Genomic DNA, 56,544 nt, shown 5'->3' on the forward strand with positions numbered 1-56,544 from the left:
GGAAGCAGACATGTCTTCGGCAGACCTCTCTTTCGGCGCCGCGCTGGCCGTGGACGGCGGGCGACCGCTCTCTCCCGCGCTGGTCGAGGAGATACAGGCGTTCTGCGACCTCGTGGAGGACGCCCCGGGCGGGACGGCCGCCGTGATCCGGCTGCACGGCGCGCAGACCCCGCTGGACTGGCCGGGCGCCGTCGGCGTCGACCTGGTCGGCAGGTGGGAGAAGGCGCTGCGCCGGCTCGAGCGGGCGCCGGGCGTGAAGATCGCGGTCGTGGACGGCCCGTGCCACGGGCCCGCGCTGGAGCTGCTGCTCACCTGCGACTACCGGATCGGCGCCCCGGACGCCATGTTCGGGTTCCCGGTGCGGGACGGCGGCGTCTGGGCGGGGATGGCCGTGCACCGGCTCGTCAGCCAGCTCGGCGGCACGGCGGCACGGCGGATGGTCCTGTTCGGGACGTCGCTTTCGGCCCAGCGGGCCCTGGACGCCGGCCTGCTCGACGAGCTCGCGCCCGACCTGGACGGCGCGGCGGCCCGGATGGCCGCGGCCGCCGCCGAGCTGGAGCCGGACGAGCTGGCCATCCGGCGGAGGCTCGTCCAGGACGCGGCGGTGACCGGTTTCGAGGAGGCGCTGGGGATGCACCTGGCCGCGTGCGAGCGCACCCTCGCCCGGCTGCGCGACGGTGCGAAGGGACAGGTCCTGTGAGCGCCGGGCCGGTCGAGGCCGGGCACCGGCGGGCGTGCCCGGACCTCACGGGATCGCTCGCCCGGGACGCCCGCGCCCTCGCCGCCTTCTCGGCGGAGGTCGACGCGCTGCTGGACGCGCTGCCCGCGAGGCCCGACCGGGATCCCGGCCAGCAGCGCACGGCGGGAGAGGCCCTCGACGCCCGGCGGCGTGCGTGCCACGCGTTCCTCCGGCTGCACGCCGAGCCCGTCTACGACGAGCTGACCGGCGGGATGCGGGAGCGCCCGCGCCTGTCGGAGCTGGTGTTCGCCGCCGCCGAGGCCTTCCCCGGCCTGGTCCCCGGCCGGGAGCGGATGGCCGCCGAACGCGAGTTCGCCCAGGCCGACAAGGACGGCCTCGAGATCGACCAGGGGTTCTTCTTCCACGCGATGCTCGGCTCGGAGCGGGTGGGCCACCACCTCCTGGAGTCCATGCTCCACCCGACGCCCCGGGCGCTGGCCCTGCTGGAGGAGTGGCGCCGCACCGGCGCGATGGCGTTCGGCGCGCTGCACCTCGAGCGGCTCGACGGCGCCGCCCATCTCACGATGACCAACCACCGCCGCCTCAACGCCGAGGACGACCGGCTCGTCGACGACCTGGAGACCGCCGTCGACCTGGCGCTGCTCGACGACCACGTCAGGGTCGGCGTGCTGCGCGGCGGGGAGATGAGCCACCCCCGCCACCGGGGCCGCCGGGTGTTCTGCGCGGGGATCAACCTCGTCGACCTGCACGCGGGGCGCATCTCCTACGTGGACTTCCTGCTCCGCCGCGAGCTGGGCCACCTCGGCAAGCTGGTCCGGGGGGTGCGCACCCGGGACGCCTGGCCCCGCCGGACCGTGGACAAGCCGTGGGTGGCGGCCGTCGACTCCTTCGCGATCGGCGGCGGCATGCAGGTGCTGCTGTCGGTCGACCACGTGATCGCCGCCGCCGACGCCTACTTCAGCCTGCCCGCCGCCCAGGAGGGCATCGTGCCCGGCATGGCCAACCTGCGGCTGACCGCGCTCGCGGGGGGCCGCCTGTCCCGGCAGGTGATCCTGAGCGGCCGGAAGATCTGGGCGCACGAGCCCGAGGCCCGGCTGGTCTGCGACGAGGTGGTCGACCCGTCCCGGGTCGGCGCCGCCGTCCAGGAGGCGGCGGCGCGGCTGGGCGGCCCGGCCGTGGTGGCGAACCGGCGGATGATCAACCTCGCCGAGGAGCCGGCCGAGAGCTTCCGGCGGTACGCCGCCGAGTTCGCGCTCGAACAGGCGCTGCGCCTGTACAGCCCCGACGTCATCACCAAGGCGGGCCGCTTCGGCGCGGCCCGTGGCCGCTCGTGAGGCCGGTCGAGGCACTGCTCTCGGTCCTGCGGGACGAGGGCGTCTCGACGGTGTTCGGCAATCCCGGCACCACCGAGCTGCCGTTCGTGGAGGCGCTGGCCGGGGCCGCGGACCTCACGTACGTGCTCGGCGCGCAGGAGGCGTCGGTCGTGGCGATGGCCGACGGCTACGCGCGGGCCACGCGGCGGCCCGCGTTCGTCAGCCTGCACGCCGCGGCGGGGCTGGCCAACGGCCTCACCGGGCTGCTCAACGCGAGCCGGTCGCGTACCCCCCTCGTCGTCACCGCGGGGCAGCAGGACCGCAGGCACCTCGTGCACGACCCCATGCTGTCGGGCGACCTGGTCGGGCTGGCGCGGCCCGCGGTGAAGCAGGCCGTCGAGGTGCAGCACGCGCGTGACCTGCCGGTCCTGGTGCGGCGGGCGTTCGCGGCGGCCGTCCGGCCGCCCGCGGGGCCGGTCCTGCTGTCGGTTCCGATGGACCTGCTGGAGGAGGACGAGCCGGTCGGCCCGCCGCCGGGCCGGTCGCGGCTCGGCGGGGCGGGACCGGCCGCGGGCTGGCGGGAGGCCGCCGCGCTGCTGGCCGGCGCGGCCAGGCCCGCGATCGTCGCGGGGGACGGGGTCGGCCGCGACGACGCCCTGGCGGAGCTGGTCGCGGTGGCCGAGGCGCTCGGGGCGACCGTCTTCCACCAGCCGATGAACGACGGGCTCGACTTCCCGACCACGCACCCGCTGTACGCGTCCGCGCTCGAACCCCGCAACTCCGCGATCCGCGCCGCTCTGGACGGGTATGACGTGGTGTTCGTCGTCGGGACGCGGGCGTTCACCGCCCACCACTACGAGCCCGGTCCGCCGGTTCCCGAGGGGACCTCCGTCGTCCAGCTCGACGACGATCCCGCCGAGCCCGGCCGGGTGTTCCCCGTCGTCCTCGGTCTGGTCGGCGGCGTTCGGGAGACCCTGGCCGTGCTCGCCGGGGACCTCGACGGCCGGGTGCCCCGGGCGTCCGAGCGGATCGCGGCGGCCGGGCGGGCGCACGCCGCCGCCCGCGCCGCGTTGCGGGACCGGGCGGCGGCCGCCTACGGCGACGCGCCGATGGACCCGCTCGCCGCCGTGCACGCCGTGGTCGCCGGGCTGCCCGCCGACGCCGTGGTGGTGGAGGAGGCGATCACCTGCGGGGTGCTGCTGCGGCGGCTCCTGCCGCTGGAACGGCCGCGCTCGTACGTCCACACGGTCGGCGGCGGGCTGGGCTCGGGGATCGGCATGGCCGTCGGCTCCCGGCTCGGCGACCCGTCGCGGCCGGTCGTCGCGGTGCTCGGCGACGGGTGCGCGCTGTTCGGGCTCCAGGGGTTGTGGAGCGCCGCCCGCTATGACGTCCCTGCCGTCTTCGTGGTGATGAACAACGGCGAGTACCGCACGTTGAAGGACACGCTCGACCGGCGGGGGCGGCTCGGCGGCGGCATGCCCGGCTGCCTGGATCTGCGGCCGCCGGAGCTCGACTTCACCGGGGCCGCGCGGTTCTTCGGCGTCGACGCCGTCCGGGCGGGCTCGGCCGACCAGGTCGCCGAGGCCGTGGCCAAGGCCGCCGTGTCCGGGCGCCCCGTCCTGGTCGACGTCCCGATCACCGGCCGCGGGGGGTGAGCACGGTGCCGTCGCGTGTCCTGTACGCCAAGGAAGGCCGTGTCGCGTATGTGACCATCAACCGCCCGGAGGTGCTCAACGCGCTCGACCTGCGCACCCACGAGGAGCTCGCGGAGGTCTGGGACGACTTCGAGCAGGACGACGACCTGTGGGTGGGCGTGCTGTCCGGGGCGGGCGGCCGGGCGTTCTCGGTCGGCCAGGACCTCAAGGAGCTCGTCGCGCTGACCGAGGCGGGCCGGGCGCGCCCCGCGACGTTCGGCAGCCGCGGCAGGCCGGGCTGGCCCCGGCTCACCGAACGTTTCTCCCTCGCCAAGCCGCTCGTCGCCAAGGTCTGCGGCTACGCCCTGGGCGGCGGCTTCGAGCTGGCCCTGGCCTGCGACATCATCGTCGCCTCCGAGGACGCCGAGTTCGGCCTCCCCGAGGCGCGGCTGGGGCTCGTCGCGGGCGCGGGCGGCGTGTTCCGGCTGACCCGCCAGCTGCCCTACCGCACCGCGCTCGGCCACCTCCTCACCGGCCGCCGCCTCTGCGCGTCGCGCGCCTGCGAGCTGGGCCTGGTCAACGAGGTCGTCCCGGCGGCCGACCTGGACAAGGCGGTCGAAGCCTGGCTGGAGGACCTGCTGGCCTGCGCTCCCCTGGCCGTACGCGCGATCAAGGAGGCCGCGCTCACCTCCTCGGCCCTGCCCCTGGCGGACGCCTTCGCCACCCGCTACGTCTGGGAGGAGCGCCGCATGTGGAGCGAGGACGCCCTGGAGGGCCCGCGGTCCTTCGTGGAGAAGAGGCCACCGCGCTGGAAGGGCCGCTGAAACCCTCGTCTCGGGGAGAATGGGAACGGACGGGGGGAACGGTTCGTTCTCTGCGCGTCCTTGATGGAAAAGAGGTGTTCCATGGCGGTGGACGCGGCGGCGCGACCGAACTTCCTGCGGCCGTTGGCGATCGGTGCAGTGCTGGTGACCGTCATGGGTCTGCTGTGGGGTGTCCCCTGGTGGACGCTCGTGGCGGCCCCCGGGTGGGGGACGGGGTGGTTCGTTGCCGGGTCGGTGCTGTTCGCGGTGGCCGCGGTCGCGATGCCCGGATTCAAGCTCCTCGGGCACCGCAGCGGGCACGACGGCATGTCCGTGGCCGGGGACACCCTGATCGGGGTCGCCTGGGTGCTCTTCACGTGGTCCGTGCTGGGCAACGTGCTGCGGGCCGTGCTGGCCGTGGCCGGCGTCGAGCAGACCGGAAGGGCCGCCGCCCTCACCGTCCTCGCCGTCTCCGCCGCGCTGCTGGCCTGGGGGTACGCCGAGGCGATGCGGGTGCCCCGCGTCAAGAGGGTGGACGTGGTCCTGCCCAGGCTCGGCCCCGGCCTGGACGGCACCCGCGTGGTCCTGCTGACCGACACCCACTACGGCCCGACCGACCGCGCCGCCTGGTCGCGCAAGGTCACCGAGGTGGTGAACACCCTCGACGCGGACATCGTCTGCCACACCGGCGACATCGCCGACGGCACCGTCGCACGGCGCCGCGAACAGGCCGCCCCGCTCGCCGACGTCCAGGCCAGGGCCGCCCGCGTCTACGTCACCGGCAACCACGAGTACTACGGCGACCCCCTCGGCTGGATCGCCCACCTGGACGGCCTCGGCTGGCAGCACCTGCACAACCGCCACACCGTCGTCGAGCGCGGCGGCGACCGGATCGTCGTCGCGGGCGTCGACGACGCCACCGCCCACCACTCCGGCCACCCCGGCCACCGCGCCGACCTGGCGGCCGCCCTCGACGGAGCCGACCCCGCCCTGCCGGTCCTGCTCCTGGCCCACCAGCCCAAGCAGATCCCCGCCGCCGAGGAGGCGGGCGTCGACCTGCAGCTCTCCGGCCACACCCACGGCGGTCAGATCTGGCCGTTCAACCTCCTGGTCCGCCTCGACCAGCCGCACGTCGCGGGCCTGTCCCGCCGCAACGACCGCACCTGGCTCTACACCAGCCGCGGCACCGGCTTCTGGGGCCCGCCCTTCCGCGTCCTCGCCCCCAGTGAGATCACGCTCCTCGTGCTGCGCGGCGCTCCTACACTGGCCGGATGACCGCACTGACCCTGGGGGTCGTCCCGTCCTCCTTCGTGATCGAGCACCTGCCGCACACCACCCTGCCCGAGGACGACGACTGGATCGCCCTGGTCCGCGCGCCCGAGGGCCTCACGGTCGTGCGGGACGCCGCCCCGTGGGCCGAGGCCGAACGCTGGACGGGCCTGTACGCCACCGGCCACGACCTCGACACCCCGGGCCTGCTCGCCTCCGCCGTCGCCCCGCTGGCCGAGGCGGCCGTGCCGGTGTTCGTCGTCTCCACCTTCCACGGCGACCTCGTCCTCACCCCCGAACGCCTGCAGAAGACCGCCGCCGCCGCACTGGAGGCGGCGGGCCACAGAGTCCTTCCCTGACCCCTCAGCTGGGGGCCACCGGATCCCGCCCTGCTCCGCGGCGTCCGGGAAGGCGCCTCGCAGATCCCGCGTTCACTCCGGGAGGGCGGGGAGGGTGCGGGTGCGGGAGATGTCGCCCAGCCAGCGGGCGGAGGGCTTCGGGGTGCGGACGAAGGTGCGGCGGTCGACGGCGATGAGGCCGAAGGTGGGGCGGTAGGAGCCCCACTCGTAGTTGTCCAGGGCGCTCCAGTGCAGGTAGCCGCGGACGTCGGCGCCTTCGGACATGGCGGCGGCCAGGCCTGCCAGGGCGCCGTGGGTGTAGGCGACGCGGCGGGTGTCGTCGGCGGTGGCGATGCCGTTCTCGGTCACCAGGATGGGGACGTGCGGGCCCACGACGCGGGCGGTGTGGCGGACGGCCTCGCCGAGGGAGGCGGGGTAGTACTCCCAGCCGGTGATGGTCTTCTCCGCGTCGGCGGGGACGGGCAGCGGTCCGTCGGCTGAGACGCGGGTGCGGGTGTAGGACTGGACGCCGATCCAGTCGTCGTCGCGGGCGGCCTCCAGGAAGCGGTCCTCGCGCGGCCAGGCGTGGCGGCGGCAGACCTCCTCCGCGCCGGGTTCGGGCTGGTAGACCTGGTTGGCCACCGTCCAGCCGATGCGGAACTGCGAGGAGACGCCGCGCAGGGCGTCGCGGGCGGCGTGGTGGGCGGCGATCAGGCCCTCGCTGAGGGCGTCCTCGGGCTCCAGCAGCTTGAAGTCGACGCCCGCGCCGCCTTGGCGGATCGCGGTGTGCATCAGGGCGACCATGTTGGGCTCGTTGATGGTCGCGACGTAGCGGACCCGTCCTTCGAGGATGGGGGCGACGGCCTGGGCGTAGGCGGTGAACCGCTGGGCGGCGTCGGGCGCCGTCCAGCCTCCGGCCGCGGAGAACCAGCGGGGCGAGGTGAAGTGGTGGAGCGTGACCACCGGCTCCAGGCCGCGGGCGTGCGCGCCGTCGATCATCCGGCGGTAGTGGTCCAGCGCCGCCTGGGAGAAGCGACCGGGCTCGGGTTCGATCCGCGCCCACTCGACGCTGAAGCGGTAGGCGGTGAAGCCGAGGTCGCGCAGCAGGTCCATGTCCTCGGGCCAGCGGTGGTAGCTGTCGGCGGCGTCCCCGCTCGGCTCCTCCACCCCGCTGCCCTCGCGGTTCTCGAACGCCCACCAGTCGCTGTTGACGTTGTTGCCCTCGATCTGGTGCGCGGCCGTCGAGGCCCCGAAAAGGAAGCCCTCGGGGAAGGTGAACGTGTGCTCCGGCATGCCCGGCTCCTCGCCTGCGGATAATGAAAACCGTACAGTGAACGGTTTTCAGAGTACACTCCCGCCATGAGCACCGAAAGACGCAGCGCCCTCTCCCGCGCCTGGAAGATCGCCACCGCGGAGCCCGCGCTGCGCGGCACCGCCGGAGTACTGGAATCCCTGCTGGCCCCGCACCTGTCCCGGCCGGCGCGGGACGGCCGGGTGCCGGGGACGATCCGCCTGGTCCTGGGCGAATGCGGCACGGGCCCGGAGACGCTGGGCATCTCGCCGCGCGGGGACGAGCGGCCGGACGAGCACCACGAGCTGCTGCTCGCCCCGGACGAGATCGTCTGCACCGCCCGCACCCCCGAAGGCGTCTTCCGCGCCGCCGTCGCCGCGGTGCGCGCGATGGCGGCGGCCCCGGACGGGGAGCCCGGCGGCGGCCGCGTGCAGGACGGCCCGCGCTACGCCTGGCGCGGCCTGCTGGTGGACCCGGCCCGCCGCTTCCTCCCGGTCGAGGACGTGCGCCGCCTGATCGACCTGGCCGCCCTCCACCACCTGAACGTCCTGCACCTGCACCTCACCGACAACGAGGGCTGGCGCCTGGAGATGGCCGGCCGCCCCCTCCTCACCGAGGGGCAGGAGGGTGCCTTCTACACCGCGGCCCAGTACCGGGAGCTGCAGGACTACGCCGCCGCCAGGTTCGTGACGATCGTCCCGGAGATCGACCTGCCGGGCCACACCTTCGCGGTCATGCGCGCCTACCCGGATCTCGGGACGATGCCCCGCCCCTCCTGGATGCCGGCCGACGCGCCCATCACTCCCCCGCTCGACCCGCACGACCCGGCCTCCCGCGCGTTCGTCGCCGAAGTGCTGACCGAGACCGCCCGCCTCACCGACGGCCCGTACGTCCACATCGGCGGAGACGAGGCCTTCGGCATCGACGGCGAGTCCTTCGCCGAAGCGGTGCGGTCGTCCCGGGCGGCCGTCCGGGCGGCGGGCAAGCGCCCCCTGGGCTGGCAGGAGTCCGCCCGCGCCGGGACCACGCCCGAGGACGTCTGCCAGTGGTGGGTGGACGTCCCGATGATGGACCTCCCGGCGAACGAGGAGGAGCGCGCCGCCCGCCCGGACATCCTCAAGGCCGGTCACACGATGGCCTTCATCGTCGCGCTGAAGCGCTTCTTCGCCCCCACGGACGACGACCTGAAGCGCATCACCGACGGCGGAGGCCGCGTCCTGCTGTCCCCGCAGTCCCACCTCTACCTGGACCGCCCCTACGACTCCTCGGTCGTCCCCGAGGAGCACCGCGAGCGGTCCGCGCGGCTGGGCTTCAACTACCGCCCGCGCGACGTGCGCCACACCGCGGCCTGGGACCCCGCCTCCTACGGGCTCCTCCCCCACCAGATCGCCGGGATCGAGGCGACCGTCTTCGGCGAGTCGCTCCACGGCCTCGACGACCTCGCCTTCCTGCTGCTCCCCCGCCTCGCCTCGCTCGCCGGCACCGCCTGGACCGGCTCCCCCGAGCCGTGGGAGACCCACCGCGAGACCCTCTCCGGCCTGGCCCGCCTGTGGCGCGAACGCGGCCTGGACTTCATGCCGACGACGGAGGTCGACTGGCCCTGAGCGCGCGAAGGGCGGCCACCCGGGGGTGGCCGCCCTTCGCCGGCGGTCAGGTGGCGGAGCCGCTCAGGAGACCCCGGTCTCCTGGGCGAGCTCCCGCCTGCGCCTGCGCTGCTCGTGCACGTCGGCCACCGGGGCCGACAACATGAGGGCCCGGGTGTAGGGGTGCTCGGGGCGGGCGGTGACCTGGTCGGCCTCGCCGGTCTCCACGAGTTCTCCCTGATGGATCACCGCGACGCGATGGCTCATGTAGCGGACGACCGACAGGTCGTGGGAGACGAAGAGGTAGGAGACGGCCGTCTGCTCCTGGATCTCCAGGAGGAGCTCCAGGACCGTGTGCTGGGTGGTGAGGTCCAGCGCGGAGACCGGCTCGTCGCAGACGATGAGCTTCGGACGCAGCGCCAGGGCCCGTGCGATGGCGACGCGCTGGCGCTGGCCGCCGGAGAACTCCCGGGGCAGGCGGTCGGCGGCGTCCGCGGGGAGCCTGACGCGTTCCAGCAGCTCGCCGACCCTGCCCCTGGCCTCGCGGTCGGCGGTCCCCTGGGCGATCAGGGGCTCCATCAGGGTGTCGCCGATGCTGAAGGACGGATTCAGCGAGGTGTACGGGTCCTGGAAGATCACCTGGAGGTCGCGGCTGAGCTCGCGGCGCCGGCGCGGGGCGGCGCGCTCGATGCGCTCCCCGTCGAAGGTGATCGTCCCGGCCTGGACGGGGACGAGGCCGAGGACGGCCCGCCCGATCGTCGTCTTGCCCGATCCCGACTCCCCGACCAGGCCGAAGGTCTCGGCGGGGCGGATGTCGAAGGAGACGCCCTTCAGCACCCGGGTGCGGGTGCGGCGGCGCGCGGCGAAGGAGACCTCCAGGCCCGCGACCTCCAGCAGCGGCCGAACCGGCTCCCGGGGGCCCGGGGGTCGTCCCCCGGACCGGTCTGATCCGTACGGCTGGTGGGTGCTCATGTCGTCGCCTTTCGCGGTCGCCAGGCCGGGCGGGCGGGGACGTGGTCGAGCACCGCGTCCAGGAGCCCGCGGGTGTAGGGGTCGGCGGGCGCGTGCAGGACCTGCTCGGCCGTGCCGCTCTCCACGATCCGCCCCTCGCGCATGACGGCGACGCGGTCGCACAGGTCGGCCACGACGCCGAGGTTGTGGGTGACCAGCAGGATCCCGAGGTCGCGTTCCCGCTGCAGCCTGCGCAGCAGTGCCAGGATCTCGGCCTGGACCCGGACGTCGAGCGCGGTGGTCGGCTCGTCGGCGATGAGCAGCCGCGGCTCGCACGACATCGCCCCCGCGATGAGCACCCGCTGGGCCATGCCGCCGGAGATCTGGTGCGGGTAGGAGCGGAACGCCCGCTCGGGGTCGGCGATCTCCACCATCCGCAGCAGTTCCAGCGCCCGCGCGGCCGCCTCCTTGCGGGAGAGGCCGAGCTTGCAGCGGATCGGCTCGACGAGCTGGGCGCCGATGGTGAACGCCGGATCGAGGTTGCTCATCGGCTCCTGCGGCACGTAGGCCACCACGTCTCCGCGCAGGGCGCGGTGCCGCCGCTCGGACAGCCCGACGACCTCCTGCCCCTCGATGAGGACGCTGCCGCGGGACACCCGTCCGCCTTCGGGCAGGAGCCCCAGGACGGAGAAGGCGGTCTGGGTCTTGCCCGACCCCGACTCCCCCACCAGCCCGACGACCTCCCCGGGCCGCACGTCCAGGTCCACCCCGTGGACGACCTCGCGGTCGCTCCCGTCCGGGAGCGTGTAGGCCACGGCCAGGCCGCGCACCGACAGCAGGGCGGCGCGCTCGTCGCCGGCGGCCGGCTCCGGCGCGACCGGGGCCTCGGCCGTGCGGCGGACGGCGCGGTCGGTGCTCCCGCCGCGGTCCTCCAGCACGTCGCGCAGCGCGGCCGCCAGCAGGACGAGCGCACCGCTGGACAGCCCGAGCGCCAGTCCCGGCCAGAGCAGCAGCAGGGGTGCGCGCTGGATGTTCTGGAAGGCCTCGTTGAGCATGGCGCCCCAGGTGGGGGCTCCGTCGCCGCTGCCGATGCCGAGGAACTCCAGGCCCGCCTGCAGCCCGATCGCCACGCCCGCGACCAGCGCGATCTGGATGATGATCGGGCCGCGCACGACGATGAGGACGTGCCGGGAGATGATCCGGGCGTCGCGCAGGCCGGAGACCCGGGCGGCGTCGACGTACAGCTCACCCCGCACCTGGACCACGATGCCGCGCACCAGCCGGAAGAAGGCGGGCGCGACCAGGAACCCCAGCACGACCATGAGCACCCAGGCGGTGGAGCCGAGCACCGCGCGGGAGGCCAGCAGGACGACCATCGCGGGCAGCGCCATGATGAGGTCGGAGACCCAGCTCGCGACACCGTCGAACCAGCGGCCGTAGTACCCGGCGGCCAGCCCCGCCGGGACGCCGAGCGTCAGCGCCACCACCACCGAGAGCACCGCCCCGCCGAGCGTGGTCCGTCCGCCGTACAGCAGCCGGGACAGCACGTCGCGCCCGGCGGAGTCGAAGCCGAACGGGTGCCCGCCGGACGGTCCCCGGAAGGAGTCGCGCAGCTCGGAGACACCGGGCCCCTGGGCGGCCAGGACCGGTGCGAGCAGCACGGCCAGGACGATGAGGCCCAGGACGAGCGCCGAGACCAGGCCGAGCGGGTGGCGCAGCAGCCTGCCCGGCACGCCCCTGCGGGGCGCGGGTGTGCCGCTCATGAGGTCCTCGCCTTCGGGTTGAGCCAGCCGATGAGGATGTCGACGATCAGGTTGATCAGGACGACCCCGATGACGGTGAACACGACCAGCGCCATGATCACGGGGATGTCGCCGCGGGTGGTGTAGCTGACCGTCATGCTGCCGATCCCGGGCAGCCCGAAGATCTGCTCGACCAGCACCGCGCCGCCGAGCAGGCCGACGAACTGCATGCCGAGCACGGCCAGCGCGGGCGCGGAGGCGTTGCGCAGCACGTGCCGGAACACGATCCGGGCCGGGGACAGGCCGCGGGCGCGCAGGGTGCGCACGTAGTCCTGGCGCAGCACCTCGATGACCGAGCCGCGCACCTGCTGGGAGACCCCGGCGATCGATCCGATCGACAGCGAGAGCACCGGCAGGGCGATGGTGGACAGCCAGCCGGAGGCCGACTCGGTCAGCCCCGTGTAGCCGATCGCGGGGAACCAGCGCAGCTGGACGGCGAACACCAGCACGATCACCAGCGTCACCAGGAAGCCCGGCAGGGCGTACCCGACCACGCCGAGGACCTGGACGAACCGGTCGACGGCGCCGCGCCGCACCCCGGCCCAGACGCCGAGCAGGAACGAGACGACGGTCGTGATGAGGGTGACGCTGACCATCAGGCTGGCGGTGACCGGCAGCCGGTTGCGCAGGGCCTGGGTGACGTCCTCGCCGCTGAACCAGGAGGTCCCGAAGTCGCCGCGCAGGGCGTGCGCGAGCCAGTCCAGGTACTGGGCGAGGACGGGCCGGTCCAGGCCGAGCTCGTGGTTCTTGGCCGCGACCTCCGCCTGGCCGGCCCCGCTGCCCAGGAGCTGGCGGGCCACGTCGAGGTCGGGGATCGACAGCAGCAGGTACGCCAGCAGGGAGATGACGAAGAGGAGGAACACGCCGGCGGCGAGCCGGCGTGCGATGAACGTCAGCATGATGTCCGGATCAGGCGGGGCTGTAGTTGTAGATGGACGGGACGGCCATGCCCGACTGCGGCGTCGCCTTGACGTCCTTGTCGGACACCAGCAGGTAGCTCATCCGGTAGAAGGGCAGGTACCAGCCCTGCTCGACGAGGTGCTCGTTGAGCGCCTTCAGGTCGGCCTCGGCCGCGTCGGGCTTCGCCTGGACGGAGCCGACCAGCTTCTTCACCGTGTCGTCGGTGGTGCCGAACATGTTGAAGGTGCCGGGCAGGACCAGGGTGCGCAGCACGATCCCGTCGACGGTGTCCAGCCCCATGTTCATGACCATGCCCGAGTACTCCTTGTTCACGAAGACCTTCTGGAGCACGGCGGGGTCGGGGGCGTCCCACACGAGTTCGACGCCGATCTTCTCGAGGTCGGACTTCAGGGACGCGGCGAGGGCGTCGTTGACGATGGCGGTGACCCGCGGCAGGCGCAGCTTGAAGCCCTTCTCGTAGCCGGCCTCCTTCAGCAGCGCCTTGGCCTTCTCCGGGTCGTGCGGGTAGGCGGTGTCCAGCGCGGGGTCGTAGGCGGCGGTCTCGGGCCCGAACACCTGGGCGGTGACCTCGCCGCGGCCCTGGCGCAGCGCCGAGAGCATGGTCTCGCGGTCCACCGCGTGGTTGAGGGCCTGCCGGACGCGGGCGTCGCCCAGCGCGGGCGTGACCTTCCCGCCGCGGTCGAACAGCAGGATGCCCTGGAAGTCGAAGTTCACGTCGGTGGTGGTGACGTTCGGGTCGGACTTCATGCTGACCTGCTGGCCGACGTCCTGGAGCAGGGCGGTGTCGATCTGGTCGGTCTTGAGGCCGTTGACGATGGCCGTCTCGTTGTCGAAGACGGACATGGTGACCGTGCCGTAGGGCGGCTTCTCGCCCCAGTAGTCGGGCGAGCGGGTGTAGACCCACTTGGTGCCGACGACGGTCTTGGCCGCGTCGAGCCGGTAGGGGCCGGTGCCGACCGGCTTGGTCTTCAGCTCCTCCTCCTTGGCGAAGGCGGCGGGGCTGGCCATCAGCCCGGCGGAGTCGCTGAGGTAGAACAGCAGGCCGGGGTCGGGCTGGGCGAGGACGAGCTTGACGTGGGTGGCGTCGACGACCTCGATGGAGGTGACGGCCGCCAGGTCGGTGGCGTCGGCGCCGCCGCCCTTCTTGAACCGCTCGAGGTTGGCCTTGACCGCCTCGGCGTCGAACGCGGTGCCGTCCTGGAACTTCACGCCGGTGCGCAGCGTCAGGGTGAGCTCGGTGCCGGCCTCGTCGAAGGCCCACTCGGTGGCGAGCATCGGGCTGTAGGTGCCGTCGGGCTCGCGCTTGACGAGGGTGTCGTACACCGCCTGGAAGAACGGGAGGGCGCTGCCGTTGGCGACCTTGGGGTCCAGGCTCTGCGGCTTGGTCAGCGTCGCAATGTCCAGGGTGTCGTCGGATCCGCCGGACCCGCCGCTCGTGTCGGCGCACCCCGACAGGGCGAAGGCTGTGGTGAGGGCGGCGGCGACCAGGGCGGTCTTCGCGGATCTCTGCATGTCACTCACTCCGGATCAGGGGCGGAAATGGGGGATTCTGTCTGGATGTTGGGCGAGCATACACACGGAACTAACCACGTGGTAGGTTTTGCGCCATGAAATCTACCAAGTGGTAAGTTCCGCTCTCGACCTGGGGTGATCACCAAGGTCGTAATGTCTTACGGCGACCCTCACCGAGCCGAGCAGCACCTCAGGAGCCCTCCGTGACCGACCAGACCAGTCCGACGAAGCCGGCGAAGCCGACGAAGGGCGAACGCACCCGCGCCCGCGTCCTGGACGCCGCCGCCGAGCTGTTCTCCGGCTCCGGCTTCCACGCGGTCTCGCTGCGGGACATCGCCGCCCGGGCCGGGATGACCCACGCCGGGCTGCTGCACCACTTCCCCGGCAAGGAGGCGCTGCTCATCGAGGTGCTGGGGCGGCGCGACCGCGAGGACGCCCACGTGATCTTCCGGCTCGACCCCGACACCGAGCCGAGGGACTTCCTGGCCCAGCTCGTCGGCATCGCCCACCGCAACATGAACACCCCCGGCCTCGTCGGCCTCCACGCCAAGATCTCGGCCGAGGCCGCCGATCCCGAGCACCCCGCCCACCGCTACTTCGTCGAGCGGTACCGGCTGCTGCGCGACCGCCTGACCCGCGCCTTCACCGCGCTGGCCGCCCGCACCGACCCGCCCGGCGGCTACGACCCCGCGCTGACCGCGCAGATGCTCCTGGCCCAGATGGACGGCCTGCAGACCCAGTGGCTCCTGGAGCCCGACGCGGTCGACATGCGCGCCGCCATGGTCGCCTTCTTCGCCCGGCTCGGCCTGGACTTCAGCGACGTGCCGGCCTTCCCCAACCTCCACTCCGGCGCGCCGCCGGAGCCTTCCCACCACCCGTGACGACCAGAGGCCCGAACGTATGAACCTCCCCGCACCCAGCGACCTCACCCTGGCCGAGAAGGCGTCCCTGACCTCGGGCGACAGCACGTGGGAGACGGCCGCCGTCGGCGACCGGGTGCCCGCGGTCGTCCTGGCCGACGGCCCGCACGGCATCCGCCGGCAGGACCCCGCCTCGGGCGACGCGCTCGGACTGCGCCACAGCATCCCCGCGACCTGCTTCCCGCCCGCCGTCACGCTCGGCTCGTCCTGGGACGCGGAGCTGGCCCGCCGGATCGGGGAGGCGCTGGCCGCCGAGGCCTCCGCGCTGGGCGTCCACGTCGTCCTGGGCCCCGGGGTGAACATCAAGCGCTCCCCCCTGTGCGGACGCAACTTCGAGTACTTCTCCGAGGACCCGCTGATCAGCGGGGTGATGGGCGCCGCGCTGGTCACCGGGATCCAGTCGCTGGGCGTCGGCGCCTGCGTCAAGCACTTCGCGGTCAACAACCAGGAGACCGACCGGATGCGCGTCAGCGCGGACGTCGACGAGCGGACGCTGCGCGAGATCTACCTGCCGGCGTTCGAACGCATCGTGCGCGAGGCGCGGCCGTACGCGGTGATGACCTCCTACAACAAGATCAACGGCGTGTACGCGAGCGAGAACCGGTGGCTGCTGACCGAGCTCCTGCGCGAGGAGTGGGGCTTCGACGGGCTGGTGATGTCCGACTGGGGCGCCGTCAACGACCGGGTCGCCTCGCTGGCCGCGGGCCTGGACCTGGAGATGCCGCCCACCGGCACCGACGAGCGGATCACCGCGGCGGTCCGCGCCGGCGACCTGGACGAGGCGCTGGTCGACGCCGCCGCCGAACGCGTCATCCGGCTGGTGCGGCGCGTCCAGGACATCCCGCGCCACGACGGCTGGGACGTCGACGCCCACCACGAGCTGGCCCGCGAGGCCGCCCGGTCGGCGGCCGTGCTGCTGAAGAACGACGACGGCCTCCTGCCGCTCGACCCCGCGGCCGCCCAGCGCGTCGCGGTCATCGGCGAGTTCGCCCGCACCCCCCGCTACCAGGGGCACGGCAGCTCCCACGTCGTGCCCACCCGGCTGGAGAACTCCTGGGACGCGCTGCGGGCCGCCGTCGGCCCCGCCACCGAACTGGCCTTCGCGCCGGGCTTCACCCTCGACGGGACGCCCGACGCCGAACTGCTCGCCGAGGCCGTCGCCGCGGCCCGCCGGGCCGACACCGCCCTGGTGTTCCTCGGGCTGCCCGACCGGGCCGAGTCCGAGGGCTACGACCGCACCACGCTCGCGCTGCCCGCCGACCAGATCGAGGTGCTGCGGGCGGTCTCGGCCGCCTGCCCCCGGGTCGCGGTGGTGCTGGCCAACGGCGGCGTCGTCGACGTCGCGTCCTGGCAGGACTCCGCCGGGGCGATCCTGGAGGGCTGGCTGGCCGGGCAGGCGGGCGGTGCCGCGCTGGCCGACCTGCTCCTGGGCTTCCACAGCCCGTCCGGGCGGCTGACCGAGACCATCCCGCTCCGCCTCGCCGACACCCCCTCCCACCTGCACTTCCCCGGATCCGACGGGCACGTCGTCCACGGCGAGGGCCGCTATGTGGGCTACCGCCACTACGACACCCTCGACGTCGAGGTCGCCTACCCCTTCGGCCACGGGCTGAGCTACTCCCGCTTCGCCTACGCCGACCTCGAGGTCACCGGGACCGGTGATGACGCCTGGACCGTCGAGGCGACCGTCACCAACACCGGCGACCGGTTCGCGCACGAGGTGGTGCAGCTCTACACCGCCTTCACCGAGGAGGCCCCCTCCCGCCCCCGGCACGAACTGCGCGGCTTCACCAAGGTGGGGCTGGCGGCCGGGGAGTCCCGGCGCGTCTCCTTCACCCTCACCGGACGCGACCTCGCCCGCTGGTCCCCGTCCCGGCACTGCTGGCGCGTCGACCCCGGCGCGTTCACCGTGGAGATCGGCGCCTCCTCCCGCGACATCCGGCTGCGCGCCGAGGCCACCACGCCCGGCGACGGCCTGGTCGACGAGCTCGGGCCGATGTCCACGCTCGGCGAGTGGCTGGACCACCCGGACGGCAGGAGGGTCCTGGGCGAGCACCTGAAGCGCGCGGGAGCCGCGGGGCTGGCGCGCGAGGACTCCCCGCTGATCGGCCTCGCCCGCGGCATCCCCCTCATCAAGTTCTCCACCTTCGGCATCGGCCTGAGCCCCGAGACCGTCGCCGAACTGGTGGCCGCGGTGCGCGGGACCGCCACGCATTAGAGTGCGGGTCATGACCAAGCGCGGCCCCTACCGGAAGGGCGAGACCAAGCGCGCCGAGATCCTCCAGGCGGCGCTGGAGATCTTCGCCGAGGAGGGGTACCGGGGGACGTCGCTGCGCAAGGTCGCCGCCCGGTGCGGGCTGAGCCTGCCGGGCGTCATGCACTACTTCGAGTCCAAGGAGGACCTGCTCGTGCAGGTCCTCCGCAGGCGCGACGAGGTGGAGAAGGAGCGGCTGGCCGAGCTCACCGGCCTCGGCGGCTCGCTCGACACCCTCCGCGAGGGCATGCGCACCCCCGGCCTGGTGGAGCTGTTCGTCTCCCTGGCCGCGAGCGCGGGAGAGCACGGGCACCCGGCCGCCGAGTTCTTCCCCCGGCGCTACGAGGAGCTGCGCGCGATGCTGGCCCGGCGCGTCCAGGAGGCCATGGACGAAGGGCAGTTCGCCTCGCCGATCCCCGCGGAGCGCCTCGCCGTCCTGCTGCTGGCCGTCGCCGACGGCATCCAGCTCCAGTGGTTGTCGGACCGGTCCCTCGACATGCGCACACCGGTCGCCGACGTCCTGCGTCTCCTCAAGCCGTCCGACGGCGGCTGAGCTCCCCGAGGAAGGGTTCCCATGGCCGAGATCCACGGCACCGCCGTGCCCGGTTTCGAAGAGGTCCGCGAGGGCTTCGCGCTGGGGCAGCGCGACGACGGGGGCGCCGCCCAGCTCGCCGTCTACCAGGACGGCGAGCTCGTGGTGGACCTGTGGGCCGGCGGCGACCCGGTGTCCGGGCGCGCGGTCGACGGCGACACGCTGACCGTCGTCATGTCGGTCACCAAGGGCGTGCTCGCCACGTGCGTCCACATGCTCGCCCGGCGGGGCCTGCTGGACCTGGACGCCCCGGTCGCCGCGTACTGGCCCGAGTTCGCCGCGCGCGGCAAGGCGGGGATCACCGTGTCGGACCTGCTCGCCCACCGGTCGGGCCTGTCAGGTCTCGTCCGCGGCGGCGAGCCCGACTGGTTCGACTGGGACGCCTGCGTGCACGCGCTGGCGGAGGCGGCCCCGCTCTGGGAGCCGGGCACCGCCGCCTGGTACCACACCTTCACCTACGGCCACCTGGTCGGCGAGGTCGTCCGCCGGGCCGCCGGCCGGACGCCGGGCGAGCTGGTGGCGGAGCTGGTCTGCCGGCCGCTGGGCCTGGACCTGTGGATCGGCCTGCCCGAGGAGCAGGAGCACAGGTTCGTCCCCCAGCACTCCGACCGGCCGCCGACCACCGAGGCCGAGGCCGTCGCCCTGCTCTCCGGCTGGGGGTTCGATCCGGACGACCCGCTGGTCGGCGCCACCGTCGGCGCCCACCTGGCCGTCGACGCGTCGATCTCCGGCTTCAACACCCGCCGGGCGCACGCCGCGCAGGTCCCGGCGGCCAACGGCGTCTCCAACGCCCGCTCCCTGGCCCGCATGTACGCCGCGACCATCGGCGAGGTGGACGGCGTCCGCCTCCTGGACCCCGCCGCCGTGGCGCGGGCCGTCGCCCCGCAGACCGACGGCCTTCCCGCGCCCGCGCCCTTCGACCGCCTGCCGTCGGATGATCCGGCCCGGTTCGGCCTCGGCTACGAGCTGCCGCGCAGGGGCCTCCCCATGCTCGGTCCCGGCTCCTTCGGCCACGCGGGCGCCGGCGGCCGCCTGGCCTACGCCCAGCCCGCCACCGGGACGGCCGTCGCCTACACGTGCGCCGGCATGACCTGGCCGAAGACCGGGCCGGAGCCGCGCTGGGTCCCCTGGACCGAGGCGCTCCGCCGCGCCGTGTCCGCGGACGGGCGGGACTGACCGCCGCGCCCCGGCCGTCCTCTCTCCGAGCGGCCGGGGCGCGGGCCGTCAGCTCCGCGGGCCGGGCTCGACCAGGGGAAGGGCGACGTCTGCGGTGAGCTCGACGCGTCCGGCGGAGCGCTGCCAGTCGAAGAGGCCGGTGATGGGCACGATCTGCAGCTCCAGGCGGCTGGCGGGGGTCAGGGACCAGGCGACGGCCTCCAGGTCGCGGGTGACGGTGCGCTCCCTGCCGTCCAGGACGACGGGCAGCGGGGTGGCCTGGTTGCCGACGACCAGGCCGGTCCCGCGGTCGACGAGCTGGGCGTACAGGGCGGTGCGCGGCTTGTTCGCCGTGCCGCGGTACCGGAGGGTGACCCGGGGAGTGCCGACCGTCTGGGCGGGCGCCTGCACGGCGGGGAGCGCGACGTCGACGGCCTTGGCCTGCGGGCGGGCCGCCACCATGTACTCCGGAATGCCGTTGCCGGACTTCTTCTTCTTTTCCTTGAGGTAGATGTCGGCGTCCCGGCGGGAGAACTCCAGCCTGCCCGACGCCTGGGCCCGCAGCTCTCCCAGCGCCTTCATCGGGTAGGAGGGCGCGGAGCGGTAGACGCCGTGCTGGTCGATGTACTCGAAGCCCGGTCCGGTCCTCACCCGGCGGTCGCCCTTCAGGTACCGGTCGAACCAGGCGACGGTGGCCTTCGTCAGCTTCTTCGCGGGGCCGGGATCGGTGTCGCACGACCCGTGGCCGCCGCAGAACCAGATCATCTTCACCGGCGCCCGGTTGGCCTTGACCGCCCGGTGGACCTCGATGCCCTGCCGCAGCGGGAACAGCGTGTCGACGGTCCCCTGCAGCACCAGGGTGGGGACCGAGATCCGCCGCACCAGGTGGTCGGGCCCGTGCTCGCGGAACCACCGGTAGGTGTCGTCGGGCAGCCGTCCGCTGGCCAGGCCCGTCAGGCAGCCCTTCTGCACCTGCGGGGCCAGCTTGTTGCCGTTGAGGAAGCCGCCGCTGCACAGCATGGCCCCCCATCCCGCCCGGAACACCTCGTCCGGGTAGAGGGTCTCGGCCAGGTCGTTGAAGGCGATCGACGGGACGATGGCGTCGACCCTGCGGTCCAGGCCCGCGGTGACGAGCTGGATCGCGCCGCCGTAGCTGCCGCCCGCCATGCCCAGCCTGGGGTCGCCCTTGCGGTCGAGCCGCACCTCCTTCTGCCGCGCGACCCAGTTGATGATCCTCCGCATGTCCCGGCCCTCGACCCGCGGGTCGTCGACGTGGGCGGCGCCGCCCGAACCGAACCCGCGCGGGTTCCACGTCACGACGTTGTAACCGGCGCGCAGCAGCGGGCCGAGCTGACCGTCCTCGGCCTTCGGATCGGTCTCGCCCCGCCCGGCCCAGCCGGTGCCCAGCAGGACCACCGGCCGCCGTTCGCCCTTGCGCAGGCCGGGAGCCCGGAAGAAGTGGGTGACGATCTCGACGCCGTCGAAGGAGGCGAGTTCGACCGTCCGGCGGGCGGGAGCGGCGGAGGCGGAGGCCGACGGGACGACGGCCAGCGCGCAGGCCGCGGCGACCGGGATCGCCAGCGGGGGGAAACGGAGCACGGAGTTCTCCTCATACTCGACGCGGCACCGGGGGGTGGAAGCCGCGCACACCGAAGATCCTCATTACCTACCACGTGGTAGAAAAAACGGGAAGAGGGGATCCGCGCACATCGGGAAGACCCCTCGCCGAATGTCACGCAACGTGATCCCTACAATGATCGTCGTGCGGATCGAGACGGTCACCACGGGGCTCGACCTGGCGGGGGTGTTCGCGAACGCGCTGCTCGGCGGGGCCGTCGCGCGCCGGTACGGGCTGGACCTGTTCGGGTTCGTGGTGCTCGGGCTGGTCTCGGGGCTCGGCGGCGGCCTGATCCGCGACGTGCTGCTGCAGAACGGGCCGCCGGTCGCGCTGACCAACTCCGCCTACATCCCCACCGCGCTGTGCGGGGCCGCGCTGGCGTTCGTGCTGCACATCTCCGAGCGGGACTGGGACCGGGTGTTCACGGTGCTCGACGCCGCCGCGCTCAGCCTGTGGGCCACCGTCGGGGCGCAGAAGGCGCTGGCCGTCGGGCTGGGGTGGGTTCCGGCGATCCTGCTCGGCACGATCACCGCCGTCGGCGGGGGCGCCTGCCGGGACCTGCTCCTCCAGCGCATCCCGGCGGTGCTGGGGGGCAACGCCCTGTACGCCACGGTCGCGGTGCTGGTCGCGGCGATCCAGGTGCTCGGCACGGAGTTCGGCTCGCCCCTCACCGGGACGGTCCTGGGCATCCTCGCCGGGGCGGTCCTGCGCGTCCTGGCCGCCTGGCGCGGCTGGAACCTCCCCAACGCCCCCGACTGGCAGCCCCGCACCTTCCTGGGCCGCCTCCCCCGCCCCACCTACCGGCCCCGCCTCCGCAGGCGTCCCCGGCCCGGCGACGGGCGCTGAGCCCGTCCACCGCGAGGGGCCCTGCCCGCCTGACGGGCAGGGGCCCTCGGGAGGACCTGTCAGGACGCCTGCGCGGGGACCGGGGCGGCGGCCGTCTCGGTGCGGCGGGCCAGGAGGACCAGGACGCAGGCCGCGACCGAGCAGGCCGAGCACAGGAGCCAGACGGCGACGTAGGCGCTCTCGGTGGGGACGGTGCCGAGCGCCATGGTGGCGAGGATGGAGGCGACGATGCCGCCCGCCACGGAGCCGCCGACGGTCTTGACGTTGTTGTACAGGGCGGTGGCGATGCCGGCGCGGGACGGGTCGGCGCCCTCGACGATGACGGTGGGCATGGCGCCGAGGGCGACGCCGGTGCCCAGGCCGATGAGGGGCTTGAGGACGATGAACTGCCACAGGGCGTCGTGGGCGACGGCGTGGCCCAGCAGGCCGAGGGCGATGAGGGCGAACGAGGCGACCAGGGCGGGGCGGTAGCCGATCCGTCCGGCGATCATCGCGGTTCCGGCGGCGCCGACCACGGCGGCGACGGCGGCGGGCAGGGTGATCGCCGCCAGGGACAGGGACGTCAGGGCGAAGCCGTAGCCGGTCTCGGCCGGGTCGGCGGCCAGGAAGGTGGTGTCGGGGGTCTGGGTGCCGAAGAAGACGACGCCGAACAGGAACGAGACGCCGTAGAAGGGGGCGACCCGGCGGTCGGCCATCGCGCGCAGGTCCACCAGCGCGTCCTTCGCGCGCAGCTCGACCCGCACCCAGACGGCGAGCAGGACCAGGCCGCCCAGCAGCGGCAGCAGGGTCGCGGCGCTCGTCCAGCCGGAGCCCCCGGCACGGGAGATCCCGGCCAGGACGGCGATCATCGCCAGGCCGAGCAGGACCAGGCCCGGCCAGTCGGCGCGGCCCTGGGCGCGGGCCCGGCTCTCGGGCACGGCGAAGAAGGACAGCAGGAAGCACGCCCCGGCCAGGACGGCCGGGATGAGCAGCGCCGTCCCGACGTTCCCGATCGCCTCCTGGGCCGCGCCCATGACGATCATGCCGATCAGGCCGCCGAGGGTGAGCGAGCCGACCAGCCAGGCGATGGCGCGGCGGGCGAGGTCGGTGGGCAGCCGGTCGCGGACCAGCGCGATCTCCAGCGGGAGCAGCGCGGCGAACGCGCCCTGCAGGACCCGGCCGAACAGCAGCACGCCCATGTTCGGGGCGAGGGCGACCAGCAGGCTGCCGACGGCCATGGTCGCGAGCGCGATCCGCAACATGCGGCGGTGGCCGTGCAGGTCGCCGAGCCGCCCGAACATCGGGACCATGACCGCGGCGGCCAGCAGCTGCACCGAGGCGATCCAGTTGAGGTCGGAGTCGGCCAGGCCGTGGGCCTCGCCGAGGGCGGGCAGCAGCGGGGTCACGCTCGTCTGCAGGAAACCGCTGGTCAGCTCGAAGAAGACGAGGATGCCGACGACGGCGCGGATGGACCCGGCCGACGTCTTCTCGGGGACGCTCACGCGGTGGCTCCTTCCAGGCGGCGTGCGGCCAGGGTGGCCAGCAGCAGGGCGGCGTTCGGCAGGACGGAGTCGTCGAAGACGGCCTGCGGGGAGTGGTTGATCGGCGCTTCCGCCGGGTTCGGGACGGGCGGGCAGGCGCTGAGGAAGAGCATCGCGCCGGGGACCTGCTGCAGGACGTAGGCGAAGTCCTCCGAGCCGGGGATCGGCTGGGGCGACTCGAACGTGCGGCCCTCGAACAGTTCTCCGGCGATCTCGAGGGCGAACCGCGCCTCGTCCACGGCGTTCTCGGTGACAGGGTAATCGTGCCGGTAATCCACTTCCGCCTTGACGCGGTGCGCCGAGGCGATGCCCTCGACGGTCTCCAGCACCACTTCACGGATGTTCTGACGGGTCTCCTCGGAGAACGTGCGGACCGTGGCCTCCAGCCGCGCGTCCTCGGGGATCACGTTGCGGGCCGTGCCCGCCCGCAGCTTCCCGACGGTGACGACGGCCGGGTCCAGGGCGTTGATGGAACGGGTGACGCGGGTCTGCAGCGTCGTCACGATCTCGCACAGCGGCGGGATCGGGTCGCAGGCGGCGTGCGGGGACGAGCCGTGCCCGCCCTTGCCGACGACGCGGACGTCGAAGGAGTCGCTGGACGCCATGAACGTGCCGCCTCTGGTCCCGACGAACCCGGCGGGCATCCCGGTGGAGAAGACGTGGATCGCGTAGGCGGCGACCGGCTTGCTCCCGGCGGCGTCCAGCAGCCCCTCGTCGAGCATGATCTTGGCGCCGCCGTAGCCCTCCTCTCCGGGCTGGAACATGAACACCACGTCCCCGGCGAGCTCCTCCCGGCGCGCGGCCAGCAGCCGCACCGCCCCGACCAGCCCGGCGACGTGCAGGTCGTGGCCGCAGGCGTGCATCGCGCCGGGGATCCGCGAGGCGTAGTCGACGCCGGTGTCCTCCTGGACGGGAAGCGCGTCCATGTCGGCGCGCAGCAGGACGGCCGGGCCCGGACGGCCGCCGCGCAGCACGGCCGTCACCGAGCCGAGGTCCTTCCCGGTGGAGATCTCCAGGGGGAGGCCCTCCAGGGCGGCGAGGACGCGCTCCTGGGTGCGCGGCAGGCGCAGGCCCACCTCCGGCTCGCGATGGAGGGCGCGGCGCAGCGCGGTCAGTTCTTCGCCGAGAGCGGCGGCGTCGTCATGCGTGAACATGGCGGTAGTCTGCGTAGGAAGTCAGCTAGGACCTGAAAAACGCCGGGATATCGCAGGTTTGTCAGATCATTTGCAGGAATCAGCCACCCTCGACGAGATCGACTACCTGCTCGTCACCGCCCTGCAGCGCGAGCCGCGTGCCGAGTGGCGGCGGATCGGCGCGGAGCTGGGCATCGACCCGTCCACCGCCGCCCGCCGCTGGTCACGGCTCACCGAGGCGGGCCTGGCCTGGCTGACGTGCTACCCGGCCTGGCTGCCGCCGGGCGCGCTGATCACCTTCATCGAGCTGGACTGCGCGCCCGGCCGGGTCCACGAGGTGGCGCTGGCCCTGGCCGACGACCCCCACCTGTTCACCATCGAGCACGTCACCGGCGGGCGCGACCTCCTGCTCACCGCGTCGTTCACCGGCCAGGCCCAGCTCGCCAGCTACATCGGCTTCCGGCTCGGCGCGGTGCCCGGCATCACCGCCACCCGCACCCACGTGGCGAGCATCCTGCACGCCGAGGGCAGCCGCTGGCGCCTGGACCGCCTGGCCTTCCCCGCCGCGGGCCCCTCGCCCGCCCCCGCCTTCTCCGGCCACGGCACCCTGTCCCCCGACGACCTCGCGCTCATCCACGCGCTCGCCCGCGACGTCCGGCAGAGCGCGGCGGCGCTGGCCGAACGCACCGGGCTCAGCCCCACCACGGCCCGCCGCCGGCTGGCCCGGCTGGAGCGGGACGGGTTGATGGCCTACCGCTGCGAGGTGAGCCGCTCGCACTCCGGCTGGCCCGTCTCGGTCACCCTCTGGGGGTCGGCGCCCGCCGAGGACGCCGCCTCCATCACCGCCCGCCTCGCCCACCTCCGCGAGACCCGCATGTGCGTCTCCCTCTCGGGCGCCCACAACATCCTGCTCACCGTCTGGCTCCGCGCCGTCGACGGCCTCCCGGCCTTCGAGGCGTCCCTGGCCGCCCGCGTCCCCGAACTGGCCATCACCGACCGCACCCTGACCTTGTGGAACCTGAAGTTCGCCGGCCAGCTCCTCTCCCCCGAAGGCCGCCGCCTCCGCTCCGTCCCCCTGGCCCTGTGGACCCCCGACGACGCCCACGCCGCCGAGGCCGCCTTCGTCTCCGCCCTCGCCACCCCTCCCCCGCTGCGCGGCTCCGCGCCGGACGGCCGGGATAGGGTCGGGGCATGGGGCGGTCGGGGCGCAGGGAAGTGATTCTGGCGGAGGCCATGCGGGTCTTCTCCGCCAAGGGGTACGCGGCCACCTCGCTGGGCGACGTCGCCGCCGCCGCGGGGATCACCCGCAGCAGCATGTACGACTACTTCCCGTCCAAGAAGGCGTTGTTCCTGGACGTCCTGAAGGACCAGACGGAGGCGGCCGTCGCCTATGTCGGCCCCAAGGTCACCTCGGCGGGCACGGGCGAGGCCCGGATGCGGGCCGCGGTGGCCGCCTACTTCGACTACGCGCTGGACCACCCGGCGGCCTGGCGGCTGATGTTCGACCGCAGCCGGGAGGGCGACTCGGAGGTCCAGCGGTTGCGCTGGGAGGCGCGCAGCGCCTCCACCGAGGTCATCCGCAGGCTCCTGAGCCCCGACTTCGCCCACATGGGCATCGACGCGGACACGACGGCCGGGCCGGTGATCGTCGAGCTGATGGTCTCCGCCCTGGACGGCGCCACCCGCTGGTGGGAGCGCCATCCCGAGACCCCGGTCGACGACCTCGTCGAGGCGGTCCTGCGCATGCTCCTCAGGGGCCTGCGGGACACCGGCGAGCTCACCCCCGCGACCGGCGGCCCCGCTCCGGTCCGGTGACCGGGCGGCCGGAGCCGTCGTCGTGGGCCAGTCCGGTCCAGAAGACGCGAAGGGCCGTCTCGACCAGTTCGTCGCGGGGCACGGCGGGGTTGCGGTCCCACCACTGGGCCAGCCCGTCGAGGCCGGAGAGCAGGATCTCCACGTGCAGGGCGGCGTCCGGGGAGGCCGGGTCCAGGCCGAGGACGCGCAGGTCCTCGCCGAGCAGGAGGGTCAGCACCCGGGTGCGGCTCTCGCTGACGCCCCAGCGGGCCACCTTGATCTCCGGATCGTCCTCGGCGGAGAAGTCGAAGAGCAGGCGGCGGGCCGCCGGATGGCGCTCGGCGAACTCCAGGTAGCCGCGGACGACCGAGCGGAGCCTGGCCTCCCGCCCGGTGCAGGCCGAGACCGGGGCGCCCATCGCGGTGAGCGCGGCGATGTGCTGCTCCTGGAGCAGGTTGAGGAAGAGCGCCCGCTTGGTGGGGAAGCGGTCGTAGACGATCGAGCGGTTCACCCCAGCGGCGCGGGCGATGTCGCCCATGGAGGTGTCGCGGTAGCCCTTCTCGGCGAACACCCGCAACGCGACATCGATGAGGTGGGCCCGCCGCTGCCCCGGCGTCATCCGCCTGCGCGTCGCCGGCCCCGGCTTGGTCGTCGCGGTCGCGTCCGGCTGGCTCACGCCCTCAGTCTAGGGACCGTTTCGAAATCGAGACAGTCCGAGGGCTTCCCCCGGGCCGCGGCGAGCGTGCTTACCGACCGGTAACCGCTTCGGATCTTTCGGTCATCTCCAAAGGTGGGAGCCGGTATTGATTTCGGCTCCGGATTTCATCCGGTCCGTAATCTTGATCGTGAGGGAGATCACTGCCTACTCTGCGCTGACCGGGCGCACGGCCGATGAGCGCCGGATCGTTCATCCCACCCGCCCCCGTCCCCCCCCCGCGCGGAAAGGCGACCCTGCATGCGTTTCGCTCACCCTGGTTCCCCGTCCTCCCGGAGCGTCGTCTCCAAGCTCCGCGCCTTCGCGCTCGCGGCGCTGTTCGTCCCGGCCTCCGTGCTCGGGACGGCCGCTCCCGCGTCGGCCGAGCCGGCGCCGGTGGACATCAGCTACGCCGACTGCCCCGCCGCTCCGCCGGCCGTGGGCGACCCGTCGGAGTACATCTGCGAGGTCTTCGTCCTGGCCTCGGGCAACATGCGCTTCGGCAGGATCGACCAGCCGATCGACAAGCCGATCACGATGACCGTCCTGGCGCACATCGACCCGCGGACCGGAGCGGTCACCGAGACCATGCTCAAGTGGCGCGCTCCGCAGCTGTCCGTGCCGGGCGGCCTGCTCGGCATCCCGGGAACCGACTCCCTGAGCGTGCTCAAGCTCAAGGCGACGCCCGAGTACGCGGGCAACTTCGGCTGGGGGCTGGCCGAGGACAACACCACCCTGAGGGCGACCGTGAACCTGCAGCTCAAGGTCGCCAACCTGCTGCTCCCGGGCTCCTGCGGCATCGGCTCCGCCGCGGACCCGATCAAGCTCAACCTGATCATCGACCCGAAGTCCCTCAAGCTCTACGACGGTGACGTCCTCGGCGGGTCGATCTCCGACAACACCTTCTCCGTGCCCGCCACCAGCGGTTGCGGCCTGTTCGGGCCGCTGGCCGACTGGCGCTCGGGAGTGCCGTCGGCGGGCGGCCAGAACAGCACCACCCAGCAGATGTACCTGGGCGCCAAGACGTACGGCCAGGGCGTCAGCAAGGCCGCCGTGCCGGGCCTGTCCACGCTGATGGCCGACGCGCGGGACTGACGGCCGCCGCCTCGGGACCGCTCCACCCGATGCCGTCCGGGCGGCGCCCGGACGGCATCGGCGTCGCGAACCGGCCGCGGGGACCTGTTCCAAAAGGCGCGGTACGGCCGTTGACCCCTCTGGCGGGTGGGGTTACGTTGACGTCGCTCCTCGATCACCTACCGCCGACGTGCCGACCGCGCACTCCCCCCAGCGGAAGGACCCCCGTGGAAACCCGTTCTCGACGCTCCTGGACCGCCGCCCTGTCCCTGACGGCCCTGGTGGCTCCGGCCCTCCCCTTCGGCGGCGCCGCGCACGCCGCCGCGCCCCCGAACGACCATCTCACCGTCACCGTCGCCGGTTCCCCCGGCTACCGGCTGGAAGGGGAACTCGCCTCGGGCGGCGTCGCCGTCACCGACACGGTCGCCGGATACCGGACCGACCGGGTGCAGGGTGAGGGAACGCTGCCCGGCGCGGACGGCGGGACCGCCGCCGTCTCCCTCCGGATCAGCCGGGGGGTGCTCGGGCTGACGGGCGCCTTCACGCTCCGGGACGGGGACCTCGAGATCTCCGCCAAGGTCGGCGGCGTCCAGGTGCCCGTCGACGGGACCGTGACGTGGGAGGGGACCGGCACCGTCGTGGAGGAGGGGCGCTCCTCCCGCCGGACCGTCGCCTTCACCCTCCGGGACCGCATGCCCGACCCCGGCGACCATGCCATCCGCATCACGCACGCGGGGCAGGAGCGCAGGGCGATCCTGCGGTTGCCGGACGACTACGACGGCACGCCCAGGCCGGTGCTGTTCCACTTCCCGGGCCTGTACGAGGCCCCGTGGATGGCGGAGTTCTTCGGGCGGATGGCCGACCACGCGCAGACCCGCGGCTTCATCATGATCACCCCTGAGCACCACGGCCGCGGCTGGCAGGGCGTCCCGGCCGGAACGCCCTCCCCCGACGTGGACGACCCCGGCTTCGTCGAACGGCTCCAGGACATCCTCGTCGAGCGCTTCAACGCCGACCCCGCGCGCCTCTACGCCTCGGGCATGAGCAACGGCGGCTTCTTCACCAGCAAGATGGCCTGCGACAACACCCGTTTCGCCGCCTACGCCCCCGTGGCGGGCCAGCTCAGCGACCAGGCGTCCTGCCGGCCCGGCCGGAACATCCCGATCGTCCTCATCCACGGCGACGGCGACTCCATCGTCCCCTACGCCAGCGCGCCGCCCGCCGCCGGCTTCTGGGCCCGCAACAACGGCTGCGGCACCACTCCCGTCGCCACGGACCTCCCCGACCTCGACCCGAAGGACAACACCACGGTCGTCCGCCACGACTACCCGGACTGCCCCGCCGACGCTCCCGTCATCCTGTACCAGATCAAGGGAGGCGGGCATAACTGGCCGGGCGGCCTGCCCTTCCTGGGCCCGTTCCTGGGCGGAACGACCCACGACATCGACGCCAACGACGTGATCTGGGACTTCGTCTCCCGTCACCGCCTCGCCCTGTGAAAGACCAGGGCGAGCAGGAGCAGGACGGCGAAGACGACGGCGACCGGGAGGGTGCCCAGGTCGGTGAGGTGACCGGTGATGGCGCCTTGGACCTCGGTGAAGGCCCTGATGACGGGGTCGTCGGCGGCGGCTCCGTCCAGGACGCGTAGCTCGTACCAACCGTAGTACGTGACGTAAAGGCCGGCGGCGAGAAGGAGGGCTCCGCTCGTCCTCGAGACGTACGGGAGGACGCGTCGGAGTCTCCGGACGGCTGCTTCCTGGGCGAAGGCCACGAGGAGGGAGAGGACGGCGACTATCAGGCCCATGCCCAGGGCGTAGGCGAGGAAGGCGGACAGGCCGTCCAGGATGTCTCCGGTGCCCGAGGCCAGGCCCGTGACGGCCAGGAAGGGACCGACCGTGCAGGAGAGGGAGGCCACCGCGTAGGAGGCTCCGTAGCCGTAGAGGGCGGCGAAGGAGCTCGCGGGGCCTCCCGTCTTCAGGTGCGGGACGCGGACGAGGAGCTCCTTGCCCGCCAGCAGCCAGACGCCGAGGAGGACGAGAGCGACGCCTATGACGATCGTCGCCCAGGGCAGGTAGCGCTGGAGCGGGGCCGCCACCAGGGAGATCAGCAGGCCGAACGTGCCGAAGACGGTGACGAAACCCGCCGTCATGGCCGCCGACAGGCGCAGGGCGCGCCACAGGCCTCCGGGGCCCGCCAGCAGCAGTGCCAGGTAGGACGGGAGGAGGGCGAAACCGCACGGGTTGAACGCGGCGACCAGTCCGGCGGCCAGCGCGAGGGCGAGATCGTCCATCTACAGGGCGAACTGGTCGATCAGCTCGGACAGGTCGGCCTCGCTGAGCGGACCCACGGCCGAATGGGTGCCGCCCTCGGGGTTCACCAGCAGGTAGGACGACTGCGTCTTCACCTTGAAGTGCTTGTACAGGGCGCCGGTGCGGTCGTCCAGGTGGACGAAGTTCGCCGTGCCGGTGCGGGAGACGAACGCGTCCATCTGCTCCTTGTTCTTGTCGAGCCCGGCCACGCCCACGAACTCCACCTTGCCGGCGTACTTCTTCGCCGCGGCGGACACGGCGGGGCCTTCACCCTGGCAGGTCGGGCACCAGGGAGCCCAGAACCACAACACCACCGGCTTGCCCTCCAGTCCGCTCCCGTCGAACGGCTCGCCGTCCAGGGAGGTCGCCCGGAACTTCCACAGGGCGGACGTCCCCGTCGTCGGCGCCTTCGTCGTCGGCGCGTCCGACATGGCGGGGGCCGCCGAAGCGCTCTCCATCGGGGCCTTCTCTTCCGTCTCGCCTCCGCACGCGGTCACGGCCAGGAGGGTCACGGCCAGGGCCGAAATCAGCTTTCTCATGAAGAGCACGTTATTGCGCGTGATGCCCGCAAGACCCTTACGCATCGATGACGTCGCGATGCGGGCGGCCGTGACCGCCGGCGGGTCCAGGGCCCTCCCGTGAATCCGAGCCGGACGGGCCGCGCTCCCGCGGGGGGGCCGGGTGGGCGGTGGTTCCGGTCCGGTGCCGACGGCGGTATGCGCGGGAGTTGCGCTGTGGTTGCGCTGCTTTTCCACAGGTCGTATCCGGGGTGGTGCGCAAAGTGATCGGATGGGCGGGCAGGGGGTCACCGGGAGAACGACGGGGAGGCGGGGCATGGAGGGTCTGCGGGACGAGGATCCGCGCCGGGTCGGCGGGTACGAGCTGCTCGGCCGGCTGGGCGCGGGGGGAATGGGGCAGGTGTTCCTGGGCCGCTCCCCCGGCGGGCGGATGGTCGCGGTCAAGACGATCCACCGGTCGCTGACGGCCGACCAGCGGTTCCGCGTCCGGTTCGCCCGCGAGGTGGCGGCGATCCGGCGGGTGGGCGGCTTCCACACCGCGCCCGTCGTCGACGCCGACCCCGAGGCCGACCCCGCCTGGCTCGTCACGGCCTACGTGCCGGGGCCCTCGCTGCGGGAGGCGGTTGCCGTCCACGGCCCGCTGCCCGAACCCGCGGTCGCGGCGCTCGGCGCGGGGCTCGCCGAAGGGCTGAACGCCGTCCACACCTGCGGGCTGGTGCACCGCGACCTCAAACCCGGCAACGTCATCCTGGCCGCCGACGGGCCCCGCATCATCGACTTCGGCATCGCCCACATCACCGACGCCTCCTCGCTGACCGTGACGGGCGCCCTGCTCGGCACCCCCTCCTACATGTCCCCCGAGCAGGCCCGCTCCGAAGGCGAGGTCGGCCCGGCGAGCGACGTCTTCTCCCTCGGCTGCGTCCTGTTCTTCGCGGCGTGCGGCCGCGGCCCCTTCGACTCCCCCGTCCCCGCCGTCTCCGTCCACCGCATCCTGAACGAAGAACCGGCACTGGACGCCGTCCCCGAGACGCTGCGCGACCTGATCGCCGCCTGCCTCGACAAGGACCCCGCCGCCCGCCCCTCCCCGCCCGCCGTCCTGCGCCGCCTCTCCCTCGCCGGAGAACCCACCGGCGACTGGCTTCCTCCCACCGTCACCTCCATGATCGACGACCTCTCCGCAGCCGTCGCCGCCCTCCGCCCCACCACGTCCCCGGCCCCCGCCGCCTCTCCGCCTCCAGCCGCCCGCGCGTCCACGGACCCCTCAACTCCTGCCCCCTCCGCCTCCCCGACGGGAGCCGCGCCCCCGGACCTCGCCCCCGCGGAGGGCCCCGACGGCTCCCCCGCAAACACCGCGCTCCCCGGCACCGCCGCACCCACCGGTCACGGTGCGTCCTCCGGCCCCGCCGGCTCCGTACCGCCGAACACCGCCGCACCCACAGACCCCAGCAGGTCCTCCGCCACGGCAAAGCCCGCACTGCCGGGTGCCGCCGCTCCCGATGCGCTTTCCGGTCACGCGGGGGTCGTGCCTCCGGGCAGCGCCGCTCCCACCGACCCCAGCAGGTTCTCTGGTTCCGGTGGGCCTGTGCACTTCGCCGCCGGGGAGGGGGGCGGCGTGGAGGGTGCTTCGCGGCGGCGGTCCCGTCTGCTGACCCTGCTGCCCGCGGTGGCGGTGCTCCCGCTCGCGGCGCTGGGGGCCGCGGCGCTCTGGTGGCCGGTGGACGAACCGGGGGCCACGCCTGCGGCGGTGACCGCGGGAACGTCGCCTCCGGCCGGCGGGACGATCACGCGGAACACCGCGGGCGGCCCCTCTCCCCGGCCCGGCTCCGCTGAGCGGGAGGAGGGCCCTTCCCGAAGGCCTGCGGGGAACGGCCCTTCCGCGAGGAACGAGCCCTCTCCCGACGAACAGCAGCCTTCCCCGGTCAGGTCCTCCGAGCCCCCGGACGACCGTTCCGAGGAACCCGGCTCCGCCGCACCGAAGCCGTGGCGGTGCCGCGGCGACTACGCGCAGGTCCCGCGGTCGAAGATCTGGATCAGGCCCTGCATCCGGCTGGAGCGGGACGGGATCGGGTACGTCGTGCACGCCAGGGCCATGGAGGAGAGCGGCACCGGCGGCCCGGTCTCGTTGTGGGTGTGGGCCTCCGACGAAGACGTCGTCAAGTACCGCGACAGCCTCCGCAAGTGCCGCATCACCCTGGACTCGGCCGAGGAGGTGTCCGCATGCGGCCCCTTCACCTTCACCCCGCCGAAGCCGGGCGCCTACCACGCGGCCTCCGACACGAGCCCCGCCGACGACGAGCTCCCGCCCACGTGGTCGCCCCAGTGGACCGGCACGGGCAGCGTCTCCACCGTCCGGTGGCCGCCCTGAGCCCTCCCCCCGCCGCTCCGCCTCCCGGTAGGATCCGTGGTCCCTACCCGTCAGGACGACCACGGTGGAGGCGGAGTGGGCCGGTTGGCACGACCCGGGCGCAGCCCCGCCCCGATCCCCGAGCCCGACACGCCCCTGGGCCGGTTCGCCCAAGGCCTGCGCGACCTGCGCGACCAGGCGGGGGACCCCGGCTACGAGGCCCTGGCCCGGGAGAGCGAACGCCTGGGCACCCCCTATTCCGCCACCTCGCTGCGCACCGCCGCCTCCGGCCGTTCCCTCCCCTCCTGGAAGGTGACCGAGACCTTCGTCCGCGCCTGCGTGGAGTTCGCCCGCCGCCACCCCCACCGCGCCCACCCCGCCGCCCTCCGCTGGACCCCCGAAGCGCTCCTCCCCCGGTGGACCGCCCTCTGGCACGAGATCTCCTTCCACCCCCCGGCACCCGGCCCCCCGGCCCCGCCGCCGACCCCCCGCACCCCGAAGGACGAACACCCCGCGCCCACCTCTCCGCCACCGCGGCCCCACCCCGCGAGACCGGCACGACCGTCCCCCCAAGGCGCCCAGGCCCCCGCCCCCCTCGCCCCCGAGCCGGAGGCGCCGGAGAACGGACACCCGGCGGACGCCGCGCCGGAGGACGAACAGGCGACGCGCGGCACGCCGCAGACCGAGCAGGCGACACACGGCACGCCGCAGAACGCGCAGCCGACGCACGGAGCACCGGAGAACCGGCGGACGGCAAACGATGCGTCGGAGAACAAGCGGGTGACGCGCGAATCTCCGGAGAACGGGCGGAAGACGTCTGGCGCGTCGGAGAACGAACGGGTGGCGCACGGTGTGCCGGAGTGGGGGTGGGGGGCGGGATGTGCACCGGAGGGCGCTGGGAGTGGAGCCTGGGGGTCGCGGGGGTTCGTGGCGGGCGTCGGGGTTCTGAGCCGGTTCGTCGGGCGGGAGGAGGAGCTGGCGGAAGGGGAGCGGGCGCTGGAGAGTGCTCGGCTGGTGACGGTGACGGGGCCGGGCGGGGTCGGGAAGACGCGGCTGGTGATGCGGCTGGCGGAGCGGGCGGCCGGGCGTTTCCCGGACGGGGTGCGCATAGTGGAGCTGGCCGAGCTCGACTCCTCCATGCCGGTGGGGCAGGCGGTGGCGGCGGCGCTGGGGGTGCGGGTCGACGCGGGGAGAGAGCCGCTCGAGGCGGTCGCGCAGGTGCTGGACGGGCGGCGGACGCTGCTGGTGCTCGACAACTGCGAGCACGTGCTCCCGGACGTGGCAGGGCTCGTCCAGGTACTGGCGGGGGCCTCGCGGGGGGTGTGCTTCCTGGCCAGCAGCCGTCAGGCGCTGAACATCGCGGGAGAGCGGATCCTGACGCTGGGGCCGCTGCCGCTGCCCCGGGACGGCGGGGAGTCCGCGGCCGTCGAGCTGTTCGCGGACCGGGCGGCGGCGGTCGTGCCGGGGTTCCGGCTGACGGACGCCAACCGGGACGCGGTGCACCGGGTGTGCCACCGGCTGGACGGCCTGCCCCTGGCGCTGGAGATCGCCGCGCGCCTGCTGCGCTTCCTCACCCCGCACGAGCTGCTGGACCGGCTCGGGCAGCGGTTCCGGCTGCTCGGGGAGGCGGGCGCCGAGCGCACCGCTCCGGCACGGCACCGGACGTTGCGGGCCGTGCTCGACTGGAGCCACGACCTGTGCTCCGACGACGAGCGGCTGGCGTGGGAGCGCCTGTCGGTCTGTGCGGGGACGGTGGCGCTGGCCGACGCGGAGGCGCTGGTCTCGGCGGAGGGGGCGGAGCCCGGGGCCGCGTTCGAGGCGATCGCCGGACTCGTCGACAAGTCGCTGCTCCTGCGCGTGGAATCCGGCGGGCGCAGCAGGCTGCACCTGCTGGAGACGGTGCGCATGTACGGCCGGGAGAAGCTGGCCGACTCGGCCGGTGAGGAGGCGGCACGGCGCCGCCACCGCGAACGCTACCTGGGTCTCGCGGTGGAGGCGGAACGCGCGTACGCCTCCCCCCGCCAGCAGGAGTGGCTCCTGCGGCTCCGCGACGAACACGCCGACCTTCGACAGGCCTTCACCCCCTCCCCGCCCGGCCCCGCCACCACGGCCCCGCCCGGCGTCACCCTTCCACCCGGCGGCATCGTCCCGCCCGGCTCAACCATCCCGCCCGGCGGCGCCCTTCCGTTCGGCGGTGTCGTCCCGGCCGGTTTCGCGGGTTCGGTGGATTCTGCCGGGCTGCGGCATCAGGGGGTGGTGATGGAGGGTGTGCTGGGGTTGTGGTTGTACTGGATCGTGTCCGGGAACCTGGGTGAGTGCGTTCTGTGGGCGCGGGCCGTGACGGGGTGGTGGCCTGTGCCGCCGGGGCCGGAGCTCGTCGAGGCCTGGGCCGGCATGTCCTGGTCGGCGGCGGTCGCTCTGCTGGTGCACGGTGACCGGCCGGGTGCCGGGCGGCTGCTCGATCGGGTCGAGCGGGTGGTGCCCCTGGAGGAGGGGCCGCGGTGGGTGGCGGCGGCCGTTCGGCAGTTGCGCGGGCTGAGTGCGCTCTTCTCCGGCGACATCGAGAGCGCCGAGGCGTACTCCGAGGCGGCGCTGCGGACCGGCGGGCACCGTCCCGGGCTGCTCACGGGCCAGCAGGCCCTGGCCCAGATCGGCCTCTGCGCTTCGGCGCGGGGCGCGCGCGAGGAGGCCGTCGAGTGTTTTCTTCGGGCTCTGGAGCTTTCGGAGGCGTGCGGTGAGACGTGGCACCGCTCCTATCTGCTGTGGACCCTTTCCAGCGAGTACGCCGAGGCCGGCCACGACGACCGCGCCGTCGAGCTGCTGCGGCGCAGCCTGGAGCTGAAGCACTCCCTCGATGACCGGCTCGGTATGGCCACGGTGAGCGAGTCGCTCGCCCGCCTGCTGGCCCGGCACGGCGACCCCGGGAAGGCCGCCCTGCTGCTCGGCGCCGCGCAGGCGCTCTGGCAGCCCGCGGGGACCCTGCACCTGTGGGGTTTCGAGCGCCTCCTGCGCTCCCGGGAGCAGAGCCTGGACGAGTTGCGGCGCGTCCTGGGCGAGGAGCGTTTCACCGCGGAGTACCTCGAGGGCGGGCGGCTCGGCCTCCCGCACGTCCTGGAACTGGCACTCCCCCGGGGCGGCTGAGCGGTGGCGCGAGGGCACGAACGTCGCACGGCCTTCGCCTCGTGTTCCGGATCCGCCCGGTTCCGGTCTTGACCCCTGCGCTTTCGTGAACGAAACTGTGTCCGCTGGAGCGAAACACTGTTTCGCCAGTGGTAACGAAAGGAACCCGCATGGGTCTTCGCCACGTGCTCCGCCTCGCCCTCCCCGCCGTCCTCTCCGCCGCCTTCCTGACCGGGGTCTCCGCGCCCGCGCAGGCCGCCGCCCCCGTTTCCAGCTTCGCGAGCACCGTCGGCGGGGACCCCGCCGACGTCTACTACCCGGCCGGCATCAGCGAGCGGACGCCCGTCGCGCTCATGCTGCAGGGCGCGCAGGTCGGCCGCGCCCACTACTCCTCCTACGCCCGCGCCGTCGCCGCGCACGGGTTCATCGTGGTGGTGCCCGACCACAGGCGCCTACTCTTCTTCGACGACGACTTCTACCCCGAGCAGAAGCAGGCCGCCGAGGCCGTCGCGTGGATGAAGGCCGAGGACGACCGCAACGGCTCCCCGCTGGAGGACCGCGTCAAGACGACCAGGCTCGTCCTGCTCGGCCACTCCTTCGGCGGCGCGGCCGGCCTTTCGGTCGTCGGGGAGAAGTGCGTCTTCCCGTTCTGCACGGGCCTGACGTACACGATGCCCACCCAGGTGAAGGCCGCCTCGTTGTTCGGCACCAACAACAAGGACTTCCTGACCGGCGCCTTCGCCGACGTCGACCTGCAGGTCCCGACGCAGCTCGTCCAGGGCGTCCAGGACGGCGTCGCCCTGCCCGCCGACGCCGAGACCACCTACACGAAGCTCAAAAACGACCCCAAGCAGATCGTCCGCGTCTCCGGCGCCAACCACTACGGCATCACCAACGCCCAGAACCCGGCCGGAGCCGATCCCGAGACCGGCCCCCAGACGCTCACCCAGGCCCAGAGCATCGAGGTCACCGCCCGGTGGGCCGCGAAGTTCCTCCTGGCCGCCATGGGCGACGAGGCCGCCGAGGACTACGTCTGGAACACCGGCGACGCCGCCGACCCGAACGTCACCGTCACCGGCGACAACTGACCGTTTTCTCCCGACTCGGACATCGAACGGCCGGATGCTGGAGGTCTGATGCAGGACAGGACGGCGAGCACCGAGCGGGGATTCCCCGACCGGCCCGTGTGGGTCACCCCGCACGGCCTGCGGGAACCCTTCCCGCAGACCCGCACGGACCCGGACGGCGCCGACCGGTTCACCGGCCGGGGGGCGCGGGCTCCCGGCCCGGTGCCGGAGATCGACCCGGTGGCCGAGGTGAGCCTCTGGTGGCCGGGCGCGCGCAGCTGGTACGGCCGCGCGACCGGAGTCTGGTGGGCCTTCCTGCCCGGTCATCCCGACCAGCTGCTCGATTTCCACGACCCGGCCGAACTGATCCGCACGGTCGCGGTCCTCCGGAAGAACACGTCCCCGACCTACCGGTGACGTGTTCTTCCGGCACCCGCGAGCCCCGCTCCCCTCCCCCGATCTCGAGCCAGTCCTGATCTGTTCGCCTCGACAGGAGTAGACCTTCATGACCGACACGCACGACGAGGCGCCGGATTCGCCGAGGACGAAAGACGTGCCGTCCGCCGGCGGCACCGTGGAGATCGCCGTCCTCCCCCGACGTCCCGCGCGCACGGTCGACCTCGACAAGGCGGCCCCGCTGGGCTGGTGGCCCGCGATCGTGGTGGCGCTCGTCGCCTTCATCGACCGGGTCGAGATCAACCTCATCTCCGGCGCCCTGCCGGCGATCCAGGACCACTTCGGCTTCAGCGACACCGCGGGCGGGGCGATCCCGACGGCCGCCAGCCTCGCCGCCGCCCTGCTCCTGCTCCCCGCCGGACGGCTCGCCGACCGCGCCCCCCGCGTGGCGACGATCGCGATCGTGGTGCTCGTCTGGTCGATCTGCTCGGTCCTGAGCGGCCTGGCCACCACCTTCGTGATGTTCTTCGCCGTCCGCGTCCTCATCGGCGCCGCCGGGCAGCTCTACAACCCGCCCGCCTCCAGCCTCCTGGCCGACTACTACCCCGCCCGCAGCCGCGGCAAGGCCTACGGCTTCGAACGCGCCGGCTACTACATGGGCCTGCCCACTGGAGTCATCCTCGGCGGCGCCATCGCCGAGGCCCTCGACTGGCGCGCGGTCTTCTTCATCGCCGCGGTGCCCGGCCTGCTGGTCGCCGCGCTCGTCCTCACTGTCAAGGAACCGCTGCGCGGCCTGGGCGACCGCCTCGACAGGCTCCGCAGCGGCGCGGCCCCCGACACCGAGGACGCCGGCACGGCCCCCGACGCCGACCGGGGATCGCTCCTCTCCGAAGCGCGCGGCCTGCTGCGGATCCGCACCCTCAAGGGCATCATCATCGGCCAGGCGCTGCTCTCCCTGGCCGTCGCGGGCCTCTTCTACTGGCTGCCCACCTTCCTGGAGCGCACCGAGGACCTCGGCTACGACGCCGCCTCCGGGCTCGCAGGCGGTGTCGGCGGCACCGGCATCGTCATCGGCATCGTGATCGGCAGCCGGATGGGCGACCGCTTCCACGGCGTCCGCCCCGGCTGGCGCGTCAAGGTCGCCACCGGCTTCCTGCTCATGGGCGCGGTGACCCTCACCGGCGCCGTCCTCCTGCCCGGCCTGTGGTTGCGCGTCACCCTCATCGCCGTCGCCTGCGCCGGTTTCGCCGCCGCCATCCCCAACCTCACCGCCGCCTCCGCCGACGTCGTCCCCGCCGCCCGCCGCGGCATGGGCTTCGCGCTCCTCACCTTCCTCATCACCCTCGGCGGCGCCCTCGGCCCCTTCCTCATCGGCCTCACCTCCGACCTCATCAAGTCCACCGGCTACGGCGGCGAGCCCCTCGCGCTGGCCATGCTCGTCCTGGTCCCCGCGATGTTCCTCGCCGTCCTGGCCCTCCTGCGCATCCGCGGCACCTTCGAGGACGACGCGCGGGAGGCCGCCACCACCGGCTGAGCACCCGAGAGCCTTTCGATCCACCTCACACTGTTTGTCTGTTTATCCAGAGATTTTTCCGGCTATCGAAAGGTCCATGGACTTCAACGACGATGTGCGGCTCGACCCGTCCCAGGTCGAGACCGGCGGTGGCGGCCGGGGCAGGGGCGTCGCCGCCGGGGGCGGTGTCATCGGCGTCATCGGCCTGCTCGTGGCCCTCTTCTTCGGCGTCGACCCCTTCGGCGGGCAGGGCGGGCAGGACACGCGGCAGCCGCAGGGAAGCGGGGAGGCGAACGACCTCCGGGAGAGGTGCCGCACCGGCGCGGACGCCGAACGGGACGAGGACTGCCTCGTCGTGGGGGTGGTGAACAGCGTCCAGGACTACTGGGAGAGCGCCTTCGCCGAGAGCGGCCTGAGGTACGAGCCGGCCAGGACGCAGCTGTTCGAGGGCGCCACCCGGACGGGATGCGGGTACGCGACGAAGGACGTCGGGCCGTTCTACTGCCCCGCGGACCAGAAGGTGTACCTGGACCTCACCTTCTTCGACGACCTGCGGGCCACATACGGGGCGCAGGACGGGGCGGCCGCCCGTGCCTACGTGATCGGGCACGAGTACGGGCACCACGCGCAGAACCTGCTCGGGGCGATGGACCGGACACCGCGGGGAACCACCGGAGCGTCCAGCCCCGCGGTGCGGCTGGAACTGCAGGCGGACTGCTACTCCGGGGTCTGGATGCACAACGCGGTGCAGACGGGATACCTGGTCCGGATCACCCGGACGGACCTCGACCAGGCCATGAGCGCCGCCCAGGCCGTCGGTGACGACCGCATCCAGGAACGCGGCCAGGGACACGTGCGGCCTGACTCCTTCACGCACGGCACCTCCGCCCAACGCACCGAATGGCTCAACACGGGCTATTCCTCCGGCGACCCCGCCCGTTGCGACACGTTCAAGGGCGCGATCTGAGGCCAGACAGGGAGACGGATCTCCATTGATCGGCGGTCGTTGTCGCACGTCCTGCTGCGCCATCTCCTGAACGACCGCGCCGAGGCGTCCTCGAGTCCCTCCCGGGGCGGCCGTGGCATATCCCGGTGAACGGTACCGAGGGCGCCGCGGAGGGAACGGGCGGATTAGGGTCCACGGGGCATGGGAGTCGAAAGAACGGATCGGCGATGAACACGGTGGTGGATCTCAAGGGGCGTGCGGTGCTGGTCACCGGGGGGACCAAGGGGATCGGAGCGGTGATCGCGCGGACGTTCCTGCGGGCCGGGGCCGATGTGATGGTGTGCGGGCGCAACGAGCCCGAGGCGCTGCCGGAGGCGGACGGGCGGAGCGCGCGGTTCCTGGCGGCCGACATCCGGGACGCGGGGCAGGCGGCGGCGCTGGTGGAGCAGACGGCCGAGCGGTTCGGGCGGCTGGACGTGCTGGTCAACAACGCCGGGGGGTCGCCGGACGCGGACGCGGCGACGGTCTCGCCGCGGTTCGTGGAGCGGATCGTGTCGTTGAACCTGCTCGCGCCGTTCTACGTCGCGCAGCCCGCCAACAAGGTCATGCAGGCCGGGGAGGGCGGGTCGATCATCAACATCGGCAGCGTCTCCGGCATCGACCCCCAGCCCGGGACCGCCGCCTACAGCGCCGCCAAGGCCGGCCTGCTGATGTTCTCCAAGGCCCTCGCCCTGGAGTGGGCGCCCAAGGTCCGGGTCAACCACATCACCACGGGCCTGGTGATGACCGAGGCCGCCGCCCACAACTACGGCCAGGACGGCGGAGCCGCCACCGCGGCGCTCGTCCCCATGCAGCGGATGGCCGACCCCCAGGACGTCGCGAACGCCTGCCTCTACCTGGCCGGCGACCTGTCGGCCTACGTGACCGGCGCCGACCTCGCCGTCCACGGCGGCGGCGAGGTCCCCGCCCGCTACCTGGTCAAGCAGCAGCAGGGCTGAGCCGTCCCGCCGGGTCCGGGGCCGCTCGCGGCACCGGCGGCCTCGGGCCCGGTCATGCGCATCGCCGCGGGCTCCGGCTCCCGCTCCTCTCCGAGAGCGCCCTCCAGCGGTTCGCGGAAGACAGCCGCGCGGCTGGAACGGCCGGCCGTACGGCCGCGTGCGGCGGCCGTACGGGCGGGAAGGGTCAGACCACGCCGTCGGCGCTCAGCTTCTCCAGGTCTTCGGGGGTGAGGCCGAGGAGGCCGGTGTAGATCTCGGTGTTGTTCGCGCCGAGTTCGGGGCCGACGGAGCGGACTTCGCCGGGGGTGCCGGACAGCTTGGGGAAGACGTTCTGCATCGGGAACTCGCCGAATTCCGGGTGGGCGAGCTTGATGATGGCTTCGCGGGCCTTGAAGTGGGGGTCGGTCAGCATGTCCTTGGCGCGGTAGGTCAGGCCCGCGGGGATGCCGTTGGCGTGCATCTTCTCCAGGACTTCCGCGCTGGTCAGCGAGGCGGTCCACACGCCGATCAGGTCGTCCAGCTCCTCGGCGTTGGCTCCCCGGGCGCCGTGGGTGGCGTAGCGCTCGTCGTCGGCCAGCTCGGGACGGCCCATGACCTCGGCCAGGCGGCGGAAGACGGTGTCCTGGTTGGCGGCGATCAGTACGGGGCCGTCGGAGGTGGGGTAGACGTTCGACGGGGCGACGTTGGGCAGGACGGAGCCGGTGCGCTCGCGCTGGTAGCCGGCGAGTTCCCATTCGGGGATGAGCGACTCCATGAGCGCGAACACGGCCTCGTACAGGGCGGAGTCCACGATCTGGCCCCTGCCGGTGCGGTGGCGGGCGTGCAGGGCGACCAGGGTGCCCAGCGCGGCGAACGTCCCGGCCAGTTCGTCGCCCAGGGAGATGCCCGCGCGGGCGGGGGCGCTGTCGGGGTCGCCGGTGACGTAGCGGATGCCGCCCATGGCCTCGCCGATCGAGCCGAAGCCCGCGCGCGGCGAGTAGGGGCCGTTCTGCCCGTAGCCGGTGACGCGGGTGATGATCAGGCCCGGGTTCAGCTCCCACAGGGCCTCGGGGGACAGGCCCCAGCGCTCCAGGGTGCCGGGGCGGAAGTTCTCCACCAGCACGTCGGCCTCGGCGATGATCCGCCGGGCGAGGTCCTGGCCCGCCGCCTCGCGCAGGTTCAGGGTCACCGACTTCTTGTTGCGCGCCAGGATCGGCCACCACAACGACTGGCCGTGGGGCTTCTCCCTGCCCCACTGGCGCATCGGGTCGCCCGTCACGGGGGGCTCGATCTTGATGACCTCGGCGCCGAAGTCACCGAGGAGCTGGCCGCAGAACGGCCCGGCCAGGAGCTGGCCCATCTCGACGACGCGCAGGTCGTCCAGGGCGCGGGGGGTTTCGGTCACTGGTCCTCCTTGAGGGCGGCGGCGGCGGCGCGCACGTGCGAGCGCATGACGGAGGCGGCCCACTCGGGGTCGCGGGCGGCGATGGCGTCGACGACCTCGCGGTGGTGGCCCATGCTGCGGGCCATCGTGGCGGGGTCGTAGCGGTGGAAGGTCCCGAGGATGAGGGGGGCGTGCATGACGGACGACAACATGCCGGGGAGGCGGCTGTTGCCGGAGGCGTCGATGAGCGCGGCGTGGAAGCGGGAGTTCAGCCGGGCGACCTCGGCGGTGTCCCCCCGTGCCGCCGCGTCCTCGGTGGCCGCGCAGAGGTCGCGCAGTCCGGCGATGGTCGCCTCGTCCAGGCCCGTGCGGGCGGCGCGGGCCGCGGCGTAGGGCTCCAGGAGGCTGCGCAGCTCGAAGATCTCCGCCAGGTCGGCGTCCGTCCAGGCCACGACCCGGGCGCCGCGGTGCGGCAGGACCTCCACGAGGCCGTCGGCGGCCAGGCGTTGCAGCGCCTCGCGGACGGGGGTCCGCGAGAGGCCGAGCCGCTCGGCCAGCTCGCTCTCGCCCAGCCGGTCGCCGGGGGCGGCGGTCCCGGAGAGGATCATCCGGCGCACCGCGTCGTAGGCGGTGTCGGTGGCACGTCGCACAGCAGACATTTTCTCCCCCCTCGGCTATATTGCATGCAACATAGCCGAACCTTCCGTTGATGACCAGCGAAGATCTGAGGCAGGGAGCCGAATTGCATACAACAGTGCTGGAAGTGGGTCCGCGTGACGGCCTCCAGAACGAGGCGCGCGCCCTGTCTCCCGACGACCGCATCGCGTTCATCACCCGCTGCGTGGACGCGGGCCTGCGCCGTATCGAGGCGGTCTCCTTCGTCAACCCCAAGCGCGTCCCGCAGATGGCGGGCGCCGAGGAGGTCATGGCGGGCGTCCCCCGCGGGGAGGGCGTCTCCTACAGCGGCCTCGTCCTCAACCGCCGCGGCCTCGACCGCGCCCTGGAAGCGGGCGTGGACGAGGTGAACGTCGTCGTGGTCGCCTCCGACACCTTCTGCACCCGCAACCAGGGCTGCACGACGGACGAGGCCCTCGACGCCTGGGACGGCATCGCCAAGGCCGCCGCCGACGCCGGCGTCCCCGCCGCCATGACGATCGCCGCCGCCTTCGGCTGCCCCTTCGAGGGCGAGACCCCGCCCGAACGCGTCGCGGAGATCGCCCGCCGCGCCGAAGCCGCCGGAGCCTTCGAGGTCGCCCTCGCCGACACCATCGGCGTCGGCGTCCCCGCACAGGTCCGCGACCTGACCCGCCGCGTCCGCGAGGCCGCCCCCTCCACGACGCTGCGCTTCCACTTCCACAACACCCGCAACACCGGCTACGCCAACGCCCTCACCGCCGTCGACGAGGGCGCCACCGTCCTGGACGCCAGCGCGGGCGGGTTCGGCGGCTGCCCCTTCGCCCCCGCCGCCACCGGCAACATCGCCACCGAGGACCTCCTGTACGCCCTGCACCGCAGCGGCATCGAGACGGGCGTCGACATGGCGGCCGTCGCCGACGCCGGAACCTGGCTCGGCGGCCTCCTCGGCACTCTCCCGCCCGCCCTCCTCGGCCGCGCCGGCGGCTTCCCCGGGCCGTCGGCCTGACCCGCGGGGCACCGGCCTCCGCGGAAGACGGCGGTCCGGGAATGGCCGTAACCGGTCGGACCGCGCATCTCCCGGGAAAGTTTCCGATCATGACAGGCTTCGATCGACGTCAGCAGTCGATCTCCAGGAGCGCATCCGTGACCTCAGCCGCCGTTCCCGGCCTGGACGTCTCCCGCCCCCACCCCGCCCGGATGTACGACTACTACCTCGACGGCAAGGACAACTTCGCCGCCGACCGGGCGGCGGCCGACGAGATCCTCCGGCGCTTCCCCGAGACCCGGATCATCGCCCGCCAGAACCGCGCCTTCATGCGCAGGGCCGCCGCGACCATGGCGGCGGGCGGGGTCCGCCAGTTCCTCGACCTGGGCTCCGGACTGCCGACCGCCGACAACCTCCACCAGGTCGCCCAGCGCACCGCGCCCGGCTCCACGGTCGTCTACGTCGACAACGACCCCATCGTCCTGGTCCACGGCTGCGCCCTGCTCGCCGGGGACCGCAGCACCAGCGTCATCACCGCCGACCTGCGCGACCCCGACGAGGTCTGGAAGCAGGCCGAGCACACCGGCCTGCTGGACCCCGCGCAGCCGCTCGGCCTGCTGATGGTCGCGGTCCTGCACTTCGTGCCCGGCGACCTGGCCGGCCTGATGCGCTCCTACCTGGACCGGCTGGCCCCCGGCTCCCATCTGGCGCTGGCCCACGGGACCGCCGACGGCCTGGACGCCGACCGCACCCGGCAGGCCGACTCCACCTACCAGAAGACTGCCTCCGGCCTGTACCTCCGCGGAGCCCGGGAGATCGAGGCGCTGTTCGACGGCACCCGCCTGCTGGAGCCCGGCGTGGTGCCCACCTGGGACTGGCGGCCCGACCCCGCCCGGCCGGGCCCGTCGTTCTCCGGCCAGGCGGCCTTCCCGGGAGTCCTCGCCGGCGTCGGCCTGGTCCCCTGACCGCACCCGCCCGGCCCGTGCCGCGAAACCGGCGCCTCCGTACGACCGTCCTCCCTTCCCCGCGGCCACGGTGATCGCCGCACCGGCGCCCGGCTCGGCGGTGCGGCGCCGAGCCGGGGTCGCTAGGCGGCCCGGAGGGGGGCGAGGGCGCGGGCCCAGGCCGTCACCTCGGTGAGGAGCTGACGGAGGGCCGCCGCGTGCCGGTCGGAGGGCGTGAAGGTGGTGAAGGACTCGAAGTCGGTGACGAGGGAGAGGTTGAGCTGGGTGCGGACGGTGGCGATGTGGAGGCCCGCGGCGATGAGGCGGAGGTGCTCGACGGCGCGGGCACCGCTCACGTTGCTGCCGTAGGCGACGATGCCGGCGGCCTTGCCGGTCCATTCGGCGTAGAGGTAGTCGATGGCGTTCTTCAAGGAGGACGGGATCGAACGGTTGTATTCGGGAGTGACAAAGACGAAGCCGTCGAGTTCGGCTATCTTCGCGCTCCATTTCCGGGTGTGTTCGTGCGCGTAGTCGCCGAGGAGCGGAGAGCGCGGCTCGTCGAAGAGCGGCAGGTCGTAGTCGGCGATGTCGACGACTTCGAACTCGGCGCCGGTGTCCTCCTGCGCCACCTGGTGCACCCATGCCGCCACCTGCGGACCGACCCGGCCCGGACGGGTGGTGCCGAGGATGATTCCCATTCTGGTCATGCCGTCTCCTCTGTCAGTACGACTGCGTTCTTGCGGTGGTTGGAAGTCTTCGGCTCTCAGGAGAGCCGGGGGACGGCGCCGCGAGGACGGCGGCGCGGACCGGGTTCGGGGTCGAGTGCCGCCGCCAGGCCGTTCATCCGCAGGGTCGTGGCGCCGCGCAGGTGGGGCAGGTCGGCGCTGCCGTCGCCGGTGCGGGTGAGGAAGGCGACCTGCTCCGTCCACTCCAGGAGGGTCGACCCGTTGTCTCCGGCCAGCAGGACGGTGACGAGGGAGGTCCAGCGCAGCAGGCCGTCGACGGTGGACTCGTACCCGAAGACGATCCTGCGGTCCGGCACGATGTCGAGGTAGCGGGACCGGTACTCCAGCCGCTCCGGCGCCGAGCCCATGGCGGAGAAGGTGCTGTGCGCCGTCTCACCGCCGCCGACGCGGAACTCGTGGTGGTGGACGGCCCCTGATCCGGGGAGCCGGAACCAGCGGCGCCGGACGCCGGAGTCGGCGAAGGCCGCGAAGACCGCGCCCGGGGCCGCGTCCAGCCACCGGGAGATCGTGAAGGTGTCGTGCCGGACGTCGAGCCCGTCCCCTGGCCTCGTCGCGGCTTCCTGTGCGCTCATCCGCATCCCTCCGTCCGTCGGCCGCCGCAGCGGTCGTCCTTGGTTACCATCGGGAAGAATTGCGAATCGGCCGGTATTAATCCCCCTATCCGATACGCACTTTCACATAAGCAACGCACCTGAAAGTGGGAATCGCATGGACGCAGTGCTCCGCGCCGACCTGGCCGCGCAGGGGGTGGCGCCCGGCTGCGTGGAGACGATCGAGCTCGTCCGCGACGTCCTCGCCCGGGTCGGCGACAAGTGGACGGTCCTGATCGTCACGGCGCTGGCGACCGGCCCGATGCGCTTCACCGCCCTGCACGAGCGGATCGCGGGCATCTCCCAGCGCATGCTCAGCCACACCCTGCGCGCCCTCCACCGCGACGGCCTGATCACCCGGACCGCCTACGCCGAGGTCCCCCCGCGCGTCGAGTACGAACTCACCCCGCTCGGCCGCTCCCTCGCCGCGGCCGTCGACCACCTCGTCCACTGGGTGCAGACCCACCAGACCGACATCGCCCGCAACCGCGAGGAATTCGACACCGGCAGATGACGACCGGCCTCCGCCGCGCCGGATGCCTGCTTTCCCGCAATGGCGAAGGCCCGCCGATCCGCAGATCGGCGGGCCTTCGGGGACGAGCGTTACGAGCCGAAGAGGACGCGGCCCGCGGACAGCACGGTCTTGCCGTCGACGGCCGCCTCGAAGAGCAGCGCGCCGTCGTCCTCGCGCCAGGCGCTGACCTGGAGGACGTCGCCGGGGAAGACGGGCGAGGCGAAGCGGCCGTCCAGCTCCAGCAGGTCGGCCGGGTGGGCGCCCGCCACGTCCGCCAGCGGCAGCGTCACCGCGGCGAGGGTGCACAGGCCGTGCATGAACGGCCTGGGCATGCCGGCGGCCTTGGCGGCCTCCGGGTCGATGTGCATGTGGTGGCGGTCGCCGAGGAGGCGGTACAGGGCCGCCTGCTCGGTGCCCGTCGGCAGCGTGAACTCGTGGTCGGGCTCTCGCTCGGGGCGGCGGGCCGCGGACGGGCCGCGCTCGCCGCCGAAACCGCCGCAGCCGGGCGCGAAGATCGACCAGGTGGCCTCGAGGTACTCGGTGTCGACCGCGACCTCGAAGACCGCCGCGCCGCCCTTGTCCCAGACCTCCGAGACGGTGGCCTTCATCTCCAGGTCGCCGGACGCCGGCAGCGGCTTGCGGACCCGCAGGCGCTGCGAGCCGTGCACGGCGGTGCCGACGTTGAACGCACCGGCCGAGCCGAGCACGTCAGGCGCCCACTGGGCGCGGGTGAGGGCGAAGGTCGGCAGGACCTTCAGCCGCTCCTCGAAGACGAGGTCCAGGTCGGTGGCCTTGGCCCCGACGGCCAGCGCGTACAGGATCGCGTCGGTCTCGCCGTACGCCTCGGTCCGCGCGCCGAGGTCGCGTCCGCGCCATTCTCCGGAGTTCACGGTCTCTTCCTTCCCGCTCACGTGTCGGCCGCCAGGATCAGCCCGCTGGTCGGCACGCCGGTACCGGCGGTGACCAGGACGTTGTGCACGTCGCCCGGCTGGTTGACGGACGTGCCGCGCACCAGCCGGACGGCCTCGGCGATGCCGTTCATGCCGTGGATGTAGGCCTCGCCGAGCTGGCCGCCGTGGGTGTTGGTCGGCAGCCGGCCGTCGAGTTCGAGGTTGCCGTCGGCGATGAAGTCCTTGGCCTCGCCCTTGCCGCAGAAGCCGAGCTCCTCGAGCTGCGGCAGCACCAGCGGCGTGAAGTGGTCGTACAGGACCGCGGCCTGGATGTCGGCCGGGGTGAGCCTGCTCTGCGCGTACAGCTGCTTGCCGACCAGCCCCATCTCCGGGATGCCGGAGATCTCGGGCCGGTAGTAGCTGGTCATCATCAGCTGGTCGGGACCGGAGCCCTGCGCGGCGCCCCAGATGACGGCGGAGGGGTTGGGCAGGTCGCGGGCCCGCTCGGCGGAGACCACGACGATCGCCTGGCCGCCGTCGCTCTCCTGGCAGCAGTCCAGCAGGTGCAGGGGCTCGGCGATCCAGCGGGACGCCTGGTGCTCCTCGAGCGTGATGGGACGCCCGTAGAACCACGCCTTGGGGTTGGTCGCGGCGTGCTTGCGGTCCACGACGGCCACGCGGCCGAAGTCCTCGCTCGTCGCGCCGTACTCGTGCATGTACCGGCGGGCGAACATCGCCACCCACTGGGCGGGCGTGGACAGGCCGAACGGCGTCATCCAGGAGTAGGCGGCGCGGTCGGCGCTGACGTCCATCGGGCGTTCGGCCTGGCCGAGGCCGTAGCGTTCGCCCGAGCGCTCGTTGAACGCGCGGTAGCACACGACCACGTCGGCGACGCCGGTGGCGACGGCCATCGCGGCCTGCTGGACGGTGGCGCAGGCCGCGCCGCCGCCGTGCCCGATGCGGGAGAAGAACTTCAGCTCGCCGATGCCGAGGTTGCGGGCGATGTGGATCTCCGAGGAGGTGTCGGCGGTGAAGGTCACCATGCCGTCCACGTCGGAGGGCTCCAGGCCCGCGTCGGTGATGGCGGCCAGCACCGCCTCGCAGGCGAGCTGCAGCTCGCTGCGGCCGGACTCCTTGGAGAACTCGGTGGCGCCGATCCCCGCGATCGCGGCGGCTCCGGGCAGCACGCTCATCCTTCACTTCCTTCGGGCAGCTGGACCACGACGGTGCCGGTGACGTGCGGGCCGATGGCGTTGACGCCCTTCACCGCGATCTCGACGCTGCGCCCGGAGTCGTCCTTGGCCGTCACGCTGCCGGTCATCACCATGGTGTCGCCGGGGTAGTTGGGCGCGCCCAGCCGGATCTTGATCTTCTTGACCACGGCGGCGGGCCCTGCCCACTCGGTCACGTACCGGTCGACCAGCCCGTTGCTGGTCAGGATGTTCATGAACACGTCCTTGGAGCCGCGCTCGGCCGCCAGGGACGGGTCGTGGTGCACGTCCTGGTAGTCGCGGCTGGCCAGCGCGGTCGCCACGATCATGGTGCGGGTGAGCGGGATGCTCAGCTCCGGCAGCTCCTCCCCCACCCGGACGTCCCGGTAGGCGCGGCTCATGACGCGGCCCCCGCCAGGAGGTCGCCGAGCTCGGCCAGGTCGGCGGACGCGCCGCCGAGCACGCCCGACAGCTGCTTGCCCCACAGGAAGTAGCGGTGCACCGGGTAGTCGACGTCCACGCCGATGCCGCCGTGCAGGTGCTGGGCGCGGTGGACGGCGTTCAGGCCGCCCTCGTCGGCCCACCACTTGGCGGTCAGGGCGGCGGTGGTGGCGTCCTCGCCGGCCTCCAGCAGCGAGACGGCCTTCCACAGGCACGCCTGCATGGCCTCGATCTCGATGTAGGTGTCGGCGAGCTGGTGCTGGACGGCCTGGAAGGTGGCCAGCGGGCGGCCGAACTGCTCGCGCTCGGACAGGTAGGAGCCCGCCAGGCGCATCGCGCCGTCGGCGACGCCCGCCTGGGCCGCGGTGACCGCCACGCGGGTCAGGTCCAGGACGGTGCGCAGCGCGCCCTCGCCCAGCGCCTGGGCGGGAGCGCCCTCCAGCGTGAGGTTCCCGGCCACGTCGTGGCTGGTGGTCGACGTCCGCTCCCACGCGGTGCCCGGCGCGGAGGCCTCCACGACGAACACGCCGGGGCCGTTCTCGGTGCGGGCGGAGACCAGCACGTACCGGGCGCCGAAGGCCGAGGGCACGACGGCCTTGACGCCGGTCAGCTTCCAGCCGTCCCCGTCCGGGACGGCCGAGCAGCGCGGGTCGGCCGGGTCGGCGGGCGCGAACTCCTCGAGCGCGACGGTGGCGCGCCCGGCGCCCTCCGCGATGCCCGGCAGCAGCGCCTCGCGCTGCGCGGCGCTGCCGTGCCGCGCGACGGTCAGCCCCGCCACGAGCGCGGGCCACACCGGGGCGGGCGCGACGCTGCGGCCCTGCTCCTCCAGCAGGACGCACATCCCGCCGACGCCCAGGCCCGCGCCGCCGTCCTCCTCGGGCAGCGCGATGCCGAGCAGGCCGGCGTCGCCCAGGGCCTTCCACAGCTCCTCGTCGACGCCGTTCTCGCTCTGCTCGGCGGCGCGCAGCCGGTCGGCGGTGGCGTAGTCGGTGAAGATCTGCCGGGCCAGTCCCCGGACCTCTTCGAGTTCCTCGCCAAGGGTGAAGTCCATCAGTCTTCCTTCTTCGGGACGGCGGGCCGGAAGACCGGCAGGGTCAGGTCGGGGTCGGCGTCCAGCCACTCCAGCGAGACCGGCATGCCGATCTCGACGTCCTCGGGCGCGACACCGGTGAGGTTGGCGGTCAGCCGCGTGCCCTCGGGCAGCTCGATCACCGCGATCAGCAGCGGGTAGTCGAACGCCGGGTGCCGCGGGTGGTGGGCGACCACGTAGCTGTAGACGGTGCCCTCGCCGGTGGACTCCACGGTGTCCCACTCGAACGAGCCGCACACCGGGCAGCACGGGCCGGGCGGGTGGCGCAGCGACTCGCAGGCCGAGCAGCGCTGGATGACCAGCCGGTGCTCCCTGGCCGCCTCGAACCAGAACGCGTTGTCGGCGTTGATCGCGGGCCGGGGCCGCTTCGCCCTGGGCTTGGGCTTGTCCGCCGGGACGAACCGCAGGGTCCGCCAGCGCTGGGTGGCCACGACCTCGCCGTTCTGGTCGCGGTAGGTCTTCATGGTGGACACGAAGCGCCCGGTGCCCAGCCCGGTCTTCTTCTCCGGCGAGATCGACTCGACGGTCTCGGAGACGGAGATGTGGTCGCCGGGGACGAGCTCGCGCTGGAACTCGAACTCCGAGTCGGTGGCCACGACCGAGGTGTAGCCGCCCTCGGCCAGCAATGCCACCAGCTCGTCGAAACCGGCGGACGAGCCGTCATCGACGGGGTTCACCGTGGCGGCGTACCCGCGCATCGTCCACGCCTGGACCATCGACGCGGGCGCCACGATCCCCGGACGCCCGGTGGCCTTGGCGGCCTCGTCGTCCAGGTAGACGGGGTTGGCGTCCGCCATGGCCTCGGCCCAGTGCCGGATCATCGGCACGTTCACCGGGTCCTGGCCGCGCCGCTCGGCGACCAGCTCCCGGCCGACCCAGGCCTGGAGCCTGGCCTCGTAGTCCTCAGCGCTCATCGGCCGGACCTCGCCCTCGGCAGGCCCAGGCCCTGGACGGCGACCATGTCGCGCAGCACCTCGTTGACGCCGCCGCCGAAGGTGTTGACGATGCCCTGGCGGGACAGCTGCTCGATCTGCCCGAACAGCACCGCGCCCGGCGACTCCGGACGGATCCGCCCGGCCGCGCCGAGGATGCCGGTGAGGGTGCGCTGCACGTCGATGTGGGTCTCGGTGCCGTAGGCCTTGGTGCCGCCGGCCTGGGCGCCCGACAGGTCGCCGGTGGTCTCCACCGCCCAGGTCATCTTCCAGTTGAGCAGCGCCATCGCCTCGAGCTTGGCGTAGGTGCGGGCCAGGTCGCGGCGCACCCACGGCAGGTCGATGACGCCGTTGTCGCGCGCCCAGTCCCGCACGTCCTCCCACAGGCGGATCATGCGGCCGCCGAGCGCGGCCAGGCCGATGCGCTCGTGGTTGAGCTGGTTGGTGATCAGGCTCCAGCCGCCGTCGACCTCGCCGACGACGTCCCCGGCCGGGATCCGCACGCCCGCGTAGTAGGTGGCGGTGACGACCATGCCGCCGACGCACTGGATCGGGCTCCAGGAGAACCCTTCGGCGTCGGTGGGGATGATGACGATGGAGATGCCCTTGTGGCGGGGCTTGTCCGGGTCGGTGCGCACGGCCGTCCACACGTAGTCGGCGGTGTTGGCGCCGCTGGTGAAGATCTTGCTGCCGTCGACGACGAACTCGTCGCCGTCGCGGACCGCCTTGGTGCGCAGCGACGCCAGGTCGGTGCCGGCGTCCGGCTCGGTGTAGCCGATCGCGAAGACGATGTCCCCGGAGAGGATGCCCGGGAGGAACTTCTTCTTCTGCTCCTCGGTCCCGTACTTCATCAGCGTCGGGCCGACGGTGTTGACGGTGACGAACGGGAACGGCAGGCCGGCCCGCTGCACCTCGTCGAAGAAGATGTACTGGTCGGAGAGGGACCGGCCCTGGCCCCCGTACTCGACGGGCCAGCCGATGCCCAGCCAGCCGTCGTTCCCGAGCATCTTGACGACCTCGCGGAACCGGCTGCCGCCGACGCCCTCCTCGCCGACCCGGCGGCGCACGTCCGCGGGCAGCAGGTTGGCGAAATAGGCACGAAGTTCCGCGCGCAGTTCCTGTTGCGCTGCGGACTCACGCAGATCCATGGGCACTCTCTCTCTGGATGGTCAGGGCAGGAAGCGCAGTCGGCCGCTGGCGACGAACTCCTCGCGCAGCGCCTCCTTGTCGGCCTGGGTCATCGGGGTGTAGTCGGGGGTTCCCCGTCCCACCCACCGGTAGACGGGCTCGTCGGTACGCCAGCCTTCGATCTGGAGCTGCTTCTTGGCCAGCTTCCCCGAGCCCGTGGTGGGCAGGGAGTGGGAGAAGCGCACGAAGCGGGGGGCGCCCTTGGTGCCCAGGTCGTCCTGGGCGGCGAGGAACGCCGGGAGGTCGAGGTCGGCGAAGGCGGTGCCCTCGGGCACCTCGACCGCGGCCATCACCTGGTCGCCCGAGCGCGGGTCGGGCACCGCGAACGCGACGGCGTCGATGACCTTGGGGTGGCGGCGCAGCACGAGCTGGGTGTGCAGGGAGGAGATGTTCTCCGAGTCCACCCGGATCCAGTCGCCCGAACGGCCGGCGAAGTACAGGAAGCCGTCCCCGTCGAGGTAGCCGAGGTCGCCGGTCCAGTACCAGCCGTGGCGGACGCGCTCGGCGTCGGCCTCGGGGTTCTTGTAGTAGCCCTCGAACTTCTCCGCGCCGTCGGTGTCGACGATCTCGCCGATGGCCTGCTCGGGGTTGACGACCTTGCCGTGGGCGTCCAGGACGGCCGGAGGGCACTCCCGGCGGGTCTGCGGGTCGACGATCTTGACTCCGGTGTGCATGGGGCGGCCGAAGGCGGTGACGGGGGTGTCGGGCGTCTGCTTGATCATGCCCGCGCCCTCGCTGGAGCCGTAGCCCTCGACGAGCCGCGCGCCGAAGCGGCGCAGGAACTCGGCGCGGTCCTCGGGCGAGGCCTCGGTGCCGAAGCCGTGGGTGAGGGTGTTGTCGGCGTCGCCGTCCTGCTCGGGCGTGGCCAGGACGTAGCCGATGGCCTTGCCGACGTAGGTGAAGAACGTCGCGCCGTAGCGCCGCACGTCGGGCAGGAAGCCCGAGGCGGAGAACTTCGGGGCCAGGGCGACGGTCGCGCCCACGGCCAGGGCGGGTGCCCACAGCGCCATCAGCGCGTTGCCGTGGAACAGCGGCATCGGGCAGTAGCAGACGTCCTCGCGCTTGACGTCGTACTTGGCGCTGTTGTTGCGGCCCAGCTCGGCGAGCCGCCCCTGGGAGCAGCGGGCGGCCTTGGAGGCGCCGGTCGTGCCGGAGGTGAACAGCAGCAGCAGCTGCGTCCTCGGGTCCACGGACGGGTCCGCGGCGGGTTCGCAGGCGTGCCCGGCGACCAGGGCCGGGTAGTCCTCGTCGTCGATCAGCAGGAACCGCTCGCGCGGCACTCCGATGTCCAGGCCCTCCAGCAGCTCCAGCCCGGCCCGGTCGGTGACGACCAGCTGCAGGTCGGTGTGGCGGACCTCCTGCTCCAGGTAGGCGCCGCGCCGGGTGGAGTTGATCCCGACGACGGTCGCCCCGCCCAGGGCGGCGGCACCGAGCCACAGGACGTACTCGGGCACGTTGTCCAGCAGGACCCCGATGTGGAAGGGGCCCTCCCGGCGCAGCTTCGCGGCCAGCGAGGCGCGGGCCGCGCTCTCCCGGACGACCTCGTCCCAGGTCCAGGAGCGCTCGCGGTCGAGCAGCCCGGGACGGTCGTCCCCGACCCGGGCCAGCAGCAGTTCGGCGATCGTCTCGTTGCGCAAAGTTCGTTCCTTCAGGCGGCCGCGTGGGGGAGGTGGAAATCGATCAGTTCGTAGGTCGCTGCCTCGGTGGTGCGGTCGCACGACACCAAGGGCCCGATCTTGGCGGGGGCGAAGACGCCGGGAGTCGACTGAGCCAACGGAATTTCCTCCAAACGAACACCCCGCATAAGGGCGCGCAGTCAAACTAAGTCAGCGGGATGCCCCCGGTATGAGGGCATCCCGCTGACTGGGAGCGACAGACTTACCGGCTGGTCAACGCCGGGAAAGCGCCTCGGTGACGGCCTCCGTGTGGGCCTGGGACTCCGCCAGCTGGCGCATCAGCCACAGGCGCAGCACCCGGGTGACGGCGGCGGCGACGTACAGCGCCGCGCCCAGCAGGGTGACGGCCAGGAACGCGACCGCCAGGATCTGGGTCGAGGCGATGTCGCGGTTGTCGTCCAGCGCCAGGGAGTTGCTGTAGGAGACGAAGGTCCCCACCACGCCGAGGATCATGACGACCAGGCCGATGATCCGGAACCTGCCGTCGGCGGCGGACGCGTTGCCCGCGCCGACCTTCTGGCCGGCCACATCCTCGGCGAACTTGGCACGGCGCTCTTCGCTGTGGGTCGTGGTCATGGGGGTCAACCTCCTAGGTATTCGCTGGAAAGACGGCCTTCGATCTCATCCGGCGTGCCGGTGTCCACGATGCGGCCGTGAAGCATGAGGGCGGCGGTGTCCGCGATCGGCAGCACCACCCGGGCGAACTGCTCGGCGACCAGCACCGACAGGCCGCCCGCGACGAGCTCGGCGACGGTCTCGTACATCTGGCTGACGATCATGGGCGCCAGGCCCATGGACAGCTCGTCGAGCAGCAGGACGGCCGGGTCGGTGGCCAGCGCCCGCGACAGGGCGAGCATCTGCTGCTCGCCGCCCGACATCGAGCCCGCGAGCTGGTTGCGCCGCTCGCCGAGGATGGGGAACCGGCCGTAGGCGACCTCTTCGAGCTTCTTCAGGTCGGTGCCGGTGCCGGTGGCGATCCACAGGTTCTCCCGGACCGTGAGGTTCGGGAAGACGCCGCGGCCCTCGGGGATCGCGCACACGCCCAGCTTCGCGATCTCCTGCGCCGACAGGCCGTTGACCCTGCGCCCGGCCAGGCGCAGCTCGCCGCCGTTCAGCGGCAGCAGCCCGGTGCACACCTTCATGGTGGTGGACTTGCCGCCGCCGTTCGGGCCGAGCAGCGCCACCACCGAGCCGGGGTGGACGGCCAGGTCGACGCCGTGCAGCACCTGGATCGCGCCGTAGCCCGCGCGGGCTCCGACCAGTTCGAGCACGGGCGTCCGCTGCTCCGCCTCCACGGCGGCGCCCGGCGCTCCGGTCTGCGTGCTCATGCCACCTCCTCGGTTCCGATGTAGGCCGCGATGACCTCGGGCGACTCCTGGACCTCCCGCGGCGAGCCCGAGGCGATGATCGAGCCGTAGTCGAGCACGTGGATGGTGGCGCACAACTTCATCACCAGCGGCAGGTCGTGCTCGACCAGGCAGATCGCCAGGCCGTCGGCGGCCAGGCCGGTCAGCAGCTCGGCGAACGCCTCGGTCTCCTGCTCGGTCTGGCCGGAGGCCGGCTCGTCCAGCAGCAGCACCCGCGGCGAGGTCATCAGCGCCCGCGCGACCTCCACCACCCGCGCCCGGCCGGTGGGGATGTCGGAGACGTCACGGCCGGCGATGTCGGTGAGCCCGGTCAGCTCCAGGATCCGGTCGGTCTCGGCGTCCAGGTCGATGCGCTTGCGGGTGGTGGCCCGCAGGATGTCCCCGGCGACCTTGACGTTGTCGCGCACCGACAGCGACAGGAACAGCTCCAGCTGCTGGAAGGTGCGGGCCAGGCCGAGCTTGGCGCGCTTGGCCGGGGACATCCCGGTGATGTCGACGCCGTCGATGAGGACCCTGCCCTCGGTGGGCTTCTGCAGGCCGGTGACGGTGTTGAACAGCGTGGTCTTGCCCGCGCCGTTCGGGCCGATCAGCCCGGTGATCCGGCCTTCCTCGGCCCCGATGCTCACCTGGTTCACCGCGGTGTTGCCGCCGAAGCGGACGGTGACTCCCTGGGTCTCAAGCAGGGGCATTGACTTCCTCTCCCTTCTGCGGGGCGGCCGCCCGGACGCCGGGGACCCGGGCGGGCAGGCCCAGCGCCAGGTCGAGCCGGTCGCGCAGCGTGTCGGTGAACGGCTCGTCGTCGCGGATCTCGTCCGAGTGCCCGTGGCCCTCGACGGGGGCGACGGCGTGCGGCATGAGCTTCTGGCCGACGGCCGGCAGCGCCATCACGACCACCAGGGCCAGCAGCGTGAACGTCCAGCTGCCGTAGAGGCCGGCCAGCGCCAGCGCGTACAGCACCGCCACGAGCGCGGCCCCGCCGATGAGGACGGGCCTGGCCTCGCGCAGGGAGCGGTAGCCGTCCATGATCCCCTGCACCGAGCCGC

The 56,544-nt window shown here is 73.1% G+C and carries 53 protein-coding genes (1 of these 53 only partly in view); 26 read left to right on the plus strand and 27 right to left on the minus strand.

Translation table 11 applies throughout. From position 1 onward, the window contains the following. Positions 1-10 precede the first annotated feature (10 nt). From dpgB to C2865_RS16235, 6 genes are all read left to right on the plus strand, one after another. On the plus strand, positions 11-700 hold the full coding sequence (gene dpgB / locus C2865_RS16210; protein WP_106399271.1) for an enoyl-CoA-hydratase DpgB: 690 nt from the start codon (positions 11-13) through the stop codon (positions 698-700). Further along, the gene (gene dpgC, locus C2865_RS16215) at positions 697-2,034 is read left to right on the plus strand and encodes a (3,5-dihydroxyphenyl)acetyl-CoA 1,2-dioxygenase DpgC (RefSeq protein WP_232835630.1); all 1,338 of its coding nucleotides are present in this window, start codon (positions 697-699) and stop codon (positions 2,032-2,034) included. The genes dpgB and dpgC overlap by 4 nt, the downstream gene beginning before the upstream one ends. Further along, on the plus strand, positions 2,031-3,668 hold the full coding sequence (locus C2865_RS16220) for a thiamine pyrophosphate-binding protein (protein WP_106399272.1): 1,638 nt from the start codon (positions 2,031-2,033) through the stop codon (positions 3,666-3,668). The genes dpgC and C2865_RS16220 overlap by 4 nt, the downstream gene beginning before the upstream one ends. Before the next feature lie 5 nt (positions 3,669-3,673). Further along, the gene (dpgD, locus tag C2865_RS16225; RefSeq protein WP_232835631.1) at positions 3,674-4,471 is read left to right on the plus strand and encodes an enoyl-CoA-hydratase DpgD; all 798 of its coding nucleotides are present in this window, start codon (positions 3,674-3,676) and stop codon (positions 4,469-4,471) included. A gap of 81 nt (positions 4,472-4,552) precedes the next feature. Then, positions 4,553-5,725, plus strand: a complete 1,173-nt coding sequence (locus tag C2865_RS16230) for a metallophosphoesterase (RefSeq protein ID WP_198653357.1) — start codon at positions 4,553-4,555, stop codon at positions 5,723-5,725. Continuing rightward, the gene (locus tag C2865_RS16235) at positions 5,722-6,078 is read left to right on the plus strand and encodes an ACT domain-containing protein (protein ID WP_106399275.1); all 357 of its coding nucleotides are present in this window, start codon (positions 5,722-5,724) and stop codon (positions 6,076-6,078) included. The genes C2865_RS16230 and C2865_RS16235 overlap by 4 nt, the downstream gene beginning before the upstream one ends. A gap of 72 nt (positions 6,079-6,150) precedes the next feature. On the opposite strand, the gene C2865_RS16240 is transcribed toward C2865_RS16235, so the two are convergent. Then, positions 6,151-7,350: a glycoside hydrolase family 1 protein gene (locus tag C2865_RS16240; protein ID WP_106399276.1), complete on the minus strand. Its 1,200-nt coding sequence runs from the start codon at positions 7,348-7,350 to the stop codon at positions 6,151-6,153. A gap of 66 nt (positions 7,351-7,416) precedes the next feature. On the opposite strand from C2865_RS16240, the gene C2865_RS16245 reads away from it, so the two are divergent. Next, a complete protein-coding gene (locus C2865_RS16245) occupies positions 7,417-8,952 on the plus strand; it encodes a family 20 glycosylhydrolase (protein WP_106399277.1) in 1,536 nt (511 codons plus the stop codon). Between the two features lie 63 nt (positions 8,953-9,015). Here C2865_RS16245 and C2865_RS16250 read toward each other — a convergent pair whose 3' ends face one another. The 4 genes from C2865_RS16250 to C2865_RS16265 are packed head-to-tail and all read right to left on the minus strand — an operon-like array spanning position 9,016 to position 14,117. Continuing rightward, positions 9,016-9,903, minus strand: coding sequence for an ABC transporter ATP-binding protein (locus C2865_RS16250; RefSeq protein ID WP_106399278.1), 888 nt, complete (start codon positions 9,901-9,903; stop codon positions 9,016-9,018). After that, positions 9,900-11,645, minus strand: coding sequence for a dipeptide/oligopeptide/nickel ABC transporter permease/ATP-binding protein (locus tag C2865_RS16255; protein WP_106399279.1), 1,746 nt, complete (start codon positions 11,643-11,645; stop codon positions 9,900-9,902). Before C2865_RS16255 ends, C2865_RS16250 begins: the two co-directional genes overlap by 4 nt. Continuing rightward, complete coding sequence (locus C2865_RS16260; protein ID WP_106399280.1) at positions 11,642-12,583, minus strand: ABC transporter permease; 942 nt, start codon at positions 12,581-12,583, stop codon at positions 11,642-11,644. Before C2865_RS16260 ends, C2865_RS16255 begins: the two co-directional genes overlap by 4 nt. Before the next feature lie 10 nt (positions 12,584-12,593). Next, on the minus strand, positions 12,594-14,117 hold the full coding sequence (locus C2865_RS16265; RefSeq protein ID WP_106399281.1) for an ABC transporter substrate-binding protein: 1,524 nt from the start codon (positions 14,115-14,117) through the stop codon (positions 12,594-12,596). A 203-nt stretch (positions 14,118-14,320) separates the two neighbouring features. Here C2865_RS16265 and C2865_RS16270 point away from each other — a divergent pair, with 203 nt between their 5' ends. Genes C2865_RS16270 through C2865_RS16285 form a run of 4 tightly spaced genes read left to right on the plus strand, consistent with a single transcriptional unit; the run spans position 14,321 to position 19,059 of the window. Continuing rightward, positions 14,321-14,998, plus strand: coding sequence for a TetR/AcrR family transcriptional regulator (locus C2865_RS16270; protein WP_106399282.1), 678 nt, complete (start codon positions 14,321-14,323; stop codon positions 14,996-14,998). A gap of 19 nt (positions 14,999-15,017) precedes the next feature. After that, the gene (locus tag C2865_RS16275; protein ID WP_106399283.1) at positions 15,018-17,255 is read left to right on the plus strand and encodes a beta-glucosidase; all 2,238 of its coding nucleotides are present in this window, start codon (positions 15,018-15,020) and stop codon (positions 17,253-17,255) included. Positions 17,256-17,265: 10 nt separating this feature from the next. After that, positions 17,266-17,844 (plus strand): TetR/AcrR family transcriptional regulator, encoded by a 579-nt coding sequence (locus tag C2865_RS16280; protein ID WP_106399397.1) that lies wholly within the window; start codon positions 17,266-17,268, stop codon positions 17,842-17,844. A gap of 21 nt (positions 17,845-17,865) precedes the next feature. Further along, a complete protein-coding gene (locus C2865_RS16285) occupies positions 17,866-19,059 on the plus strand; it encodes a serine hydrolase domain-containing protein (protein ID WP_106399284.1) in 1,194 nt (397 codons plus the stop codon). Between the two features lie 48 nt (positions 19,060-19,107). Here the strand turns inward: C2865_RS16285 and C2865_RS16290 are convergent, their stop codons facing one another. Next, positions 19,108-20,637 carry an alpha/beta fold hydrolase gene (locus tag C2865_RS16290; RefSeq protein ID WP_157963747.1) on the minus strand — a complete coding sequence of 510 codons (1,530 nt, stop codon included), beginning with the start codon at positions 20,635-20,637 and terminating at the stop codon, positions 19,108-19,110. A gap of 163 nt (positions 20,638-20,800) precedes the next feature. On the opposite strand from C2865_RS16290, the gene C2865_RS16295 reads away from it, so the two are divergent. Then, positions 20,801-21,502: a trimeric intracellular cation channel family protein gene (locus C2865_RS16295; RefSeq protein WP_198653358.1), complete on the plus strand. Its 702-nt coding sequence runs from the start codon at positions 20,801-20,803 to the stop codon at positions 21,500-21,502. A gap of 59 nt (positions 21,503-21,561) precedes the next feature. Here C2865_RS16295 and C2865_RS16300 read toward each other — a convergent pair whose 3' ends face one another. After that, positions 21,562-22,983 (minus strand): MFS transporter, encoded by a 1,422-nt coding sequence (locus tag C2865_RS16300; protein WP_106399287.1) that lies wholly within the window; start codon positions 22,981-22,983, stop codon positions 21,562-21,564. Beyond that, positions 22,980-24,176, minus strand: coding sequence for a M20 metallopeptidase family protein (locus C2865_RS16305; protein WP_106399288.1), 1,197 nt, complete (start codon positions 24,174-24,176; stop codon positions 22,980-22,982). The genes C2865_RS16300 and C2865_RS16305 overlap by 4 nt, the downstream gene beginning before the upstream one ends. A gap of 70 nt (positions 24,177-24,246) precedes the next feature. Between C2865_RS16305 and C2865_RS41430 the strand changes: the two genes are divergently transcribed. Then, positions 24,247-25,374 carry an Lrp/AsnC family transcriptional regulator gene (locus tag C2865_RS41430; RefSeq protein WP_106399289.1) on the plus strand — a complete coding sequence of 376 codons (1,128 nt, stop codon included), beginning with the start codon at positions 24,247-24,249 and terminating at the stop codon, positions 25,372-25,374. Then, positions 25,347-25,970, plus strand: a complete 624-nt coding sequence (locus C2865_RS16315) for a TetR/AcrR family transcriptional regulator (RefSeq protein WP_106399290.1) — start codon at positions 25,347-25,349, stop codon at positions 25,968-25,970. Before C2865_RS41430 ends, C2865_RS16315 begins: the two co-directional genes overlap by 28 nt. Here C2865_RS16315 and C2865_RS16320 read toward each other — a convergent pair. Further along, entirely contained in the window at positions 25,933-26,625 is a 693-nt protein-coding gene (locus C2865_RS16320; RefSeq protein WP_232835632.1) for a TetR/AcrR family transcriptional regulator, read from the minus strand. The genes C2865_RS16315 and C2865_RS16320 overlap by 38 nt on opposite strands. A gap of 279 nt (positions 26,626-26,904) precedes the next feature. On the opposite strand from C2865_RS16320, the gene C2865_RS16325 reads away from it, so the two are divergent. Together C2865_RS16325 and C2865_RS16330 are read left to right on the plus strand one after the other, a co-directional pair. Continuing rightward, entirely contained in the window at positions 26,905-27,738 is an 834-nt protein-coding gene (locus C2865_RS16325; RefSeq protein ID WP_106399291.1) for a hypothetical protein, read from the plus strand. A 206-nt stretch (positions 27,739-27,944) separates the two neighbouring features. Beyond that, positions 27,945-29,216: a CE1 family esterase gene (locus C2865_RS16330; protein WP_106399292.1), complete on the plus strand. Its 1,272-nt coding sequence runs from the start codon at positions 27,945-27,947 to the stop codon at positions 29,214-29,216. Here C2865_RS16330 and C2865_RS16335 read toward each other — a convergent pair. Further along, a complete protein-coding gene (locus tag C2865_RS16335; protein WP_106399293.1) occupies positions 29,198-30,007 on the minus strand; it encodes a cytochrome c biogenesis CcdA family protein in 810 nt (269 codons plus the stop codon). The two genes, C2865_RS16330 and C2865_RS16335, sit on opposite strands and share 19 nt — an antisense overlap. Continuing rightward, positions 30,008-30,565 (minus strand): TlpA family protein disulfide reductase, encoded by a 558-nt coding sequence (locus C2865_RS16340; RefSeq protein ID WP_157963748.1) that lies wholly within the window; start codon positions 30,563-30,565, stop codon positions 30,008-30,010. A gap of 295 nt (positions 30,566-30,860) precedes the next feature. Between C2865_RS16340 and C2865_RS40030 the strand changes: the two genes are divergently transcribed. The 7 genes from C2865_RS40030 (at position 30,861) to C2865_RS16375 (ending at position 40,928) form a co-directional block, all read left to right on the plus strand. After that, positions 30,861-32,909, plus strand: a complete 2,049-nt coding sequence (locus tag C2865_RS40030) for a serine/threonine-protein kinase (RefSeq protein WP_198653359.1) — start codon at positions 30,861-30,863, stop codon at positions 32,907-32,909. An 84-nt stretch (positions 32,910-32,993) separates the two neighbouring features. Further along, complete coding sequence (locus C2865_RS16350; protein ID WP_157963749.1) at positions 32,994-36,029, plus strand: ATP-binding protein; 3,036 nt, start codon at positions 32,994-32,996, stop codon at positions 36,027-36,029. A gap of 149 nt (positions 36,030-36,178) precedes the next feature. Then, positions 36,179-37,096: an alpha/beta hydrolase family protein gene (locus C2865_RS16355; RefSeq protein ID WP_106399296.1), complete on the plus strand. Its 918-nt coding sequence runs from the start codon at positions 36,179-36,181 to the stop codon at positions 37,094-37,096. A 48-nt stretch (positions 37,097-37,144) separates the two neighbouring features. After that, positions 37,145-37,492 carry a hypothetical protein gene (locus C2865_RS16360; protein WP_106399297.1) on the plus strand — a complete coding sequence of 116 codons (348 nt, stop codon included), beginning with the start codon at positions 37,145-37,147 and terminating at the stop codon, positions 37,490-37,492. 88 nt (positions 37,493-37,580) lie between these two features. Then, positions 37,581-39,005: an MFS transporter gene (locus C2865_RS16365; RefSeq protein WP_106399298.1), complete on the plus strand. Its 1,425-nt coding sequence runs from the start codon at positions 37,581-37,583 to the stop codon at positions 39,003-39,005. A 76-nt stretch (positions 39,006-39,081) separates the two neighbouring features. Then, positions 39,082-39,951 carry a KPN_02809 family neutral zinc metallopeptidase gene (gene ypfJ, locus C2865_RS16370; RefSeq protein WP_106399299.1) on the plus strand — a complete coding sequence of 290 codons (870 nt, stop codon included), beginning with the start codon at positions 39,082-39,084 and terminating at the stop codon, positions 39,949-39,951. A gap of 206 nt (positions 39,952-40,157) precedes the next feature. Beyond that, positions 40,158-40,928 carry an SDR family oxidoreductase gene (locus C2865_RS16375; RefSeq protein WP_106399300.1) on the plus strand — a complete coding sequence of 257 codons (771 nt, stop codon included), beginning with the start codon at positions 40,158-40,160 and terminating at the stop codon, positions 40,926-40,928. A 184-nt stretch (positions 40,929-41,112) separates the two neighbouring features. Here the strand turns inward: C2865_RS16375 and C2865_RS16380 are convergent, their stop codons facing one another. Then, complete coding sequence (locus tag C2865_RS16380; protein ID WP_232835633.1) at positions 41,113-42,312, minus strand: CaiB/BaiF CoA transferase family protein; 1,200 nt, start codon at positions 42,310-42,312, stop codon at positions 41,113-41,115. Next, positions 42,309-42,950: a GntR family transcriptional regulator gene (locus C2865_RS16385; RefSeq protein WP_157963750.1), complete on the minus strand. Its 642-nt coding sequence runs from the start codon at positions 42,948-42,950 to the stop codon at positions 42,309-42,311. Before C2865_RS16385 ends, C2865_RS16380 begins: the two co-directional genes overlap by 4 nt. Before the next feature lie 50 nt (positions 42,951-43,000). Between C2865_RS16385 and C2865_RS16390 the strand changes: the two genes are divergently transcribed. Both C2865_RS16390 and C2865_RS16395 read left to right on the plus strand, forming a co-directional pair. Next, on the plus strand, positions 43,001-43,933 hold the full coding sequence (locus C2865_RS16390) for a hydroxymethylglutaryl-CoA lyase (protein ID WP_106399302.1): 933 nt from the start codon (positions 43,001-43,003) through the stop codon (positions 43,931-43,933). Between the two features lie 137 nt (positions 43,934-44,070). Further along, positions 44,071-44,877, plus strand: coding sequence for an SAM-dependent methyltransferase (locus tag C2865_RS16395; RefSeq protein ID WP_232835634.1), 807 nt, complete (start codon positions 44,071-44,073; stop codon positions 44,875-44,877). Positions 44,878-44,999: 122 nt separating this feature from the next. Here the strand turns inward: C2865_RS16395 and C2865_RS16400 are convergent, their stop codons facing one another. Both C2865_RS16400 and C2865_RS16405 read right to left on the minus strand, forming a co-directional pair. After that, positions 45,000-45,563, minus strand: a complete 564-nt coding sequence (locus C2865_RS16400) for an NADPH-dependent FMN reductase (RefSeq protein ID WP_106399304.1) — start codon at positions 45,561-45,563, stop codon at positions 45,000-45,002. A gap of 56 nt (positions 45,564-45,619) precedes the next feature. Then, on the minus strand, positions 45,620-46,174 hold the full coding sequence (locus C2865_RS16405; RefSeq protein WP_106399305.1) for an SRPBCC domain-containing protein: 555 nt from the start codon (positions 46,172-46,174) through the stop codon (positions 45,620-45,622). Between the two features lie 136 nt (positions 46,175-46,310). On the opposite strand from C2865_RS16405, the gene C2865_RS16410 reads away from it, so the two are divergent. Continuing rightward, positions 46,311-46,706 (plus strand): winged helix-turn-helix transcriptional regulator, encoded by a 396-nt coding sequence (locus C2865_RS16410; protein WP_106399306.1) that lies wholly within the window; start codon positions 46,311-46,313, stop codon positions 46,704-46,706. A gap of 89 nt (positions 46,707-46,795) precedes the next feature. On the opposite strand, the gene C2865_RS16415 is transcribed toward C2865_RS16410, so the two are convergent. The 12 genes from C2865_RS16415 to C2865_RS16465 form a co-directional block, all read right to left on the minus strand. Continuing rightward, positions 46,796-47,596: a MaoC/PaaZ C-terminal domain-containing protein gene (locus C2865_RS16415; protein WP_106399307.1), complete on the minus strand. Its 801-nt coding sequence runs from the start codon at positions 47,594-47,596 to the stop codon at positions 46,796-46,798. Between the two features lie 17 nt (positions 47,597-47,613). After that, positions 47,614-48,789: a lipid-transfer protein gene (locus C2865_RS16420; protein ID WP_106399308.1), complete on the minus strand. Its 1,176-nt coding sequence runs from the start codon at positions 48,787-48,789 to the stop codon at positions 47,614-47,616. Continuing rightward, positions 48,786-49,208: a MaoC family dehydratase gene (locus C2865_RS16425; RefSeq protein WP_106399309.1), complete on the minus strand. Its 423-nt coding sequence runs from the start codon at positions 49,206-49,208 to the stop codon at positions 48,786-48,788. The genes C2865_RS16420 and C2865_RS16425 overlap by 4 nt, the downstream gene beginning before the upstream one ends. After that, entirely contained in the window at positions 49,205-50,299 is a 1,095-nt protein-coding gene (locus C2865_RS16430) for an acyl-CoA dehydrogenase family protein (RefSeq protein ID WP_106399310.1), read from the minus strand. The genes C2865_RS16425 and C2865_RS16430 overlap by 4 nt, the downstream gene beginning before the upstream one ends. Continuing rightward, positions 50,299-51,252 (minus strand): bifunctional MaoC family dehydratase N-terminal/OB-fold nucleic acid binding domain-containing protein, encoded by a 954-nt coding sequence (locus tag C2865_RS16435; protein ID WP_106399311.1) that lies wholly within the window; start codon positions 51,250-51,252, stop codon positions 50,299-50,301. Before C2865_RS16435 ends, C2865_RS16430 begins: the two co-directional genes overlap by 1 nt. Continuing rightward, positions 51,249-52,418 carry an acyl-CoA dehydrogenase family protein gene (locus C2865_RS16440; RefSeq protein ID WP_106399312.1) on the minus strand — a complete coding sequence of 390 codons (1,170 nt, stop codon included), beginning with the start codon at positions 52,416-52,418 and terminating at the stop codon, positions 51,249-51,251. Before C2865_RS16440 ends, C2865_RS16435 begins: the two co-directional genes overlap by 4 nt. 21 nt (positions 52,419-52,439) lie before the next feature. After that, positions 52,440-54,095: a steroid-22-oyl-CoA synthetase gene (locus C2865_RS16445; RefSeq protein WP_106399313.1), complete on the minus strand. Its 1,656-nt coding sequence runs from the start codon at positions 54,093-54,095 to the stop codon at positions 52,440-52,442. An 11-nt stretch (positions 54,096-54,106) separates the two neighbouring features. Beyond that, a complete protein-coding gene (locus tag C2865_RS41435; protein WP_269802717.1) occupies positions 54,107-54,232 on the minus strand; it encodes a hypothetical protein in 126 nt (41 codons plus the stop codon). A 115-nt stretch (positions 54,233-54,347) separates the two neighbouring features. Continuing rightward, the gene (locus tag C2865_RS16450; RefSeq protein ID WP_106399314.1) at positions 54,348-54,710 is read right to left on the minus strand and encodes a hypothetical protein; all 363 of its coding nucleotides are present in this window, start codon (positions 54,708-54,710) and stop codon (positions 54,348-54,350) included. A 5-nt stretch (positions 54,711-54,715) separates the two neighbouring features. After that, the gene (locus tag C2865_RS16455; RefSeq protein ID WP_106399315.1) at positions 54,716-55,462 is read right to left on the minus strand and encodes an ABC transporter ATP-binding protein; all 747 of its coding nucleotides are present in this window, start codon (positions 55,460-55,462) and stop codon (positions 54,716-54,718) included. Beyond that, on the minus strand, positions 55,459-56,190 hold the full coding sequence (locus C2865_RS16460) for an ABC transporter ATP-binding protein (protein ID WP_106399316.1): 732 nt from the start codon (positions 56,188-56,190) through the stop codon (positions 55,459-55,461). The genes C2865_RS16455 and C2865_RS16460 overlap by 4 nt, the downstream gene beginning before the upstream one ends. After that, on the minus strand, positions 56,177-56,544 hold the 3' portion of the coding sequence (locus tag C2865_RS16465) for an ABC transporter permease (protein ID WP_106399317.1). It continues 1,897 nt past the right edge of the window; only the last 368 of its 2,265 coding nucleotides appear in the window; its start codon lies beyond the right edge, outside the window; its stop codon occupies positions 56,177-56,179. The genes C2865_RS16460 and C2865_RS16465 overlap by 14 nt, the downstream gene beginning before the upstream one ends.

Source organism: Actinocorallia populi, assembly GCF_002995495.1.
Classification (GTDB): Bacteria; Actinomycetota; Actinomycetes; order Streptosporangiales; family Streptosporangiaceae; genus Actinocorallia; species Actinocorallia populi.

Coding starts and splice junctions, on each gene's coding strand:
- dpgB (WP_106399271.1), top strand. CDS start 11: ATGTCTTCGGCAGACCTCTCTTTCGGCGCCGCGCTGGCCGTGGACGGC.
- C2865_RS16230 (WP_198653357.1), top strand. CDS start 4,553: ATGGCGGTGGACGCGGCGGCGCGACCGAACTTCCTGCGGCCGTTGGCG.
- C2865_RS16235 (WP_106399275.1), top strand. CDS start 5,722: ATGACCGCACTGACCCTGGGGGTCGTCCCGTCCTCCTTCGTGATCGAG.
- C2865_RS16240 (WP_106399276.1), bottom strand. CDS start 7,350: ATGCCGGAGCACACGTTCACCTTCCCCGAGGGCTTCCTTTTCGGGGCC.
- C2865_RS16245 (WP_106399277.1), top strand. CDS start 7,417: ATGAGCACCGAAAGACGCAGCGCCCTCTCCCGCGCCTGGAAGATCGCC.
- C2865_RS16250 (WP_106399278.1), bottom strand. CDS start 9,903: ATGAGCACCCACCAGCCGTACGGATCAGACCGGTCCGGGGGACGACCC.
- C2865_RS16255 (WP_106399279.1), bottom strand. CDS start 11,645: ATGAGCGGCACACCCGCGCCCCGCAGGGGCGTGCCGGGCAGGCTGCTG.
- C2865_RS16260 (WP_106399280.1), bottom strand. CDS start 12,583: ATGCTGACGTTCATCGCACGCCGGCTCGCCGCCGGCGTGTTCCTCCTC.
- C2865_RS16265 (WP_106399281.1), bottom strand. CDS start 14,117: ATGCAGAGATCCGCGAAGACCGCCCTGGTCGCCGCCGCCCTCACCACA.
- C2865_RS16275 (WP_106399283.1), top strand. CDS start 15,018: ATGAACCTCCCCGCACCCAGCGACCTCACCCTGGCCGAGAAGGCGTCC.
- C2865_RS16280 (WP_106399397.1), top strand. CDS start 17,266: ATGACCAAGCGCGGCCCCTACCGGAAGGGCGAGACCAAGCGCGCCGAG.
- C2865_RS16285 (WP_106399284.1), top strand. CDS start 17,866: ATGGCCGAGATCCACGGCACCGCCGTGCCCGGTTTCGAAGAGGTCCGC.
- C2865_RS16305 (WP_106399288.1), bottom strand. CDS start 24,176: ATGTTCACGCATGACGACGCCGCCGCTCTCGGCGAAGAACTGACCGCG.
- C2865_RS16315 (WP_106399290.1), top strand. CDS start 25,347: ATGGGGCGGTCGGGGCGCAGGGAAGTGATTCTGGCGGAGGCCATGCGG.
- C2865_RS16325 (WP_106399291.1), top strand. CDS start 26,905: ATGCGTTTCGCTCACCCTGGTTCCCCGTCCTCCCGGAGCGTCGTCTCC.
- C2865_RS16335 (WP_106399293.1), bottom strand. CDS start 30,007: ATGGACGATCTCGCCCTCGCGCTGGCCGCCGGACTGGTCGCCGCGTTC.
- C2865_RS16340 (WP_157963748.1), bottom strand. CDS start 30,565: ATGAGAAAGCTGATTTCGGCCCTGGCCGTGACCCTCCTGGCCGTGACC.
- C2865_RS40030 (WP_198653359.1), top strand. CDS start 30,861: ATGGAGGGTCTGCGGGACGAGGATCCGCGCCGGGTCGGCGGGTACGAG.
- C2865_RS16355 (WP_106399296.1), top strand. CDS start 36,179: ATGGGTCTTCGCCACGTGCTCCGCCTCGCCCTCCCCGCCGTCCTCTCC.
- C2865_RS16360 (WP_106399297.1), top strand. CDS start 37,145: ATGCAGGACAGGACGGCGAGCACCGAGCGGGGATTCCCCGACCGGCCC.
- C2865_RS16365 (WP_106399298.1), top strand. CDS start 37,581: ATGACCGACACGCACGACGAGGCGCCGGATTCGCCGAGGACGAAAGAC.
- ypfJ (WP_106399299.1), top strand. CDS start 39,082: ATGGACTTCAACGACGATGTGCGGCTCGACCCGTCCCAGGTCGAGACC.
- C2865_RS16375 (WP_106399300.1), top strand. CDS start 40,158: ATGAACACGGTGGTGGATCTCAAGGGGCGTGCGGTGCTGGTCACCGGG.
- C2865_RS16385 (WP_157963750.1), bottom strand. CDS start 42,950: ATGTCTGCTGTGCGACGTGCCACCGACACCGCCTACGACGCGGTGCGC.
- C2865_RS16390 (WP_106399302.1), top strand. CDS start 43,001: ATGACCAGCGAAGATCTGAGGCAGGGAGCCGAATTGCATACAACAGTG.
- C2865_RS16400 (WP_106399304.1), bottom strand. CDS start 45,563: ATGACCAGAATGGGAATCATCCTCGGCACCACCCGTCCGGGCCGGGTC.
- C2865_RS16405 (WP_106399305.1), bottom strand. CDS start 46,174: ATGAGCGCACAGGAAGCCGCGACGAGGCCAGGGGACGGGCTCGACGTC.
- C2865_RS16410 (WP_106399306.1), top strand. CDS start 46,311: ATGGACGCAGTGCTCCGCGCCGACCTGGCCGCGCAGGGGGTGGCGCCC.
- C2865_RS16420 (WP_106399308.1), bottom strand. CDS start 48,789: ATGAGCGTGCTGCCCGGAGCCGCCGCGATCGCGGGGATCGGCGCCACC.
- C2865_RS16425 (WP_106399309.1), bottom strand. CDS start 49,208: ATGAGCCGCGCCTACCGGGACGTCCGGGTGGGGGAGGAGCTGCCGGAG.
- C2865_RS16430 (WP_106399310.1), bottom strand. CDS start 50,299: ATGGACTTCACCCTTGGCGAGGAACTCGAAGAGGTCCGGGGACTGGCC.
- C2865_RS16435 (WP_106399311.1), bottom strand. CDS start 51,252: ATGAGCGCTGAGGACTACGAGGCCAGGCTCCAGGCCTGGGTCGGCCGG.
- C2865_RS16440 (WP_106399312.1), bottom strand. CDS start 52,418: ATGGATCTGCGTGAGTCCGCAGCGCAACAGGAACTGCGCGCGGAACTT.
- C2865_RS16450 (WP_106399314.1), bottom strand. CDS start 54,710: ATGACCACGACCCACAGCGAAGAGCGCCGTGCCAAGTTCGCCGAGGAT.
- C2865_RS16455 (WP_106399315.1), bottom strand. CDS start 55,462: ATGAGCACGCAGACCGGAGCGCCGGGCGCCGCCGTGGAGGCGGAGCAG.
- C2865_RS16460 (WP_106399316.1), bottom strand. CDS start 56,190: ATGCCCCTGCTTGAGACCCAGGGAGTCACCGTCCGCTTCGGCGGCAAC.